The 57,671-nt window shown below is 54.8% G+C and carries 46 protein-coding genes (1 of these 46 running past the window's edge); 17 read left to right on the top strand and 29 right to left on the bottom strand.

The annotated features are described in order from the left end of the window. Both ACSQ8V_RS33820 and ACSQ8V_RS33815 read left to right on the top strand, forming a co-directional pair. Positions 1–647, top strand: partial view of an IlvD/Edd family dehydratase gene (locus ACSQ8V_RS33820; RefSeq protein ID WP_213766004.1) — the final stretch only. It extends 1,171 nt beyond the left edge of the window; only the last 647 of its 1,818 coding nucleotides appear in the window; its start codon lies beyond the left edge, outside the window; the stop codon is at positions 645–647. A gap of 54 nt (positions 648–701) precedes the next feature. Further along, positions 702–1,880: a fumarylacetoacetate hydrolase family protein gene (locus ACSQ8V_RS33815; protein ID WP_436208725.1), complete on the top strand. Its 1,179-nt coding sequence runs from the start codon at positions 702–704 to the stop codon at positions 1,878–1,880. A 105-nt stretch (positions 1,881–1,985) separates the two neighbouring features. On the opposite strand, the gene ACSQ8V_RS33810 is transcribed toward ACSQ8V_RS33815, so the two are convergent. Next, complete coding sequence (locus ACSQ8V_RS33810; protein ID WP_436208724.1) at positions 1,986–2,402, bottom strand: HU family DNA-binding protein; 417 nt, start codon at positions 2,400–2,402, stop codon at positions 1,986–1,988. Between the two features lie 217 nt (positions 2,403–2,619). On the opposite strand from ACSQ8V_RS33810, the gene ACSQ8V_RS33805 reads away from it, so the two are divergent. Together ACSQ8V_RS33805 and ACSQ8V_RS33800 are read left to right on the top strand one after the other, a co-directional pair. After that, positions 2,620–3,999, top strand: a complete 1,380-nt coding sequence (locus tag ACSQ8V_RS33805; RefSeq protein WP_436208723.1) for an LLM class flavin-dependent oxidoreductase — start codon at positions 2,620–2,622, stop codon at positions 3,997–3,999. 302 nt (positions 4,000–4,301) lie between these two features. After that, positions 4,302–5,708, top strand: a complete 1,407-nt coding sequence (locus ACSQ8V_RS33800) for an FAD/NAD(P)-binding protein (RefSeq protein ID WP_436208722.1) — start codon at positions 4,302–4,304, stop codon at positions 5,706–5,708. Between the two features lie 22 nt (positions 5,709–5,730). Here ACSQ8V_RS33800 and ACSQ8V_RS33795 read toward each other — a convergent pair whose 3' ends face one another. From ACSQ8V_RS33795 to ACSQ8V_RS33785, 3 genes are all read right to left on the bottom strand, one after another. Beyond that, positions 5,731–6,576, bottom strand: coding sequence for a protein-L-isoaspartate O-methyltransferase family protein (locus ACSQ8V_RS33795; RefSeq protein WP_436208721.1), 846 nt, complete (start codon positions 6,574–6,576; stop codon positions 5,731–5,733). Positions 6,577–7,014: 438 nt separating this feature from the next. After that, complete coding sequence (locus tag ACSQ8V_RS33790) at positions 7,015–7,323, bottom strand: hypothetical protein (protein WP_436208720.1); 309 nt, start codon at positions 7,321–7,323, stop codon at positions 7,015–7,017. Between the two features lie 179 nt (positions 7,324–7,502). Then, positions 7,503–8,525, bottom strand: a complete 1,023-nt coding sequence (locus ACSQ8V_RS33785) for a hypothetical protein (protein ID WP_436208719.1) — start codon at positions 8,523–8,525, stop codon at positions 7,503–7,505. A gap of 383 nt (positions 8,526–8,908) precedes the next feature. Here ACSQ8V_RS33785 and ACSQ8V_RS33780 point away from each other — a divergent pair, with 383 nt between their 5' ends. Then, complete coding sequence (locus tag ACSQ8V_RS33780; protein WP_436208718.1) at positions 8,909–9,934, top strand: GlxA family transcriptional regulator; 1,026 nt, start codon at positions 8,909–8,911, stop codon at positions 9,932–9,934. 442 nt (positions 9,935–10,376) lie between these two features. Beyond that, a complete protein-coding gene (gene galU / locus ACSQ8V_RS33775; protein ID WP_436209241.1) occupies positions 10,377–11,258 on the top strand; it encodes a UTP--glucose-1-phosphate uridylyltransferase GalU in 882 nt (293 codons plus the stop codon). Between the two features lie 87 nt (positions 11,259–11,345). Here galU and ACSQ8V_RS33770 read toward each other — a convergent pair whose 3' ends face one another. From ACSQ8V_RS33770 to ACSQ8V_RS33730, 9 genes are all read right to left on the bottom strand, one after another. Then, entirely contained in the window at positions 11,346–11,591 is a 246-nt protein-coding gene (locus ACSQ8V_RS33770; RefSeq protein ID WP_213765995.1) for a hypothetical protein, read from the bottom strand. A 320-nt stretch (positions 11,592–11,911) separates the two neighbouring features. Continuing rightward, positions 11,912–12,931 carry a helix-turn-helix domain-containing protein gene (locus tag ACSQ8V_RS33765; RefSeq protein ID WP_436208717.1) on the bottom strand — a complete coding sequence of 340 codons (1,020 nt, stop codon included), beginning with the start codon at positions 12,929–12,931 and terminating at the stop codon, positions 11,912–11,914. Between the two features lie 633 nt (positions 12,932–13,564). Continuing rightward, positions 13,565–13,993: a transposase gene (locus ACSQ8V_RS33760; RefSeq protein WP_436209240.1), complete on the bottom strand. Its 429-nt coding sequence runs from the start codon at positions 13,991–13,993 to the stop codon at positions 13,565–13,567. Next, positions 13,993–14,565, bottom strand: a complete 573-nt coding sequence (locus ACSQ8V_RS33755; RefSeq protein WP_436208716.1) for a helix-turn-helix domain-containing protein — start codon at positions 14,563–14,565, stop codon at positions 13,993–13,995. The genes ACSQ8V_RS33760 and ACSQ8V_RS33755 overlap by 1 nt, the downstream gene beginning before the upstream one ends. A 1,085-nt stretch (positions 14,566–15,650) precedes the next feature. After that, entirely contained in the window at positions 15,651–16,970 is a 1,320-nt protein-coding gene (locus tag ACSQ8V_RS33750) for an IS5 family transposase (RefSeq protein WP_436206402.1), read from the bottom strand. A 122-nt stretch (positions 16,971–17,092) separates the two neighbouring features. Beyond that, the gene (locus ACSQ8V_RS33745; RefSeq protein ID WP_436208715.1) at positions 17,093–18,034 is read right to left on the bottom strand and encodes a beta-1,6-N-acetylglucosaminyltransferase; all 942 of its coding nucleotides are present in this window, start codon (positions 18,032–18,034) and stop codon (positions 17,093–17,095) included. 379 nt (positions 18,035–18,413) lie between these two features. Continuing rightward, positions 18,414–20,654 (bottom strand): polysaccharide biosynthesis tyrosine autokinase, encoded by a 2,241-nt coding sequence (locus ACSQ8V_RS33740; RefSeq protein ID WP_436208714.1) that lies wholly within the window; start codon positions 20,652–20,654, stop codon positions 18,414–18,416. Positions 20,655–20,707: 53 nt separating this feature from the next. Continuing rightward, positions 20,708–21,145, bottom strand: a complete 438-nt coding sequence (locus ACSQ8V_RS33735) for a low molecular weight protein-tyrosine-phosphatase (protein ID WP_436208713.1) — start codon at positions 21,143–21,145, stop codon at positions 20,708–20,710. A 1-nt stretch (position 21,146) separates the two neighbouring features. After that, positions 21,147–22,301 (bottom strand): polysaccharide biosynthesis/export family protein, encoded by a 1,155-nt coding sequence (locus tag ACSQ8V_RS33730; protein WP_436208712.1) that lies wholly within the window; start codon positions 22,299–22,301, stop codon positions 21,147–21,149. Positions 22,302–23,233: 932 nt separating this feature from the next. Here ACSQ8V_RS33730 and ACSQ8V_RS33725 point away from each other — a divergent pair. From ACSQ8V_RS33725 to ACSQ8V_RS33710, 4 genes are read left to right on the top strand one after another with little or no spacing between them, the layout of a single operon-like run. After that, positions 23,234–24,181 carry a glycosyltransferase family 2 protein gene (locus tag ACSQ8V_RS33725; RefSeq protein WP_436208711.1) on the top strand — a complete coding sequence of 316 codons (948 nt, stop codon included), beginning with the start codon at positions 23,234–23,236 and terminating at the stop codon, positions 24,179–24,181. Between the two features lie 7 nt (positions 24,182–24,188). Then, entirely contained in the window at positions 24,189–24,755 is a 567-nt protein-coding gene (locus tag ACSQ8V_RS33720) for a serine acetyltransferase (RefSeq protein WP_436208710.1), read from the top strand. Then, the gene (locus ACSQ8V_RS33715) at positions 24,730–25,986 is read left to right on the top strand and encodes a hypothetical protein (protein ID WP_436208709.1); all 1,257 of its coding nucleotides are present in this window, start codon (positions 24,730–24,732) and stop codon (positions 25,984–25,986) included. The genes ACSQ8V_RS33720 and ACSQ8V_RS33715 overlap by 26 nt, the downstream gene beginning before the upstream one ends. A gap of 3 nt (positions 25,987–25,989) precedes the next feature. Then, complete coding sequence (locus tag ACSQ8V_RS33710) at positions 25,990–27,192, top strand: glycosyltransferase family 4 protein (protein WP_436208708.1); 1,203 nt, start codon at positions 25,990–25,992, stop codon at positions 27,190–27,192. A gap of 4 nt (positions 27,193–27,196) precedes the next feature. Here ACSQ8V_RS33710 and ACSQ8V_RS33705 read toward each other — a convergent pair whose 3' ends face one another. From ACSQ8V_RS33705 to ACSQ8V_RS33660, 10 genes are all read right to left on the bottom strand, one after another. Next, on the bottom strand, positions 27,197–28,000 hold the full coding sequence (locus ACSQ8V_RS33705; protein ID WP_436208707.1) for a hypothetical protein: 804 nt from the start codon (positions 27,998–28,000) through the stop codon (positions 27,197–27,199). Positions 28,001–28,673: 673 nt separating this feature from the next. Continuing rightward, positions 28,674–29,552: a polysaccharide pyruvyl transferase family protein gene (locus ACSQ8V_RS33700; protein WP_436208706.1), complete on the bottom strand. Its 879-nt coding sequence runs from the start codon at positions 29,550–29,552 to the stop codon at positions 28,674–28,676. Between the two features lies 1 nt (position 29,553). Then, the gene (locus ACSQ8V_RS33695) at positions 29,554–30,396 is read right to left on the bottom strand and encodes a glycosyltransferase family 2 protein (protein ID WP_436208705.1); all 843 of its coding nucleotides are present in this window, start codon (positions 30,394–30,396) and stop codon (positions 29,554–29,556) included. A 40-nt stretch (positions 30,397–30,436) separates the two neighbouring features. Then, a complete protein-coding gene (locus tag ACSQ8V_RS33690) occupies positions 30,437–31,996 on the bottom strand; it encodes a lipopolysaccharide biosynthesis protein (RefSeq protein WP_436208704.1) in 1,560 nt (519 codons plus the stop codon). Positions 31,997–32,888: 892 nt separating this feature from the next. After that, positions 32,889–34,058, bottom strand: coding sequence for a DUF1972 domain-containing protein (locus ACSQ8V_RS33685; protein WP_436208703.1), 1,170 nt, complete (start codon positions 34,056–34,058; stop codon positions 32,889–32,891). Between the two features lie 144 nt (positions 34,059–34,202). Continuing rightward, entirely contained in the window at positions 34,203–35,108 is a 906-nt protein-coding gene (rfbD, locus tag ACSQ8V_RS33680; RefSeq protein WP_436186073.1) for a dTDP-4-dehydrorhamnose reductase, read from the bottom strand. Next, entirely contained in the window at positions 35,105–35,656 is a 552-nt protein-coding gene (gene rfbC, locus ACSQ8V_RS33675; RefSeq protein WP_436186072.1) for a dTDP-4-dehydrorhamnose 3,5-epimerase, read from the bottom strand. Before rfbC ends, rfbD begins: the two co-directional genes overlap by 4 nt. Then, positions 35,641–36,534, bottom strand: a complete 894-nt coding sequence (gene rfbA, locus ACSQ8V_RS33670) for a glucose-1-phosphate thymidylyltransferase RfbA (protein ID WP_436186071.1) — start codon at positions 36,532–36,534, stop codon at positions 35,641–35,643. The genes rfbC and rfbA overlap by 16 nt, the downstream gene beginning before the upstream one ends. A 2-nt stretch (positions 36,535–36,536) precedes the next feature. Beyond that, positions 36,537–37,613: a dTDP-glucose 4,6-dehydratase gene (gene rfbB, locus ACSQ8V_RS33665; protein WP_436208702.1), complete on the bottom strand. Its 1,077-nt coding sequence runs from the start codon at positions 37,611–37,613 to the stop codon at positions 36,537–36,539. Between the two features lie 120 nt (positions 37,614–37,733). Further along, the gene (locus ACSQ8V_RS33660) at positions 37,734–39,149 is read right to left on the bottom strand and encodes an undecaprenyl-phosphate glucose phosphotransferase (RefSeq protein WP_436209239.1); all 1,416 of its coding nucleotides are present in this window, start codon (positions 39,147–39,149) and stop codon (positions 37,734–37,736) included. A gap of 441 nt (positions 39,150–39,590) precedes the next feature. Here ACSQ8V_RS33660 and ACSQ8V_RS33655 point away from each other — a divergent pair, with 441 nt between their 5' ends. From ACSQ8V_RS33655 to ACSQ8V_RS33640, 4 genes are all read left to right on the top strand, one after another. Next, entirely contained in the window at positions 39,591–39,977 is a 387-nt protein-coding gene (locus tag ACSQ8V_RS33655; protein WP_436208701.1) for a flagellar transcriptional regulator FlhD, read from the top strand. 7 nt (positions 39,978–39,984) lie between these two features. Beyond that, the gene (locus ACSQ8V_RS33650; RefSeq protein WP_436208700.1) at positions 39,985–40,707 is read left to right on the top strand and encodes a flagellar brake protein; all 723 of its coding nucleotides are present in this window, start codon (positions 39,985–39,987) and stop codon (positions 40,705–40,707) included. Positions 40,708–41,723: 1,016 nt separating this feature from the next. Next, positions 41,724–43,982, top strand: a complete 2,259-nt coding sequence (locus ACSQ8V_RS33645; RefSeq protein ID WP_436208699.1) for a YjbH domain-containing protein — start codon at positions 41,724–41,726, stop codon at positions 43,980–43,982. Positions 43,983–44,088: 106 nt separating this feature from the next. Continuing rightward, a complete protein-coding gene (locus ACSQ8V_RS33640) occupies positions 44,089–44,820 on the top strand; it encodes a carboxypeptidase regulatory-like domain-containing protein (protein WP_213765983.1) in 732 nt (243 codons plus the stop codon). 1,185 nt (positions 44,821–46,005) lie between these two features. On the opposite strand, the gene ACSQ8V_RS33635 is transcribed toward ACSQ8V_RS33640, so the two are convergent. Further along, positions 46,006–46,275, bottom strand: coding sequence for a hypothetical protein (locus tag ACSQ8V_RS33635; RefSeq protein WP_213765982.1), 270 nt, complete (start codon positions 46,273–46,275; stop codon positions 46,006–46,008). A gap of 147 nt (positions 46,276–46,422) precedes the next feature. Between ACSQ8V_RS33635 and ACSQ8V_RS33630 the strand changes: the two genes are divergently transcribed. Then, positions 46,423–46,626: a cold-shock protein gene (locus ACSQ8V_RS33630; RefSeq protein WP_031356584.1), complete on the top strand. Its 204-nt coding sequence runs from the start codon at positions 46,423–46,425 to the stop codon at positions 46,624–46,626. A gap of 165 nt (positions 46,627–46,791) precedes the next feature. Here the strand turns inward: ACSQ8V_RS33630 and ACSQ8V_RS33625 are convergent, their stop codons facing one another. Next, on the bottom strand, positions 46,792–48,090 hold the full coding sequence (locus ACSQ8V_RS33625) for an acyl-CoA dehydrogenase family protein (protein ID WP_436208698.1): 1,299 nt from the start codon (positions 48,088–48,090) through the stop codon (positions 46,792–46,794). A 1,321-nt stretch (positions 48,091–49,411) separates the two neighbouring features. Here ACSQ8V_RS33625 and ACSQ8V_RS33620 point away from each other — a divergent pair. Together ACSQ8V_RS33620 and ACSQ8V_RS33615 are read left to right on the top strand one after the other, a co-directional pair. Further along, the gene (locus ACSQ8V_RS33620) at positions 49,412–50,764 is read left to right on the top strand and encodes an LLM class flavin-dependent oxidoreductase (RefSeq protein ID WP_213765979.1); all 1,353 of its coding nucleotides are present in this window, start codon (positions 49,412–49,414) and stop codon (positions 50,762–50,764) included. 72 nt (positions 50,765–50,836) lie between these two features. Continuing rightward, entirely contained in the window at positions 50,837–52,201 is a 1,365-nt protein-coding gene (locus tag ACSQ8V_RS33615) for an LLM class flavin-dependent oxidoreductase (RefSeq protein WP_436208697.1), read from the top strand. Positions 52,202–52,275: 74 nt separating this feature from the next. On the opposite strand, the gene ACSQ8V_RS33610 is transcribed toward ACSQ8V_RS33615, so the two are convergent. Genes ACSQ8V_RS33610 through ACSQ8V_RS33595 form a run of 4 tightly spaced genes read right to left on the bottom strand, consistent with a single transcriptional unit; the run spans position 52,276 to position 57,519 of the window. Continuing rightward, on the bottom strand, positions 52,276–54,057 hold the full coding sequence (locus ACSQ8V_RS33610; RefSeq protein ID WP_436208696.1) for a dipeptide ABC transporter ATP-binding protein: 1,782 nt from the start codon (positions 54,055–54,057) through the stop codon (positions 52,276–52,278). Then, positions 54,054–54,917, bottom strand: a complete 864-nt coding sequence (locus ACSQ8V_RS33605; protein ID WP_436208695.1) for an ABC transporter permease — start codon at positions 54,915–54,917, stop codon at positions 54,054–54,056. Before ACSQ8V_RS33605 ends, ACSQ8V_RS33610 begins: the two co-directional genes overlap by 4 nt. Continuing rightward, positions 54,914–55,843, bottom strand: a complete 930-nt coding sequence (locus tag ACSQ8V_RS33600) for an ABC transporter permease (protein WP_213765975.1) — start codon at positions 55,841–55,843, stop codon at positions 54,914–54,916. The genes ACSQ8V_RS33605 and ACSQ8V_RS33600 overlap by 4 nt, the downstream gene beginning before the upstream one ends. Positions 55,844–55,845: 2 nt before the next feature. Then, a complete protein-coding gene (locus ACSQ8V_RS33595; protein ID WP_436208694.1) occupies positions 55,846–57,519 on the bottom strand; it encodes an ABC transporter substrate-binding protein in 1,674 nt (557 codons plus the stop codon). Positions 57,520–57,671 lie beyond the last annotated feature (152 nt).

Genomic DNA, 57,671 nt, shown 5'->3' with positions numbered 1-57,671 from the left:
CAGCCGGGTACGTCGTGCTGTCAGGCAACCTCTTCGACAGCGCCGTCATGAAGGTCAGCGTGATCGACGAGGCGTTCCGCAAGCGCTTCCTCGCCGACCCGGATCATCCCGATGTCTTCGAGGGTAAAGTGGTCGTGTTCGAAGGCCCTGAGGATTATCACGCGCGCATTGAAGACCCGGAAACCGGCGTCGATGAACGTTCGATTCTCGTGATCCGTAACTGCGGTCCAGTCGGCTTTCCGGGTGGCGCGGAAGTGGTCAACATGCAGCCGCCGGCAGCTCTGCTCAAGCGCGGTATCGACACACTGCCTACGCTCGGCGACGGCCGTCAGAGCGGTACGTCGGCGAGTCCGTCCATTCTCAATGTTTCGCCGGAAGCGGCCGTTGGCGGCGGCCTTGCGTTGCTGGTTTCGGGCGACAGGATTCGCATCGACCTGAAGACGCGCAAGGTCGACCTGATGATCCCCGAGGCTGAACTTGCCGAACGCCGCGCGGCCTGGAAGCCCCCTGTGCTGAAGAACATGACACCGTGGGAAGAAATCTACCGGAGCATGGTCGGGCAGCAAGGCAGCGGCGCTTGCCTCGAACCGGCGACGCTGTACCTGAACATCGTCGAGACGCGCGGCGAATCGCGCCACAACCACTAAGGCGCACCGACGCCTGGCCATCATCCTTCTGGAAACCTTCTGGAGACAGACAACATGCTTCACGCTTACCTCCCCTCCGACCTTGACGACGCGCTGCTGATCGGCCGCGTCTGGCGGCCCGCGCCCATAGACGGGCCATCGGTGATCGTCGTGCGGCGCGGCGAAGTATTCGATATCACATCAACTGTCGCTACCACCGCCGATCTTTTCGATCGCGACGATGCCGTAGAAATCGCACGCCACGCTTCAGGCGAATCGCTAGGGTCCGTCAACGCGCTGATAAGCGCGTCGCTCGATTCATCCACCCATGCAATGCATTTGCTCGCACCGTGCGACGTGCAAGCGGTCAAGGCGTGCGGCGTGACTTTCGCGGTGAGCCTGCTCGAACGCGTGATCGAAGAACACGCGGGCGGCGATGCCAGCAAGGCGCAGGAAACCCGCTCGATGATCAACGAGTTGATCGGTGCAGATTTATCGAAGATAAAACCCGGCTCTGAAGCAGCGGAAAAACTGAAGGCCGAACTCGAGCGGCGCGGAGCGTGGTCGCAATACATGGAAGTCGGAATTGGTCCGGATGCCGAAGTATTTTCCAAATCGCAACCCATGTCCTCGGTTGGATTCGGTGCGGACGTGGGTTTGTACCCGACTTCAAAGTGGAACAATCCCGAGCCGGAAATCGTGCTGGCCGTGAACAGTGCGGGCACAATCGTGGGTGCGACGCTCGGCAACGACGTGAACCTGCGTGACATTGAAGGCCGCTCCGCTTTGCTGCTCGGCAAGGCTAAGGACAACAACGGTTCATGTTCGATCGGTCCGTTCGTGCGTCTGTTTGACGGCACGTTTACGCTCGACACCGTGCGCGAGGCGAGCGTGTCGCTGCGCATTGAAGGCGCCGACGATGGTTTTGTGCTGGACGGCGTCAGCCACATGCGCGAGATCAGCCGCGATCCGGCCGACCTGGTTGCGCAGACGCATGGCGCGCATCACCAGTATCCGGACGGCTTCATGTTGTTTCTCGGCACGATGTTCTCGCCGATCAAAGACCGCGACACGCCCGGTGGCGGCTTCACGCATCATCTGGGCGACGTGGTGACCATCTCTACGCCATCGCTGGGCGCGATCGTAAACACCGTGCGTTTATCGACGGAAATTACGCCCTGGACGTTCGGGGTACGTGCGCTTTATAGCAACCTGGCGGCGCGCGGTGTGCTTGGAAACACGCGCACTTCCTGACGCTGAATCAACGATTGGATCGATACGGCGCATTCGTCCGGCGGGGCCGGGCGCCGCTCGACCGCGTCCTTGCCCGGAAACGCTGCAAGGACGCATCCGTCATTCTTACTGATTGACGAGATCTTTGAACGCTTTACCGGCCGTGAACTTGACCGTCTTTGCAGCAGCGATCTGGATGGTGTCGCCCGTCTTCGGATTGCGGCCCGTGCGCGCGGCGCGTGCGCCGGTGCTGAAGGTGCCGAAACCGACGAACTGAACGCTGTCGCCGCTGACAACGGCTTGCGTGACAGTAGAGATAAATGCATCGATAGCTTCCGCGGCTGCGGCTTTGCTCGTGCCGGTGGCGGACGCCACGGCGTCAACGAGTTCTTGCTTGTTCATTTCTGTTTTCTCAAAGATGGGTACAACGCACTGCCCATGCGAGTTGCATGGCGGAAGCGTCACCTTACCGGACGCGCACGCTAGAGGCAAATCCGTTTTCTTGCGAATTTGTTGCAGGTTTGGTTCTGGTCCGGTCCTCATGGCCTCTGCGATTTGGCTCGACGGGCCGCACTATAGCGCGATAAATCGCAGCATCATGGAATGCAAATTCGAATTCAATAGTTTGCAACGCACTGAAGCTGTGTAAGCATTCTTGTTGCCTTTAGCGTTGAAACGCGGCTAAAACCGCTTTATGTAGGCGGTTTTTGTGGCCTTCGTTCGCTCCCCTTCCTCCGCCAGTCCTTCGCGCACCACTCCCATGAGCAAGAAAAAGATCCTCCTGAACGCGTTCAACATGAACTGTGTCGGCCATATCAATCATGGCTTGTGGACGCATCCGCGTGACCAATCACAAGATTACCGAAAGCTTTCATACTGGACAAATCTTGCAAAGTTGCTTGAACGCGGGTTGTTCGACGGACTTTTTATTGCGGATATTGTGGGGACGTATGACGTTTATCAGGCGTCGGTTGACCTGACGCTGAAGGAATCCATACAGTTACCCGTCAACGATCCCCTGATGCTGGTTTCCGCCATGGCGGCCGTCACGCAACATCTTGGTTTCGGCGTCACGGTGAACCTGACTTACGAAGCACCTTATCTTCTGGCACGACGTTTCTCCACGCTCGATCATCTTACCGAGGGGCGGATCGGCTGGAACATCGTGACCGGTTATCTCGACAGCGCCGCGCGCGCGATGGGCCTCACCGAGCAGATTGCCCACGACGAACGCTACGACCGCGCCGACGAATACCTCGACGTCACGTACAAGCTCTGGGAAGGCAGTTGGGAAGACGATGCCGTCGTGCGTGACCGCAGCGCACGCGTGTTCGCCGATCCGCAGAAGATACACAAGGTCAACCATCATGGCCGCTACTACGACGTCGAGGGTTATCACTTGTCCGAGCCCTCGCCGCAGCGCACGCCTGTGTTGTTCCAGGCGGGTTCGTCGGGACGGGGGCAGGCATTTGCGATCCGTCATGCCGAGTGCGTATTCGTATCGAGCCAGAGCAAGGAAGGCACGCGCAAACTCGTCGATGCACTACGCAAGCAAGCGGCCGAGGCAGGCCGGGACCCTGCTGGTCTCAAGGTGTTCATGGGTATCACCGTCGTGGTGGGACGCACGACGGCCGAAGCCGAGGAGAAGTTCGCCGAGTACGCGAGCCATGCGAGCGCCGAAGCGGGACTGGCGCACTTTGCGGCGGGCAGTGGTATTGATTATTCGAAGATCGGTCTCGACGACGAACTCGAACCACCGGGCGGTCACAAAAGCCGCGGCATAGAGTCGTCGGTGCAGCGCGTGACGGACGGACAATCCGGCTGGACCGTACGGCGCCTGCTCGATCAGCTGAAACTCGGCGGGCGGTATACGACTATCGTCGGCGACCCGGTGCAAGTGGCTGACGCGCTGGAATCGTGGATGAATGAAGCTGGCGTCGACGGTTTTAATCTGACGCGTACGGTAACGCCCGAAAGTTACGAGGATTTTATCGACCTCGTGATTCCCGAGTTGCAGGCGCGCGGTGTTTACAAGACCGCTTACGCCGACGGAACCCTGCGCGAGAAGTTGTTCAACCGCGGCGCGAAGTTGCCGGCCGAGCATACGGGTGCGTCGTTTCGCCGGGACCACGCGAAGTGAGGGCGGCGGCGTTGCCACGCCAGCACCGGCCCTGTAGCAAACTCGGCAAGATAACCGTCGGGCCGGCTATAGGTGGTGTCCAAGCTTCGAGCCAATCCTTAGGTATCCAATACAAACTACCGGGCTTCGCTCAGCCCGACTTCTACTGAGAAGACAGTGCCGCCAGGCTCGCAACCGATCAAGTTCCGCCTCGGTTTCATCACACTAATCCTCAGAAGCTTAGCGAATTTCGTGCTTTACACAGCGTTCACCCGGAGTATTGACTGAGGTATCCTCGACGCTCCAGCATCATGAGCACTCTCTTGAACACTCCCGGACATATCCCGTTGAATATCGTCGTGATCGGTGGCGGCTTCACCGGCGTCGCCTTCGTCATTCATGCCATTCGTGCCTGCCCGGTTGACGTCGACCTCGACTTCACCATTGTGGAACCGTCGACGGAACTCGGCCGGGGTATCGCCTATGGAACGTCGGACCCGCTGCATCGGATCAATGTACCGAGCGACCGGATGAGCCTGTTCGCCGGCGACTCCACGCACGCCACGCGCTGGCTCAAGGCACACGACCTGATCGATGCCGGCAGCAGCGACGGCCAGGGCAGCTACTACGTATCGCGTGCTCGATACGGAGAATACGTCGCCGCGACCTTGAACGACGTCGTGGCCGAGGCCGCCTCGCGTGTGCGCGTGAAGCATCGGCGAGCGACCGCGACTGGGGTGCGCAAAATCGATTCAGGTTATACCGTCACGCTCGACGACGGTTCGCATCTGGATGCACATCGCGTTGCGCTGTGTTTTGGCCATACGCCTTCGAAACCACCGGGCGTCATCGACGAACAAGCGCTTCACGATCCCCGGCTGATCACGCAGCCGTGGGCAACGGACGCGTTGCGCGCGATCCCGCGGGGCGCGTCCGTGCTGCTGGTGGGCACCGGCCTGACGATGGCGGACGTGGCCGTCACGTTGATCGAGCGCAAGCACACCGGACGCATCACGGCAATTTCGCGACGTGGTTTGCGCGCCCAGCCGCACGGACTTTTCTCCGATGCAGCCGATTTCCTCGGCAATGCAGCCCCACCCACCAGCGCCCGTGAACTCGTGCGCAAGCTCAGACAAAGGATCGCGCGCGACGGGGCCCGCATCGGCTGGCAACCCGCCGCCGACGCCCTGCGTTTCGATCTTCCCCGGATCTGGAACGCGTTGCCTTCACGCGAACAAGCTCGAGTGGTGAAAAGGCTGTTGGCGTTCTGGGATGTGCATCGCTTTCGCATCGCGCCGCAAATTCATGCTGCTATAGAGCGGGCCATCGAGAGCGGTCAGATGAGCGTGACCACGGCGGGTATCGTGGGGATCAGACGCGTGGCGGAGCACTTGCGCGCCAGCCTGCGACTTCCGGGCGGCACGCATGAAGAGCATGATTTCGATGCGGTGGTTTTCTGCACGGGACCGGCACGCGATATCGACCGGAATCCGCTTGTGAAATCGCTGTTGGAGGGTGGGCTCGCGCGGCTGGATGCGGTGCGGATCGGACTCGATACCGATCTTCGGAGTCAACTCCGGAATGTGGACGGCGAGGTGTCGCCCGGCCTGCTGGCCTTTGGCCCGATGACGCGTGGAAGCTTCGGTGAAATGACCGGCGCACCCGACATCGCACGGCATCTTGAACGGGTGCTCAAGGATGGCAGCCTGCTCGCGTATACATCGCGTTGAGGCGTGCGCGTAGCTTCATACGTCAACCCAAGGCCGATGAAGAGAACCAGACGTGCTGGTAAGCAGCAACCGCGGTCTTGTCCGGTACACGCTCTGACGTAAGCCATGCCGACCTGACGGACCGTGCCGCGTGGGCGTCTGGCGGCTTCACGAACAAATCCGCAGTCGATGCCCCGCCGACGCAGGCAATGAACCACGCGTTCATCAGCGGTTCCACGTCAAAACCCGCGTCCGTTCGTGTGATCAGCAGGGTTAGTCCGACTTCATCGGACGGGCGCCAGGGGAAGATCAAGCGGCCTTTCGGACGCAGCGCCTGAAGCCACGAACGCGGCGGCGCCAGGACGCCTGCGTTCACATAAATCAGATCGGACGCCGGCAAAGGCAGCTTGGTCGCGTCGCCTTGCGTCACCGTTACGCCCTCGAACGCCCGCAAGTTCTTGCGCGCGGCCTCAGCCAGGCCCGGTTCGATTTCGAACGCCTCTACGCGGCCGCCGGGCAGCGCGAGCACGGAAAGAATGGCAGTGTAATAACCGGAACCAGCGCCAATATGGCACACCACGTCGCCCCGTTGCGGCGCGACCGAACCGAGCCAGGCGGCGTGAAGGAACGGCTCGCCGTTGTTGATTCCCTTGGCTGCATCGAGCGCAACCAGGGCGTTCTGGTACAGATAAACAGGGTCCGCGCTGGGGGTGTCGAAGTACTCGTTGTCCACCATGATCTTCCACGGGCCGGGTGGCAGGAATGCCTCACGGGGCACGAGTTCGAAAACGCGCTCAAGCCTCGGATCGCTGGTCTTGCTCGCGGCCGCCATGAGCCTGGCGTAGGACCTCCTGGCTTCCGCGATATTCCCCTTTTGCTTACGAATCACAACAACCCCTTACCCTCGGATGATTGGGAAGCAGGTTTCGCGGCCCTTCGGCGTTGCCGGCTTCACTGACACCACCTATCGTGGCAATGCCTTCGGCTGGCGTCAAGATGCTTGATGACGCGGTGCATGGATCCGCTACCCTGCGGTTAAGGCCGAGCTTCCGAAACTAGCCAGGATCAGGCGCGTTTTCGTCAAAGTCAGTGCTCAATTGAACATCCGTGCAAAAAACGGTCATCATCCAGCGACTGAACTCGAGCGCCGCATCCCTCGAATGGACTTTCTATAGTACGTATAGTTATTTTGATATCCTAAATGTCTGCTGGATTTTCCGTCGAACACCGGGCCGATCCGGCAACACATCGTTTCCAAACCGTGTTCTGACTTCGCGATCCGCTCTCCCCACCCCTACGCCCATTTCAAGCCCTCGGACCTATGCACCTAGTCGAAACAACGGCCTTGTTCCATCATGACGCGCCACGCCAGACTCGCGGCAAATATGTCACGCCCCTGTGCGTCTGGCCGACAGCCGTTGGAGATGCACCAATCGGGGAAAACATCCGGGTCGATATACGCCTGAACCACGAGGATACCCTGGCTAACCAAGCGTTCGCGCAAACGTTCAACCTGCTCCTTCCACTCCTGGTATGAACGCGGCAACGTATCGCCGTCGATCAGCATAGCGCGGCTCCTGTCGTAGTCTTCCCGCATATACCACGCAACGCCGAACACGCCGACCTGCGAATCCATGGTTTCCTTTTTAGAGAACTAGCGGGTGTGCAAGACCTTAGCTGCGGCCGCTATTGGACTATGTACAGACATCCGCAGGCAACGCCGCAAAACCCCGGCAGCGAGTAACCCGTCGCGAACCACCAGCCCGAAACGTGGAACGCGCCAGCCATGTCGATATCGGTATCGATATCGCACGTTTATCGAACCAGGGTTATCGCGTAGTACAGACTTCGACCGAACCTCATGTGCATCCTTGTCCGCAAGCTCTGGACGAACGAATCTCGAAGCAATTCAACGCCGCGGCCTGCTCGCGCAGGCAGAAGACCCACCGCCTGAACGAAGTCGTCCACGGCGTCCGTATTCGCGTCCGTATTCGCGTCCTCTTCGAGCACGACGATTCGATGTTCACGCGCCATCTCGACTGCCTCCGGTCCCCCAGCGTTCTCGCCGAAGCACAGCGAGTTCGAAATGCCTCGCTCGCCTCCTGGAACGAGCAACAGGTCGGCTGCGTAGATACCACCCCTCTCATCAGGACACGTCCCGGCAAACCGGGTCCGACCGGGAAACATCGACGACAAATCTGCGAGCCATGGCGCTACCGCCTTGTCTCGCCTGCCGGCGATCAACAAGCGCGAGTTTGGGGTTTGCATCAGGGCAAGAATGAGCGCGGTTTGCCGGGCAACCCGAGCGGTGTCGGTCATCGAAGTTTCGTCGCTGACGACAGCCAGCGCGAAGTCGCCCTCCGACACGTTCATTGCCCGCCGGGCACGCTGCCTTGCCGCCATCGAGACGTTACCGAGTCGTGGATCGGCTAAGACTTTCATCGGCGTCTGACCGGCGGTCCTGACTTCGCCGCGCGCATCGAAGGTAAGCAATGTCGCACGGGAAGCCAGCGAACGCCGGTCGCTCCATTCACTATCGACCGGACACCCAGCCGGGTTTTCACCGCGTGTGTCCAACGCAAAGACAGATCCAGCGCCGAATCTACGTCTAAGCGTGAATGCACATTCGGTGAATGCATCCGCATAGGTCTCGACGCCGACGAACACATAAAAATTTCCTGGAGCGGCCGCGGAGATGTCCGTTCCGACGCGCTGCATCATTGAGAGGAGATGAGACGACGTAACAGCAACGGCAGTCGGCGTCCCGCCACTCGGTTCCGCTTCAATAAAGTCGACGCCCACGAAGATCTCAGCCCCCAAGCGGCGCCATAGCGGCATGGAACTATTCAGCGGCGCAACTATCTTGATGGGAATGTTCGAAATGGAACGAATGCCATTGATCGAGTCGAAGATAATATTTACCGACGCGAAATGGGTTCCTGGTATTAGAAAGACAATTGAGGAATGCAATTCCAACCATCTAAGTAGGAAGACGTGTTTAGTCCGCTGAACGCCTCTTCAAGCCTTTGTAGACCGCGCTCCACGGCACTTTTTTATGGCAAATTCATAGCATATTTAGTACCAATTTTATATAAATTTTTCTCAATTATAGATAGGTCTTCTTAACCATTTCGGACAATACGTATCCCTTTTGAGACAGCTGATAAAGCAACATTTCATTGTTGGCTAGAATGATTTTAGGACACACAAACGAGAAAAAGATGAACTTAGAGGGCGCAAGATCCTGGTCGAACGCGAGACAGGTAGTCTCGATCGAGCAAGGAACCCGACGGCATGGACACGCGACCAAAAAGCGGATCGCGATCCTGGTCTACGAGAACTGCTCTTTCGTCGAGATCGGTTTGATTGTCGAGTCCTTTGACCTAGCGAACTCGGTCGCGTTAACGCCGTCGGGTCAGATGCCTCATTATTCGGTATCCTTATTGTCAAGCAAGGGCGGCCGGATTCAATGTTCAAACTCCATCAGCATGGAGACCAGTCCGGTGGAGGGCGCCTCGTCGTCCGGATACGACGCACTGTTCATTGCGGGGGGAGAAGGCGCGTCGATTGCTGCTGGCGATATCCGGACAAGAGAATGGCTCAGGCGCGTGTTCCAGACGGTCCGCGTCGTGCAGGCGGCGGGGAACGGTACGCTCCTGCTCAAAGGTGCGAACCTGCCCAATGCTCGCGGCATGATCATTCCTATACGGCCGGCAGGCCAGCTGCCCAGTCCAGCGCTGGGCAACGACCTGGTGATCGACGTCAATGCAGGTTCACCGGTTATCACTGCTCTGTCGCTCATTAAATCTGATTTCGACTATGAAACAGCCGAAGGCATCGCAGAGCGCCTGATGCCCTTTTCCGGCCGCTGGCTCGAGCCGCTCCTCGGGGACCTGCCCAACGCCAACGTCGCGTCGACCATTAAGGAGGCGACGCGCTGGATAGAAGAGCATTGCGCCCGACCCATCACGGTAGACGACATTGCCCAAAGCGTGTCGATGGGCGAACGTACATTTCTTCGGCATTTCAAGGCCGAAACTGGCATGCCGCCGTCCGAGTATTTGTTGCGCACCCGCCTCGACATTGCTTGCAGGTTGTTGATAACAACAACCTTGCCTATCGACAAAGTCGCGCGCCGCTGTGGAATGCGCAGCGGCACTCGGCTTGCGAAGATATTCAAGCGCCGCCTGGGAATTTCCGCGAGCGACTACCGCAATTGCGCACGCAAGGATTTCGGTAGTGGCTGAGCTCGCATGGAAAGGCCACGCGCTCACTCTCTGAGCACAGGGACAATGCCAGCGTGATTGACCACGCACGACGACGTCCTCTTATACCGCTCCGGAAGTGTGAACGAGAGTTCCGTTCCTTCCAATGAAAATTGAATACGCAACATGAACCGGCTTGCCGAGCTGCCAAAGGCATCCCGTTCATGACCAGCACCACCTTCGTCATTTGCCATACCTCCAACAGCCGGCAGTGCCCGATGACCATTTCGTCCTACACCTTTGGCACAAGAAGATGCCTTCCGGGTGCCAATGACAGCACAGGCCGCTGAAAAATCCAATGTCCGATTGCCGCAGCATTTAGGCAATATGACGATGGCACGGGAGGTTAAGGTATATGTCGAAGCCCAATTCGACCACGCACCCTCGACACCCTGCAGACGAGGGGCAAAACTCATTCAAGGCAATGCTAAAAGTTACGAAAGCGGTTTTTCCCGTTGCGGGTCTCGGTACCCGATTCCTCCCCGCAACCAAGGCCAGCCCGAAGGAAATGCTGCCGGTTGTCGACAAACCGCTGATCCAGTACGCGGTCGAAGAGGCCATGGCGGCCGGCATCACGGAAATGATCTTCGTGACGGGCCGCAGCAAGCGCGCGATCGAGGATCACTTCGACAAGTCGTATGAGATCGAAGCCGAACTGGAAGCGCGCGGCAAGCAAAAGCTGCTCGATCTCGTGCGCAGCATCAAACCAAGCCACGTGGATTGTTTCTACGTGCGTCAGGCCGAAGCGCTTGGTCTGGGCCACGCCGTGCTGTGCGCGGAAAAGCTGGTGGGCGACAACCCGTTTGCCGTGATTCTCGCGGACGACTTGTTGTACGGCACGCCACCGGTGATGACGCAGATGATCGAAGTGTTCGATCACTATCACAGCTCCGTGATCGGCGTGGAGGAGATCCCCGCTCAGGATTCCAAGTCGTATGGTGTGATCGACGGGAAGGAATGGGAAGACAATATCTTCAAGCTGTCGGGCATTGTGGAAAAGCCGGAACCTGAAGTTGCGCCTTCGAATCTGGGCGTGGTCGGGCGATATGTGCTGAAACCGCGCATCTTCGATCACATCCGTGCATTGAAGCCGGGCGCCGGCGGCGAGCTGCAACTGACGGACGCAATCCAGTCATTGCTCGCTGACGAACAAGTGCTCGCGTACAAGTATCACGGCACCCGTTTCGATTGTGGCAGCAAGCTGGGTTACCTAAAGGCGACGGTGGAATTCGCGCTGCGCCATCCGGAAGTGGCTAAGGATTTCAACGCCTATTTATCGGCGTTCATGTCGGCTTTGCATGTTTGATTAGTTGGCGGCTTCCACGCAGAAAATGCCGTGTCAGGCGGGTCAACAAATATGAATATGCTGCTGCCACGCCGCGACCCAACAGCCTCAATGCCCGCGTCTCATCGTTCTCATCAGTTCGGCGAGGAACGTGGACGCTTCGATTTCCTCTTTCTGCGCCCGCCACAGTAGCGCGCCCGCAGATGCAATGGCTTCCCAGTCGCTATCGCCGACAATACCGTGCGTGCGAGCAAGAACGCTCGCCAATGAAACAACCGTTTCCGACGGACGTTGGCCGTAGGCCGGGTTTTCGGCCATCTTCTTGAACAGCGTCAATATCAGCAAACTATCCATCTCGTTGCTCCAGGTCAGTTGCAGATTGGACACCGGATACTTGCGACCACGACGCAGCTCAGATCGGTTCGCTTCCGGGGCTACTTATCTTCGGTGTACTTCGCTTTTTCTCAGAATGCGTGCGCAAGGAAGCGTTCGGGGCAAGGATTTTCGTGCCTTCTCGGACCAGCGCCTCACCAAGCACCAGGCGTGGATTTACAAGCAGTGCACCAGGAGAATGCGTTTGGCGAGGGGTAGCATTTGGAGGTCGACAATGCTCCGCATCATCGCGCCCATCTACGTTCCGATGACCGCCGCCTGGCGCGAAGACTTTTAGATTTCTATTCCGACTCGAGCTGTCCGCGATGAGCTGCGCGGTACTCACTCGGCGTGAGCGACATGCGACGCCGGAAGATACGCGAAAGCCGTTCTCCACTCCCCAAGCCGCAGCGACGCGCGATTTTATCGACCGGTAGCGTCGTCTTTTTGAGGAGGTGACAAGTGATCTCGAAGCGCGCATTCAACAAATACTCTGATGGCGTCACCCCTGTTTCGACCTTGAAACGGCGGAGAAAATTGCGCTCGCTCATCCCCGCGACCTCCGCGGCCTGCGCAATCGAAATAGAACGCTTGCAGTTCTCGCGAAGCCATTGCCCGGCTTTCTGCACTCGGTGCGTCGCATCGATCTCGTCAGATGCGTCCGTTTCCAAGTGGGGGAAATCCAGGTTCGATGACGTCACGTGGCGGGTAATCCGTCGCGCAATTTCAATGCTCAGATTTTCCGGAATCAGCGACAGCGCTGCAGCGAGCGGACTGCTTACGTCGCGACGCGCAAACCGGTTACCCTCTTGCGCCTCGATGGAGTGGCGTTGATATTGGGTGCCGGAACTGCTTACGCCAAACGAAGAGTGACGGCGGTATCCGGTGGCCTCGACCAATCTGGATGCGTGATGGTTCCATTCCACGATGCTTGCATTCGACAGCAACTTGCGAAGCGGTCCCATCATTGAAGAATCGGTTAGTGCAATGTCGCGCTCGGTTCCCAGCATGATGAAGACACCATCGAAGCGGAGACCTAAATGCTCATCGATGGCATCGGTGCGTATGCCTACCGATGAAGAATCCTTTACATAACCGCCTCGGGCGGAAAGCAAAACAACTGACGACCCGATCCCTACCGGACGCTCGGCTTGCTTCGCCAGGTTGGCTTGCTGACATACCTCGGCTACGAGACCGACGTCTAGAAGAGAGAAACCGTCGGACAAGACAATGGCTATCTGGCCGTTCCGGCCGGGTGAGTCGTTCAGTCTGATTTGAGCCACCGTACCCCGGAAAAGGGATGGCTCCGTTTGAGTGTGCATGACTGCTCTCAATGGCGGTTGATAGGTTTTCTTATTTGTTGCAGCGCATGATACATTTCTGAAAAAGCAATAATTACGCGTGGCGCAAATGGGCAATGTTTTGTCGGAGTCAGTTTTGCTTATAGTTAAGTGAATTTCATATGAAATATCATATATTTTCTTTTATTTTCAATGTGTTATGACACTTTTTTATGTCATCTCAATTAATTTATCATATGAATATTAGGCATCATTATTACAATAATTACATTCATAGATGACTCTTAGGCGCATATGCTTGGCGGAATTAACCGGTAGATTCGCCGCGTGTTCACGCCATATGGCTTGCGCTTAGTCGACATGGTTCGAGGCGGGGTGGGAATATGTTGGATATGAGGTTGAGGGTGTGATCAATGCGTTGGCCTACGCATGATGGCTTCGCGGGAAAGGAATTTAAGTCAGGTTGTTGGGTCGGCCAGAGCAGCGTAAGCCACAATGAGCTTTGATATGGACACCTTGCCATTTACACATCCTTGATGCGCAATTGCCATTCGATCTTCCGGATACATTTGGTCAAGTATTTACAGCGTCACTGGGACTGGAACGGACTCTTGCCAGGAGAGCTAGTGTGGCCAACGTGCGGTCGTCGGTGTATTAGACATGCAGCCGTATGATGTGACGAATGCGCACAGACCGCAGCAAAAATTCCTTTCTTGCTATTGACAAAGCCCTGCGCAAATCCGTATGCGACAACAACATGCGCGTAGGACATGTTTCGTCCAGCCTAAAATGTGGGATGTTAGAACGAATGGATTTGTGGTTGCCCCCTAGTAAAAAAAGTAGATCGTGACCGCATCTGTTACCGAAAAAGCGAACAACGAGATAACGACGAATCGCGCCCTCCAACTGGCGTGTTGAACGATGAGTCCCGCACCGGATTTGTTTTACGGTCAGCGTGGCAAACCAAGGCTCTACCTGATTAAGCCAAGAAGCGGATGTTGGAGTGAAATGGATATGAAAACGCGGATGATGGGCGAACCAGGCACGCGCGGTCGGCGTCTTGTGAGTCCCGTAGTTGTCCATCACCAGATGCACGTCCTACGGCGCTCAGCTATGCCGGCTGCCAATATCCGGTCCGGTGCTTGAATCTGGCTCCGCTCGTCCACAGACCACATCATGGCCTTGGTCGGCGGATCGAGATACAAACCGACGATGTCACGCGTCTTGGCAACGAACTGCGTATCGGTCGACAGCTTGAAGGTTTCCTGACGATGCGGCTGCAGGTCAAACGCTCGCCAGATGCGACTCACCGCCGTCTGCGACAAGCCGCTTTCACGCGCCACGATGCGCGTGCTCCAATGCTTCTCTTTGGTCGGCCGCTCTTCCAGAGTTTTGGCATTAAGTGCATAGACCTGAGCATCATCAATGATGCGTGGCGCGCCTGGCCGGGGCGCGTCGAGCAATCCATCAAGTCGCTGCTTGAGAAAACGCGGCCGCCATTTCGTTATAGTCTGTGGCATGACGCCAAGCGTGTCGGTACGACATTGTTGTGATGCTGCTGGCGCATCCCAGAACGTTGCGCGAACGCAGGGCGAGCGCCTGAGCTGTCTTGCGCCGACGCGGTTAAGCCTACAACTGCTCGCGTTCGGCTTCACTTAGCACCAACTCCGCGTTCGGCCAAGCTCTCATCGCGCCTCCGTCGTATCACACCAACTACATGACGAGCACAACGCAGCGGACAAATACATTCCGCGAACTTCTAACTTAGGACGCCAGCGCTTAACAGAACGGGACACTTCAGCGTGTCATCGACCTGGAACATGGCAACTCGCTCAGTAACGGCACGATCGACGACAATCCGTCCAGCCGTGCTTCGCTCGCGCCGAACCCAACACCGTTGGGCAGACCCCGGAGATGTCCGTTCGATTTTGTGGATACGATCCCACGTACTAGCACTTTGATTGCCAGACACTGATCACGGACAACTTACCAGGCGTTAGCCAGCGGGGGCGATCCGGTTCCAACGTTTCCTGCCGCACAGACCGCTTGCACCGCTCCCCTTCAGACTTGTCTCAACTAGTCGGAGGCAATTATGCAATGGCGACATGCAGTTTTTTCAGTCATTTGGGTTCCCGTTTCTGTTTTGGCATTTATTGTTTCGGTATCCATCATAGAGGTTTCGCTTGCTAGGCAGCGAAAACGTTTTTAAATATTATTCTCTCACGAAGCCATACCGATATATTGAGCGGACCACTATCAGTGGCAACGCCTAGCGAAAAAAATCTCAGTTCGTCACACATGGTTTCGGACCATCCCGACTGGATCAGAAGTTGCATATTTCAAGCATTGATATACCTCTATCTTCCAATTCCAGCAATGCCGATTTAGCCTTTAAACAACCATCGGCAAAGGCTTTGGGTATTGTTCCAGGGTCGACCCAATACCGGCAACGGCTTGAGTGCCTAGCCGCGTACGATCGAATGACCGTGCAAATCCCAGGCCCAGCTTCCTTCATCAAAGTAACGCTGACTTAGCAGATAGATGCACAACAACGTATGCAAACAAGGGTTACGTGAGCCCACCCCACCTAGATTTAGCCTCCATTAAATCAATTACATCATTTGTCTCATTGCATGCGGCTTACGCCGTCTTCTTTCGACAAAACTAAGGATCGACTACCATTGTCGAGCAGATTAATTAGTCGGCCCTGAACAATTGATTTTGCTCGCTGCGAGTTGAGTCACGATAGGGACTTGCAAGCGAGTGTGTTCAACAACAAGGCCAGCATAAGGGCGTAAAAAAACCGCAGCTTCCTGAGGATCATGCGCAGGTTGTGGCCGGCACCGCACAGTACCGCGTGCATCGCATCGCCCAACGCGCCTTTGAGCCAATTACGATCGAGTTTGCCATCCGCTTTCATGTGACCGATGGCCGGCTCGATCGCGCTACGCCGCCGGATCATCGCCCGTAGCCCACGCGTGATGCCACGCCTCAAACCAGGGTGGTAAATCTTTACGCCGTCGAGCGCGACGCCCTTGTAACCCCGATCCACAATCGCCACTTCCGGACTGACATCGCTAAGGATTGCCGCCTGCTCCAAAGCCTCAGCCAGCGTGTGCCCATCGTACGGATTGCCGGGCATTGAGCGCGCGCCGACTACCAGCCCTTCCTTGTGAGTCGTTGTGATCGATACCTTCACGCCAAATTCATATGGTATGCGAACCTTTCCTTTGGCCAGGCACTCGACTTCCGGTGCGTGCAGCGCGTACAGCTTGTTCTTGTCCTTGGGCTTCTGCGACAGAATCCGCTTCGTACGGGCAATCAGTTCCAGCAGCGCAGTGCGAACCGAGTCCGACGCTCGGTCGACTTGCCGTTCGACATCGCGCATCACCCGGCCCACACGCGAGCGCAGCGTACGCAACGTCTTTCTCATGCGCTTGTACTGCTTGGCGTGCGCGTAGCAGCCAATTTGCAGTGCCAGGCGTGGCGCCTCGCGGTTGTAGTTCTGTCTGAGCTTGAGTCCGTGGCGCGCGGCGGCTTTGACCAGATGTTCACGGCACCGCTCGAGCAAGCGTGAATCGGTTGGATGGGCAATTGCCTTGGGCATCACCGTCGTGTCGACGATCACGCGCTTCACGCTCGACGCTTTGATCACGCCTGCACGTTTGGCCGCTTCGATCGTCGCCGCCAACAGTTCTTCAACACCTGCTTCACCAAGGCGCTTGCGCCAGCGTGTCAGGCTCGAAGGATCGATCGGCGGCTCGGTTTGCAGGAACGTCTCGCCAGTGAAGACTTGCCAATAGGGGTTCTCGACCCATTGCCACACGACGTCCTCATCAGACAGGTCAAATGCATGTTGCAGATAGAGCAGGCCCGCGATCAAGCGCGGTGATGTCGCGGGTCGTCCGGCACTGGACACGAAGCTCTCACTCATCGCTGTGCCTAGTCGCTCCCAATCGATCAAGCCGGCCAAGCGCACCAAGGGATGCTTCAAATTGATCTGCTCAAGCAGCGGTTGGCGGAAGAAATCTCGCTCTGTCACACGTGCTTTCGGACCCATTCGGACCTCGCCAGAATTTGCAGGGTTTCGTGCATTAATATGCCCGTCTCCTGCAATTCCAGCAATCCGGTTTCGCCCTTAAACGCCCGTCAGTAAAGGCTTTGGCGATTGTTCAAGGCCGACTAATTACGATTTAAATTTATTGGAAATAATAATAGCTCCCTTTCAAATATAATTTCATCCAATACATTCATGATCTCATCTTTGGAACTCGAGAATTTACGGGCAAAAAGCACCTCTTTCTTTCCGTTCGGACAGTTATTTTGCCGAGAGTCATAAATCACTGACTGACGAAAATCGGGTAAATAACTGGCATCAATATTTTCGGGACTCCGCCTGCCTGGCAGCCAATGCGTAAACGTTAAACTATGGCTAACCTTCTCCCTAAATGACGAATTCCATAATATGGTTTGAAATAAAAATTCATCCGGACAGTCAACATTTTTACAAAATTTATAAAAATTAACGTTTTTATCCAAAAAATCTATTATGTAAACAACGGCATGTCGACTTAGTCCCCACCATTGTGACCCGACCATTGGCTCCGCGTCGCCTAATGAAATTTTGTAATCTCTAGAAACCGACAACCTGTTTATCAAATTCTGAATCCCCCACTTTATGGATATAAGTGGTTTATCCTTTTTTATCCAATATCTAGTCAATCGTTCAACTGATTTTCCGTACTCTACGTTAGGAAACTTAAAAATCTCGATGAACTCGCTTCCCCGCCGATCGCTAAAAAATTTCTCAATATACCTGACCGATTGCAACGGATAGCAAGCGCCGCTCAGCAATACAAAATAATCATGTTGCACCCCATCTGCGATCGCCATTTTTATCAAATCTAATGTGGCATCTACCAGGGAAATGTGCCCCCATACACAATCTCGCCGGTCCCGGCAGAACTTCAATCGCGAATGGTTAAGGATGCTAGTGAACAAATTCGAATTCGCTTTCTTATCTATATGTACATAAAAATGTGCGTTTTCGGACGATAAACTTCGAATTAGCCGTCGCAACTGCACTGGATCACTATGTGCCAATATTAGATATGCGATTCGCAAAATGGAACCCCTCTGATCAGGCTAACGAAATCATCTTCAATGATCAACAGCTATGTTCGGACAGCTGCTACGGCGCCGCGGCTGATGCTAAAAAGCCGCGGCAACGAGTACTTAAGTCGAAACCAAATTAATCGCCCCGTTCGATAAACGCAGTTTTAAATCCATCTAAAGTGCCCCGGTATTAAAAAATTATGACCATTAAAAATATTTAAATACGAAACCTGTGCAGCTCCACCACATCCTGTGCCAGATACAATCCGAATTTGATGTGCCGTTACTATCAAGTACTTACCGTGGCAAGTTTGTGGTTTCGTAGCAACTCATATAAAGAATAAGAACTTATCTACACGCGTCATAGATACATACTTAGTTTAATAATTCAAGAGGGCTTTCCCGCCGAATAATTATAATCAACGTACCGATATGAGCCGTATTTCGAGCCATACTTGTATCGATCAGCTGTTATGCTCATTCCGTTAAAAACTACACCGCTAATTTCGGCACCGACATGTTGCAAACGCTTAATGGATTCAGTAATTTCACCCACCTTTGTAACTCCCGAGTAAGTAACCAAGAATATCGTTCCGGCGAAAGGGGCAACTATTCCTGTATCGGAGACCGCCAACACAGGGGCAGTATCGATTAGGACAATATCGTACTGGTCTGAGAATTTTCTAATCAGACTTTCTAAACTAGGTCCAATCAGCAGTTCAGCTGGATTAGGCGGAAGGTATCCAGTCGAAATAAAATCAAGATTTTCCATAACGCCGCTGTGCAGTACATCATTCACGTTCATCGTTTGCGCAATTAGGTCGGAAATTCCTCCCAAACGCTCGATCGAGAAATATCGATGCAGGGTGCCTTTTCTTAAATCTAAATCTATCAACAAGACCCGTTTTCCTGATTTTGCTAGAATTGCAGCAAAATTAGCCGACACGAAAGATTTACCCACTTTGGGTGCGGTCCCTGTTATAAGGACAACATTATTCTTAGTATTCAACATCGCGAACTGGAGCGTCGTCCGCAAACTACGCAAACTTTCAATCGCTGGCTCATTTGAAGCAACCAGCGCCAGCAGAGCGGTTCCATTGCCGTTGTTTTGTACACCTTTATTGATATCATGTTGTACTTGACTGAAAGGGACAGTCGCATAGACGCTCAACTCTGCGCGCCGCTCTATCTCATTGGGGTCGGTCACCCCACGAAAAAGGATATTTCTCAGAAGCGCAATGGCTATCCCAATCGCTAGTCCAACGCCTAACCCTGCCACCAAGATAAGGAGCCGTTTCGGCTTTATTGGTCTATCGGGCACGGATGCGATGTCGACCAAACGAACACTTCCCACTTTGCCGGCCTTGACAAGCTCTAGTTGATAATAATTACCGAGCAATGAAGTATATAGATCGGTGTTAACTTGCACGTCAAGCAAAAGGCGCACGGTGTCTTGCTGAGAGTTAGGTAGCCGCTTGATCTTACTTTCTATCGTGCCATGATACTCATCCAAAGTGGCGATTTGTTCACTTAGTGAGCGTATTGCAGGATGCGATGGTCCAAACCGAAGACGCAATTCCTCCCGTTTTTGTTTGAGCTCCAATAGGCGCGTTTGGGCATCGACCGCTTGACTTAGATCGAGTTTGGCCTCTTCCGTCAAATCAATCACACCCTGCGCATTCCGCATGCTTGTATATCGGCTTTGCGCCGCTTCGACCTTTGATTTTATTTGTGGAAGCTGCTCGCTGAGAAAAACTAAAGATTGAGCTGCTTCGGCCGATTTTCTTTCGATGTTCTGATGTATATATTGACGCCCAATTTCGTTGAGTTGTTGACTAACATCGTCCGGCGTGCTCGCCTGGAGCACGGCAATGAGCACTCCAGATTCCTTGATTTTTTCTTGGATGTCCAGAGAATGCTGGATTTTCGTTACCGTTTCGTCACGGGAGCGTCGCGTCACCTCAAATACCGCGCCAACACCTCCTACTATGCTCCGAATTTTTAGCTTTATATTTCCGAAAGCCGTTGCAATCGACTGTTCGTTGTCAACAGTCACCTTTAACGGGTGATCGAGGGCTTTTCCTGAGAGTTCGTATTGACCGGCGCCGAGGACGGTTAACTGGAACCGCTTACCCTCAAGCTGTGGGGGGACGTCGAAGATAGAAACATCAATTGATTCATTGCCCCAACCGAAGCCGCCAAAACCCAACAAACCCGGGGAGAATGTTGCCCAATCATGCCTAGCGATCCACCCCCCCACAATTGGAAAGCGCCTCGGCGTTGCCTCTATAAATAAATGAAGCTGATCGACCGTGCGTCCAACGACCAATCGAGATCCCAAAATTTGACTCTCCGCCGAAGCTGTCGATTTAACATCGAACAAAGAAGAAATGTCGCCAATTAGGCTTTTTGCCGCAGACGAATCGGGTGTTTCCTCCACCTGGACCATGATATCCGACTCGTAAACGGGTGTAGCGAGAAGTGCGTACATAGCAGCACCGACGAAAAATATCGCCGTTATCACTAAAATCAAACCCCTATTTTCGATGAAAATATCTAAAATAGCAAAAAAATCAAGATCTTCTTCCTGCTCAAGATTGGCAATTGCCATCGAATTATTTTTACTCATTGAATAGAACCAAGGAAACGTTCAACTAGATTTAACGGGCATCTATTCCAAAATCAACTTATCTTATCTATTTTTTGGATCCAATTTCCGACGCCCCGCTCGATGAGAGTCAAGCTATATTCAAAATCCTCGATATTTCTTTTGTATGGATCGGGGACATCGAATTCACCGAATTCTCCGAGCCGAAACACTCTGCCCCGAGTAAACGGATAGCGTGCTTCAATCATATATTTTTGCTTTACATCCATCGCTAATATGATTTCCGCCATTTGGCAGTGCAACCCGTTTAGCCGGGTTGCACGATGATCACCAATACTTAATCCTTTGGCAGACAAAAGGTTCTGGGCATGCTCGGCAGCTGGAAGGCCGATAAGCGCCTCCAGTCCAGCTGAAAAAACGTGGCAGTCGCTGACCCGCGTCCGAAACAACGCTACCGCCATCGGACTACGACAGATATTTCCGATACATACGATTAGAATCGATCGAATCATTTTAATTATTCTGCTCTGTGCGCTGCAGATAATATGCCGTCGTAGAGGTTCCTAAGAGTTGCGAAATCACGCGATTCCATCGAACTACGCCGGGAGCATCGACATAGACAAGATCGTTCGCTCTAAGCTCGAAATTACTTGCTAGGCCGATCGCACCTGCCGAGTTGCTCGCGAGATGAAACACCTCTGGCATATCGCCTGGCTTGGATGGACGGATCACATAAATTCGATCCGGGTCACCGGTTGTTTGACTAACACCGCCGGCATCGGCCAAAGCGTCCGATAGACTCAGGCGACCATTGCTACGGAATGACACCGCAGTTTGCTTACCTACTTCCCCCATTACAAAAGCCCGATGTTCTGCAAGCAGGGGAACCCGCACCATATCGTTATCGTCAATTGGTATTGACGTCGGGCTGCCACCGCGCTCCAGCAGATCCGGTAGATTGATTAAGTAATTGTGATTCTTCCGCGTTAGCTGGATACGGCTTGCGTCACCGGTCGATGGAATACCGTTCGCCTCGCTCAAGAGTTCGGCTAGAGTCGGAGGAACATCGGTAATTTGCTTAACACCAGGCGATCGAACCTCGCCGTCGATATATGCTTTTTTACTCCGGTATCCAATTACTCGAACCGTAACCTGAGGATCGCTGATAAACGGCTTTAGTTTTGCAGTGATCAGCTGCTGTGCTTGATTTTCCGTAAGCCCTGCAACTTTCACGAGCCTAATGTATGGAAATTGTACGTATCCATCTTGAGTAACCACATACCCAGATAACGCCTGTGATGCCATCCCGACTGACGGAGCATTGACAGTCGAACCTACATTATATGTAAGGTTTGGCAGCACCAATTCGGGATGGTCCCAGACAATTATCGATAGAACGTCGGCCGGACCAACCTTATATTCGCGGGGCACTCCGGTCAATTGGTTCGCATCAAGTGCATTGATCCGTGACGCATCTAGATCAGCTGCCTGTTTTTTGACAAGTTCCATGGTAATTGGGATAACGCTTGGGATGGACGTACGGTCGCTAGGATCGATAGCGGAGCGACCGTTGAAGTACATCCCGGGAATGATCGTACAAGCACTCAGAGAAACACCGAACGTCAATAGAACGATTATTGTGTTAACACGGATGCTATTGAATAACATGGGAAAGTTCGATGCCTCGATTAAGGAAAAAACACTCTTCCAGTGGAATGGCGCGCTTGCGTATCCTGGACTCCATATTTATCTGATCAGCGTTACGCGGCGATTCGCGCGTATATCGTACATCTGTCTGACTTTGTTACTTCGGATCCGCTCACATCATGTCGCTACCGTAATTCCGGCATAAGGTGAGATCGCTGTCCGTTGCATAGTATGACCAAACAATACGCCCACAACCCAAAGGAGTTTTAATGCTGCAAAATCACCCAAATTCATTTGTTACGCCGGCTGGCGCCAAGACCATAGGAAAAGCGGTACGACATTATCATATAAAAATTCCAGGGAGCTCAGTTTCATAACCTAGCGATATTGCGTGTGTGTTCAAAAATCTTCTTGGTAATCTTTCCAGAATATCTTAGGCCAGCGTCGACCGCTTCGGAACTCATTGGCGCCCAGCGACAAGGCTTTGACCGATAATGTCCTACCTCTACGGTGATCATTGCGGACAATGGTGTTCGGACTACGGAACTGAAATATTGTGAGGAATTGAAACGAGAATTTCCGAGATAGGGCTACGCATGAACGAGGTAGGCCCTAACTCGTTCATGCGGACGCAATCATGGGTCGAGGATGCGCCAGTCGGACGGGCGAACTTCGCACGGCTCGCCTTGAAGCGCGAACTGCGTCAGATCGTCCGACTGCACCGGTGGCATCCGTCAGAGCAGCTTGTGTTGCGTGGCGGTCTGAAATGGAGCCCCGAACAAGATGGATTTGTCCGATATTGGAAAAGTACGTGGCATTGCCGGCAACCGTTCTTTAGATACTGGACCATCCAATACTCTCTAAATATCGAGCTACACGAAAATGCTCGTTTTCAACGGTTATCGTCTCGATCGTAAGACGATGTAAAGCGATGACGATCACCGAAGGCGTCAGTGCCAACCAACTATTTTCAACTCAGAGGTGACGTCGTGCCTAAAGTTACGGTGTTAATGCCGGTTTATAACGGCGAAAAATATATTGCAGATGCGATTGACTCGATTCTTGCTCAAACCTTTACCGACTTCGAATTCCTGATCGTCGACGATGGTTCGACCGACAGAACATCAGACATCGTAGCCACATACGCGCAGGTCGATTTACGTATTAAAATTTTCCACAAAACAAACTCCGGCGTCGTAGATGCACTGAATATCGGCTTGACTATGTCCTCAGGAAAATATATCGCCCGAATGGACGCCGATGACGTCGCTTTGAACAACAGACTGCAGCGGCAGGTACGACTTTTGGACGACAATGCATCCGTAGTCGCGTGCGGGTCCTCATTTTCCAAGTTTGGCGCGAAAGCCGGCCTAGTGAAAATGCCTGAAACCGACGCGCAATGTAGGTTATTTCAGTTGATAGGTTCATGCTTCGCTCACCCGTCCGTAATGCTGCGAGCAGAGACGTTAAAAAATAATAAGTTATATTATTTGAATGAATATTTATATGCGGAAGATTATAAATTATGGGCCGATATGTCCCAATATGGATCACTTATTAATATTCAGGAGCCCTTGCTTTTCTATCGAATCCATAACGAACAGACAGGAATAAATAAAATTGACAGACAAAGAGCAGCACATTTGAAAATCGCCTTGGAAAATTTCTCGTACGCACAAATTCCAGTACAAACGGACAAGCTGAAATCATTCCTGTGGCCACAAATCCGCGGCACGTATGATGTCGCGTTCTATATTATGCAGTCTTTCGCACTAATCTTTGGTCTACTTAAGCACAGTCGGTTGCGTCGCCTTTTTTTTTGCAAAGTTATGTTCAACATTCTTGCGACAAACAGCGCACGCCTTTTACGCTCCGCGTGTACGCGGTGGCAGCATTACTAGAGCATGGATGACTATGACAATAGCTTGGCTTTCGAATTTGAGGACGGAACTCGGATCAAATTCGATCCCGAAATCCAAAATGGTTATTCTGATCTTTCGCTTAAGCACACTCCGTCATCATCGAGGGCTCCCGGCGATATTGCGCGGTATCATGGTCATTTTTGTCGGTATAAATTACCTTTTTCTCGACCTACTTCTGAATATTGAATTAAGACCCACGACGAAAATTGGATGGGGACTCGTCATTTATCACGCATCACATATGGTAATCCATCCGAACACAGTGATCGGCGATAATTGCATTATGCGACATGGTCTAACGATAGGTAATAAGTTCAAACGAAAGACATCAATGCAAAGTGATTGCCCGGTAATCGGAGACAACGTAGAGTTTGGAGCTTACGCCCTAGTGATCGGTCCGATAATTATTGGATCAGGCAGCACTATCGGAGCGATGACACTCGTAGATTTCGACGTCGCAGAAAATCAGATAGTTGTCGGAAATCGAAGTCACATATTGGTTAATATACAAACAGATTCTGAAAAATATGTACAAAGAAAAAAAGCCAGCTAAATATAGCTACCGTAGCTTTTTCATGCTCGAGTTTGGGTATGTATTCTTGCTACTGGTTTTTTATGCCACTCAATTTAGCGATATGAGTAAGGATTTGGCAAATGTCTACGCCGTAGTTATTCTTGCCTGGATGATTCTTTGCCTTACGTCGGGTATCCACCGTCTCCCTGGACGGGATATCTACATTCTATTCGGGATTTTAGTACTGCTCGCAATTAACATCTCCGTAAACATAAATTCAACCAACCTTCTCGATGCTGTGAAAATAGGTGCTATATTTTTATTTTACTTTGCAGGAAAATCAACAAGATCAGATCACTTCGACAAATTGCCTGGAAAACTGTTGGTACGTGTATTCGTTCTTCTTCCTGTTTTTATCTCCATATTCGATTTGTACTTCAGAGGCCAAGCCACCGGCGATGCTATTGGTGATACAACTGTCGCATTTTTTTCGAACAGAAATAATGCGGTTCTTTACTCCGTAGTCTCGTGTTGGATACTCGCTCTGGCAAATGTTAATCGCTGGATGATTTTAGCGTATATGGTGGGTTGTGCGTTGGTTTTCAAGACACTTGGAGCGCTGGTAGCGGTCGGAGTCGCGATATATCTGGTTTATTTCGGACTCAATTTTCTTAAACTCATGGCGATCGCGGTGATTTTCTTAGCGCTTTATTTTGCCATCGGACCTGAACTATCCGAATTATCGGTTTTTGGACGCATGCAGGATGCAATGTCTGGGGTAACGGGGGCTTTATCGGCATCGGGAGGGCTTCTGGGACTCGATCGCATGAACTACGGCGAGCTTGCACACGCAGCAGGAACTACGGATATTTCATTTATTTTTCGCCTAAAACACTGGATAAATATTATCAACATCTACGACACCGGAAGTATTTGGCACCAGTTATTCGGTTTTGGAGTTGATTCCAGTCTTGATCTGACAGACTTGAATCTACTTCCTCACAATGATTACCTTCGATTCTTTTTCGAACTTGGTCCAGGTCTGTTTTCGGCATTTTTGGGCTTAAATGCTCTGATCGTGTGGCGAATCGGTCGAACACTTCTGATGATTCCCGCAATTTTTATATTTGTTTACTGTTTCTCAGAAAATATTGTCAATAATTTTTTAGTAATGACTCTATTTTATTACATGGCGGGAGCCCTAACCGCCCAACGCCCACGACTCAACCCCTATTTAGCTCCGTCGGCCGCGTTCGCAAACGCCCCATAAATTATGAAAAATATCCTGAATATTTCACAGAATTTTTTTGTTCGTGGCGGTTCGGACAGCTATTTCTTCGCACTGACTGATCTGCTCGAGGAACACGGACATGCGGTGATACCGTTTGCCGCGAAACACGAGATGAACAAACCTACTCCATGGGATCGCTATTTCCCTTCTGCCGCGAATTTTGAGAATCCGAACACGAGCGACGCGCTACGGTACATGTATTCCTTAGACGCGAAGCGCGCGATGCGAAGGCTACTTGCTGAAAATCCCATAGATGTGGCGCATCTTCACATCTATTATGGAAAACTCACATCCTCAATATTATCGGAACTCCGGTCAAAGGGAATACCGATTGTACAAACGCTGCATGAATATAAGTTGATCTGTCCGGTATATACGTGCCTTAGAGACGGCAAACCGTGCGAAGCGTGCGGCGGACGGCAGTTTTGGAAAGCGTCTTGGCATAATTGTAATCGAGGGTCCGTCACACGAAGTATCGTTTCCACGGTGGAATCTTACGTTTCCAAGTTGATAGGAAATATTGAAAGCATCGATCAATTTGTTGCGGTCAGCCAGTTCATCAAAGACCGGATGATTCAGAATGGTGTTGGACCTAATAAAATTACTGTCGTGCGAAATTTCGTTGACTGTAATCGCTTCAGCCCCTCTAGCAGCGAAGGAAAGTATTTTCTCTATTTCGGTCGAGTCGAAAAGATTAAAGGAATTGAAACGATGTTGCGAGCCTTCGCAAAAAATCCGGATATTCCGTTGATCGTCGCTGGCGATGGCTCATTTATGGACTCTGCGAGACAAATCGCTGCCGAGCATTCGAAAATTAATGTTCATTTTGTAGGCTTCAAATCCGGGTTGGAATTGCATCGATTGATTCAAGATTCAATAGCCACCATACTTCCGGCGGAATGGTATGAGAATTGCCCTATGGCGATTCTCGAGTCGTTTGCATTGGGCCGGGCGGTCATCGGTGCGGATATCGGAGGAATTCCGGAATTAATATCTAATGGTGTGGATGGGTTCGTATTTCCCGCAAAATCGACTGAAATACTTTCTGAACATGTTCGATATCTATGGCAACACAAAGCGGAAGCATTTCAGATGGGCGGACGGGGTCGCGCGAAGGTGATGAGGGACTTTAATGCTGACGTGCATTATCAACAGTTACGATCTATGTATGAGCGATTAATCTAGTACATCAACAGGCGAATGCGGTATGAGCGAGTTGAGGGGGGGCCTTGGTCATAGTGGTCATTGTGTAACAATGCCAGTCCTGCGTTAGCAACTTGAATCTCCCCGTTGCGATGCCCTTACTGCTGTGATACTCGTCCCACGCAGAAGTAGTAGTTTTCCAATAGTCAGCCCCTACACTTAATATAAAGACGGGTGCCGAAGGGACATTTTTAAATTTTTCGATAGGTAACAAGCGAGCCTCTACCGTCACTATTATTCCGATGATCGGATTATCATTCGGGAAGTTGACTCTTCCAGCCTTCGGCCAAAACTGAAAAGGATGTTCACCGACAAGTTGGGCTAACGTACTACCAGCAGGCGTCGCGATTATCGACGCGAATGTACTCTCGTTGTTTATATAGCTCGGCTCATATATCCCGCCAGTGACGCTATCGGTTGACTGAATCTTCTGAACGTTGAAATTATTATCGATAATATAGGTTTGAAAATTTCTTATCTCGATTTTTTGTTGCACATCCTTACCAGGGTTATTTTGATAAACCTGCCCCCATCCAGTGATAGCCTTAAAGCCGTCAGGCGGAGTTCGTTGTTGAATAATGGGATGACGAAACCAATCATAGCTGTCGGGTACTCCATTTGGAAGTCGCTGATGCGGATTCTGCATATCAGTGACCATGTTCTCCAGGGTCATGGTCAGCGCAGTTGATGGCGCGGGGAATAAAGCCAGATATCCAAAAAATAAAGAAAAGACTAACCGCCTTTTAAGTTTGATACTTGCTTTCCGATGTTTATTTAATTTTTTATTCATTTTATTCCTCGCGACGATTTAATTAACGTAAACGAAATATATTCGACCGTGGGTCTAGAGCGATACAGTTACTTTGCCCCTCTTTCATTCCATAATCGTTGAACTTAATACCTTTTTATCCGAATAATAACGAGTCTTCACGTCGCAACGCATAAGGGATGGTTTTATGCAACAAGGACCGCCGAGTCGAAAACGATTGTTATGTATCTCAATACTTATATTGTCAGATTGCGTAACTAGTCGATGACGGTAACGTTGATTTCGCGACCACATTTCCTCAATTAGAGACGTGAGCTTGATGGCACCCAGAAGGATCCACGGTGCTAATAGCGGTGAGCTACATCATTGGGCCCGCGTCACGTGAGGATTCTGCTCCGCTAGGCGTCGAGACATTCGGCTTACGGATGTGTTTATGGGCGTTTCATCTCAGCCTTCATAGCTCCGAGCGCGGCTACATTGACCCTCTTTATTGATGGCCAGCCACCTCGCCCTTGATCCGGAGGCACTCCTCGTTGCCAGCTCTTCCCTACAAATCACCTGCGGCCACAAGACGATTTCTTCATGCCAGGAGCGGCTTGATCACGCCGCGGTGCCTGATCGATAATCAAGCAGATCCACGCTCAGTTCAATGCGAGAACAATCCCTGGCACCTTGGAATGACATGACCGGAGAGTTAGGCGAAATCACTCTGAATCCGACCGGCCTCCTCTTCGAGGCGGTTTAAAACTCGCCGCATCGATGTGTCGGTGCTGAGCAATGGTTCCCGTTTTGCTAAGCGCCGAAGGGCGAACGCGGCGATCGCGATAAATCCTTCGTCAATACCATTCAGACCGAATTTGAATATTCCCCTGGCGTTTCGCAGTTTTGTTGAATCTCGCCCCGTGCATGCTTGCCACGCTTCATTCAGAGAGGACGGAGGGATTGAATGATGGGTCAGACTGACATCGAGAGCTTCAGCCCAGTCAAACCATTTCATAACGTGTGCTTTATCGAAAGGCAATACGGGTATCCAAGGAACTCTTAAAGCATCAGCGACAATCGCTCCGTGCATTGCCTCGGAGATCACAAGCTGGCTGGCTTGAATGTCTTCTAGAACTGCGTCGACTGGTTTTCGAGGGTCAATATAATGTATTCCTGCGCGACGACACGCCACTTGCCAATGCCCCCTAAATGCACTTTGAAAATGTGGCATGAATGATACTGCAATCGACGGGCCAATTGGTTCGGGTCGATAGTGGTTAATGAGAATTGCAGCATCCCCCGCTACATATTTCCGATCGAGTCCACACGCGTCCGCGGTACGTGGACCGCGGACACAGTAGATCATCCATTTATCATCGATAGTAGGAGGAGATGTGTATCCTCCAAAGCCGGAACCAAATACAAGCTTCCGTTTATTCCGAGGATGGTGATCAAATAAAATCGAACCAATCCCGAGGAATAGAGTTTCATCGTTTTGATCGAAAAAATTCTTAAATATTTTTGGAAGAAGCCACTCATTTAGCTCGTCACCAAAATTGGGAGCCTCGCCCCTGTAAAAGTACATTTTCATTTTATTCCTTTGGCATCCGCGTATAAAAATAAGCGAAAAAACCCATCAAAAGCGCGATCAGCGCGCGCGGGTGGCGCCTGTGGCCGATCAGTTCCCGGATAAAACGATTGATTATCAACGTACCGCGCGAGCCAAAAGCATGTTTTGCATATACGGCGCCGCCGCCGTAGCTGTAGTACAAATTTCGCTGGCGCGACTCTTTTTCCTGTCGCCGATGATCGTGCCATACCGTGGGGCCCGGGAAGTACCCGCCTTGCCAGCCCATTAAACCAGCTCTAAGTGCGACATCCCATTCTTCACCTGCAAAGGGAGTACCGGCGCCGAATCTCGAATCGAATAGACCCGTGGCATTAAGGCAACGTTGGCTGAATGCCATATTTGATCCCTGGATGAGTCCCCGAGGAACGTAACCTGAGGAATCTAAGAGAATCTCGTAATCTCGATCGTTGCAACCGAGCTGCGATTGATTTTCGGTGTATCGAACAACCCTACCCGATCCGAATCCAAATTTACGCCCCTCAAAAACCTTTAACCATTCTCGCACGAATTTTCGATCTACATAGCAGTCGTCATCGATGAAGATAAGTAGTTCACCTTTTGCTTGGAAGATAGCGACGTTCCTACCCGCCGCATTTCCGGGGACGAAGGTCTGCAATACATAGCAACTACAGCGGCAATCCAATGCGAAGCTCTGCATCAAACCATGAGAGATCCCGTCGGTCGAGCCATTGTCAACCAACAGCACCTCCATATCGGCAGGAGCGTCGAGGGCAGCAATGTATTCCAAGCACGTCTGGAGACGGGCGCCCCCGTTTTTACTGCACAGGATCAAACTGACTTTCATCCTAAGATCTTCCCTCAAACGATTACGCTAATCGCGAAAATTAAGTATTCAGCGCGCGCTTTCGACGCAATAGATGAAGAATGCGTTTCCCTTGATTGATCAAGCGACTTTCCGCACCTTGTGGCAATCCCGTTACTCTCCAAAGTAGTAGATGAACGGCTACATAAAGACTTGCGCCGACACATATTTTTATCGCCAAAAGCCCAATTTGTTGAAAAGTGCTTAAATTCTGGAGCTCATGATTTGGGGTTTTCATAACCTCGATTGCAAGCCACATGATGGCAACTGAGACCATGCTCCGCCAACTGGCAATCAATGGGTCAAACATCCGACCGTTAACTAAGTTCGCACCTAACCACAAGCCATAAAGCAAGAAAAATCCCCCGGAAATCATGCGTGCATAAATTATGCCGAGAAATCCACCCATATAAAATCCCACGAACATCAAAGAAACGCGTACGAAGAAAAATATCAACGTGCGAACGAACAACAGTCGTCCCTGATTCAGAGAAAGCGCGAGCGATTCTATACTGCCAAGTAATGATTGCAAGGCCACAAGTGGTGCAAGAAAGGTAATTACCGGAATCGCAAGATCCCATTGTGTGCCGACCAGCGCATAGATGAAGTCTGATGCTAGTGCGGAAACGCCGAAGCCAATTGGCAGCGCCACGGCGAGCGTAACCGACTGTATGTCCCGATATCCCGCTCTCAGCCGCTCCGCACTCGTCGACATTATGGAGAAAGCTGGTAGCAATGCGCTACTTAGAGGTCCGACCACATCGCCGGTGGCCATCGTTGTGACTTGCTGCCCGACGTGGTACGCGCCTAGTGTCTTACTGCCAGCATCCCGGCCGATTAGGAAATAATCGACCTTGCTATTCATATAATCTAACGTTCCGATCAAAATCATCCAACTTCCATAAGATACTAAGTCGCGGTAGTGAGTTAAGCAGAACCGTATCCGTACTTTGATTTTCCAATATGAAAATATCATCGTTAGAAGATTCGTGGCAATCGAACCAATCACGAGAGCCCAATAACTTCGCACTAATAGTGCGGCTGCTATTCCAATAACGCTGCCACAAATAGTCGCGAAAGCTCTTCGCTTTGCGTCTCGGGTAAAATCAAGATTACGGGCGAAAAGCAGAAAATATGGATTGTGGACGGATCCAATTACAGATGACACCGCGAGAGCATATAAGACAGCCTCAAGTCTTGCATCATGCATCAAACTGGCAAGCATTCGGGCAGATGCGATGAGGATGACTCCGACTATTACACCTCGAATGACATTAAGAGTAAAAGCCGTATCGAGATGATCTCTCGATATGTTTTCGGAACGAATAAGTGCTCCGCCCACCTGGAGATTTGAAATGATGTCGATAAAGCCGACAATGGTTGTCGCTAACGCTACAACGCCGTAATCTGCTGGTGTCAAAAGACGGGCGAGGATTGCCGTACTCACAAGCTGGAATAGCCGCAAGAGCAAATTGACACTCCACAGAACGGCCACGCCGCTCACGACGCGGTCACCAATCTTGTCGTGGTCGCGTTTAGCAAGCTCATGGTCAGGGAGAAGCACGTTGGTTTTATCCGTCACACTATCTCCGACTACCGTACAATGCGCGGCTCTTCATACGACAGGTGGTCTCCGAATAAAAGATGTGAAATTTGTTGGAAATTAGATAACAGCGCGATCTGCTTTTCACCCATCGGCCGCCGCGCAGTTTGTGAAATACGATGCGGGCATAGGCCAGGTCACTAACACGAATGGGGCATTGCTAGGAATGGTCCGTCCCCATCATTGATTTCGGCCTTCGCTAAAATAGCCGTGTTTTTGACCGCAGCGCGTGATCACGCCGCCCTTGCCTGACGCGTCAACCGTAAGTCCATGGTTTTGATTCTTGCCTTGCAATGTGCATTTTGCTTAGATCTGCTGAGAAATCGTCTAGAGTGCCGGTTGACTTCTGCCGGTCGGTGTTAGCTTTCTGTCTAGTTTTCGCTGACAGGAAGTGATATCTAAAGAAATCATCGACGAAGATCTCCGGTCGCTCATTGAACCCCTTCTGCCTGTCCGTGCGCAGTCTAACCGTCGAATGCAGTCCCAAACCTATATCGGATCGAGCAGCCCCACCGGCGTCGTGTTCGTGTTGCGCTCAGCCGTTGCGTAAAATCTGTTACTGCAGAAAATGGGTTACGCCTCAGGCACTGCCTGCTGGCGGCAGATCCACGACACGCTGCTGGCCGAAATGTGCCGACGCGGCCAAGTCCATCTAGCGCGCGATTGACGACGGTTCATCTAGAAATTTCCCCAAGACATCATTACGCAATGCGCTCTACATTGCGTGCAGGCTCAAACAACCCCTTACGCCGGACGTCTCCGATCACGTCAGACACTTCCGTTAGGGGCGCAAGACACTGTAGTTTTTATGTTTTAACGGAACTACCACAATTTACGATCGGCTTTGGGCCACCTATCTGTCTCACATCCATCACAAGCGCCCATCAACTGATTCCGACCGCGCCGGTGCCATGCCCCCCAGCCGCACACCCAATCCCATCTGCCTGTGAAACAACGCCTCATACGCGCCTAACACGCGCTCCCACTGAAAACCCGATTCGAACTGCGCAATCGTCGCCGCGCGCATCACACTGACCTCTTCGTCATTACCGAACAACGCCGACATGTGTTCCTCACACTTGCTCACCGAGTCAAAAAAACGAGCATGCGCACCTGCAACCCATCGGTTAAACACATTGTCGTGCGCGATGACGGCGTTGCCCGCACCCAGCGCTTCCACTAGCGACGGATTCGTCCCACCCACCCGATGCCCGTGCAAATAAAATCTCGCGTGCTGCCGCAAAGCATTCAAGGTCGAACGTTCATAGATCGGACCGACGAACAAGACTTCTTCGCTTGCCGCACTAATCACCTCGTGGTGGTAAGCATTTCGATCTGAATCGAAGGTCCCGAGCACAACAAGCTTCGCGTCCCGACGTTGTTTCGAAAATGCCTGGACGATCTCGAGTATCGAGTTTTCGGGCTCGGGGCGCGCAATCACAATCCCATAGTTATCCGACCGAATCCCATACCGCTCCAAAGTGACCTCATCACTACAATCGACGCGATCTCCGCCATAAGGGATCATCGTGATCTTTGCGCGTGTGACTCTGGTCGCCAAATGGTCGGCAATCGCCGGATGGTCCGCGATCAGGTGGTTTCCGACCCAACAGCCAATCCGTTCGTTAGCCCAAAGCCACGCTCGCTCGTGAAAACGCCATTTCTGCCGATGCCACTCAAGACCGTCCATGTTGATCAGATTGGTGACCCCCATCAACCGCAGCCAGAGACAGAACACCGCCGTGTTGTAACCCAGGGTGAGTGTGAGATCAGGCTTGCGTCTTGCCGCATCGCGTACACACTGCCAGTCGAATTCCATCGTTCCCAATGCACCCTGCCGGCGCGCGGGTATGACAATCCGGTGCACACCCTTCCACACGTCCTCGTAACGGATTTCGTCGCCTTCCAGACCCTGACAATAGACCGTGACGCGCCATCCCCGCTCGACTAGATAAAGAGCCAGTCGCTCCGCAAACGTCTCGAATCCGCCGTGGCTCGCGGGAATTCCGCGAGTGCCTAAAATCGCTATTGTTTTATCCATGGTCACAGATTTATTGCCGTCGGGTTACGCTGCAGTGCCCTGAAGCGGGTGTCGCATCGGTTGCTATCTGCTAAAAATTTCAGGAGTGCTATATGAAGCAAGTCGAAGCGGCCAGTATTAAAAGCCGCTCCGACGCCCCAACGCTCAATTCCCCGTCATGCACAACCCCAATGCCTCACGCCAGTCAGGCGCATACACTCTGAAGCTCGCTGCGGTTTTATCATTCGACAGCCGTGAGTTGCCGGGTCGAGCCGCCGAGGTCGGATACGACACAGCCGGGATCGCTTTCACACGCGGCTTCTTTTCCAGACCAGACAGTTCGAAGATAGCTTCGGTAAAGCCGTGCCACGACGTCTCGCCGGATGCCGTCAGGTGATAAATCCCCGAATGCTGCGACCACCAGTCGCTACGACCGCTCCCAATCGCTTGCGCCAAGATATTCGCGCTCAACGAGGCAATCGTGTTCGACCATGTCGGCGCACCGAACTGATCCGCCACCACGTTCAATTCCTCCCGCGCCGCGCCAAGCCGCAACATCGTCAGGAAGAAGTTCTTCCCCCGCGATCCGTACACCCAACTCGTGCGGAATATCAGGTGATGACAGCCGGCAGCAGCGATTGCCTGCTCGCCCGCGAGCTTGCTCCTGCCATACACGTTCTGTGGATTGACAACGTCGTCTTCCACATAGGCCCCATTCTTGGCGCCATCGAACACATAGTCCGTCGAATAGTGAACGAGCGCCGCATTCAGCCGCCTCGCCTCAACCGCTAACAGAGCCGGCACCTCGGCGTTCAGGCGCATTGCCGCATCCACGTCGCTTTCGGCTTTATCGACGGCGGTATAAGCAGCGGCATTTACGATCATCGCCGGCCTGATCTCACGGACAACGCGACGGACTTCATTTAGATCGGCAAGGTCCAGCTTATTACGATCAAGCGCTACGACATGACCTAGTCCCTGCAAACTGCGCACGAGTTCAAACCCGACCTGGCCCTGTGCGCCGGTTAGTAGAATGGTTTTTGGCAGGCACAACGTCGAGGATGTGCTCACAAATAGCACTCCGCGTTGGACAGGCGTTTCCCTGCAGCATCCTTTTCAGCCAGCAGCAGTTCAAAGTCGCCCGGCCACTCGATGCCGATCTCCGGGTCGTTCCAGACGATGCAACGCTCGTGTTCCTGGTACCAATAGTCAGTGGTCTTATAGAGAAACTGTGCGGCCTCGGAGAGCACCACGAACCCATGCGCAAATCCTGCCGGAACCCACAATTGACGATGATTTTCTTCCGACAGATGTACCCCGACCCACTTGCCAAAATTCACCGAGCTCCTGCGGATATCGACGGCGACATCAAACACCTCGCCTTGCACTACCCGCACGAGTTTCCCCTGCGCGTGCTCGATCTGATAATGCAGTCCCCGCAATACGCCACGTGTGGATCGAGAATGGTTGTCCTGCACAAAATTCACCCCCGACTCAACCTGCTCGGAGAATTCGAACGCATTGAAGCTTTCATAGAAGAAGCCCCGATCGTCGCCAAAGATCCTTGGCTCAATGAGCTTGACTTCGGGAAGCGCGGTAGCGGTTACTTTGATGGCCATGCGACCTGGTCCGTAGGAAGATTTAGCAGGTATTGGCCATATGCATTCTTCGCGAGCGGCGTAGCAAGCCTCAGCAACTGTTCGTCGTCGATCCAGTGACGGCGGTAGGCGATCTCCTCGGGGCAAGCGACCACCAGTCCCTGGCGCTTTTGCAAGGTCGCGATAAACGTCGCGGCATCGATCAGCGAGTCGTGGGTCCCCGTATCAAGCCACGCGTAGCCGCGACCCATGATCTCGACGTTCAACTTCTGGTCTTCCAGATAACGCGCATTGATGTCCGTAATCTCAAGCTCGCCGCGGGCGGACGGTGTAATGTCGGCCGCGATATGGCAGACGTTTTTGTCATAGAAATACAGCCCGGTCACCGCATAGTTCGAACGCGGTCTGACGGGCTTTTCTTCGATCGACACTGCACGGAAATCCCGATCGAATTCGACCACGCCATAGCGTTCCGGATCCTGCACGTGGTACGCAAATACGGTCGCCCCATCGGCGCGGGCATCCGCGTTCGCCAGTTGCCTGGCAAGGTCGTGCCCGTAGAACAGGTTGTCGCCGAGAATCAAGGTCGACGGATCGTCACCAATAAAACTGCGCCCGATGACAAACGCCTGCGCCAGCCCATCTGGCGACGGCTGCACCGCGTAGCTGATATTCATGCCCCATTGGCTGCCATCACCAAGCATGGCCTCAAACCTGGGCGTGTCCTGCGGCGTCGAGATGATCAACACGTCGCGAATACCGGCCACCATCAAGGTTGATAGCGGGTAGTAGATCATCGGCTTGTCGTACACAGGCAGCAACTGCTTCGACACCACATGCGTGATTGGATAAAGCCGTGTGCCCGAGCCGCCTGCGAGAATAATTCCTTTGCGCGCCATGATTAGTCCGTGCTCGTAAGTTCGCGCTGCGCGTAGTTGGTTTCAACCCACCGTCTATACTCGCCAGAAGCTACATCGTCGGACCACACCTGGTTATTCAGATACCACCGCACAGTCTTTTTCATTCCAGTCTCAAACGTGTCTGTGGGCCTCCAGCCGAATAGTTGCTCGAGCTTGCGTGCATCGATTGCGTAGCGGCGGTCGTGTCCCGGGCGGTCCTTCACGTACGTGATTTGCTCTCGGTACGAACCGCTCGTGCGGGGCTTGAGGTGATCCAGGAGGTCACACAGCGTGTGTACCACTTCGAGGTTGGTCTTTTCATTCCAACCACCGACGTTGTACGTTTCGCCCGGCTTTCCATGCAGCAGCACTTCGCGAATCGCGTTGCAGTGATCGCCCACGTACAGCCAGTCGCGTACATTCCCACCGTCTCCATAGACCGGTAACGCCTTGCCGGCGATGGCGTTGTTGATCATCAGCGGAACCAGCTTTTCGGGGAATTGATAGGGCCCGTAATTGTTGGAACAGTTCGTCGTCAGAACCGGCAGGCCATAGGTGTGGTGATATGCACGCACCAGATGGTCCGAACCAGCCTTCGTTGCCGAGTAAGGACTATTCGGTGCGTAAGCCGTGGTCTCCGAAAACTGTGGATCGGTCGATGAGAGTGAGCCATAGACCTCATCGGTAGAGACATGCAGGAAGCGAAACGCGTTCTTCAGTTGATCGGGCAACGCACTCCAATAGCCACGGGTTGCTTCGAGCAGCGTGAACGTACCTATGACGTTCGTCTGCACGAAATCCGCCGGGCCATGAATCGAGCGATCCACATGGCTTTCCGCGGCAAAGTGCAGAACCGCGCGGGGCTTGTGCTCTGCCAGCAGCGCATCGATCGCAGCGCGATCACAGATATCCGCACGCACGAAAATATGGCTCGAGTTGCCTCGCAGCGAATCAAGCGTCGAAAGGTTGCCTGCGTAAGTCAGTTTGTCGACATTCACCACGGTTTCGTCGGAACTCTGCAGCCAGTCGAGTATGAAGTTTCCGCCGATAAACCCGGCGCCTCCAGTCACAAGAATCATAGATAACCCTTAGCAATCCTGTTTATACATGGTTCGAATGTCTGACCAATTCTTTGTCGTCACCGCATAGCCATCAGCCGCTCGCCCGCAGGCAATCTGACACACGGTTCCGTAGGCGCATCAATAAGCCGTACTGTGAGTAAACCCCTTCAACACCGTTGCGGCCACAATTCGCATATCTAACGCGAACGACCAGTGTTGGAGGTAGTAAAGATCGTGCTCGACGCGAGCCACCATCTTCTCGATCTTGTCGGTCTCCCCTCTGAAACCATTGACCTGCGCCCAGCCGGTTATACCCGGCTTCGCACGATATCGATCGAGGTATCCCTCAATCAACGGTCTATATAACTCGTCGTGCTCAAGAGCGTGCGGCCGCGGCCCCACCACCGACATCTCACCTCGCAGAACATTGAAAAACTGCGGTAGTTCGTCAAGACTCGTGCGGCGCAGAAAACGCCCGACCGCAGTGATGCGCGGGTCATTGCGCGTTGCTTGCTGTACTACGCCATGCGCCTGACCGTGAGGGCGCATCGTACGAAACTTGTAGATAGTGAACACTCGCCCATCAAGTCCCTTTCGCTTCTGCCTGAATAGCACGGGGCCTCGCGAAGAGAGCTTGATGGCAATCGCGATAGCAACCAGAACGGGCGATATGACAAGCAGGACAACCGCAGCGAAGAGCCGATCGAATGTCTCTTTCTCTGTCATTGCATCTCGACTCATGGACTGCGCAGACAGGCTGATCGCCGGTGCGCCGAACAGGTTCAAGACTCCACCGCGATTGACCGAAAGACCCTGAATGTCAGGGAGGAAACGAATGTTCACGAGCGTATCGCGGAACAGCTCGATGCATCGAAGCACCAGCCGTTCTTCTGACAAAGGGAAAGCGAGCCACAACTCCCCTATAGCGGTCTCACGCACGTGTGCCGCCAGCGCATCCAGCTGGTGGAATACCGGCGTGACGGATCGTGACGGCTCACTAGTCTCACCTGCTTTCCAGTCTAATCTCGCCGCGATTCGGAACCCGGAGGTCGCATTCTCTTCAATGTCACTCACTATCCGGTGATAGTGAGCCCCACAACCCACAACAGCGACGGGCCGAACGTCCAGTCCCGCGTGCCTGAAGCAACCCAGCGTGGCGTAAATCGACATCCGCACCGCGACAAAAGCAGCCCCCGTCAGACCTGTCCAGTACAACAGCCATGTCATCGGCACGGTTTCCAACCTGTCCAAACCCAGAATCACCAAAGTTCCCGCAGCCTGCACGACTCCCCATGCGAGCAACAAGCGCATTGCCAACTGGGGCATCGAGCGTGCTCTCCATGATCGATAAATTCCGAATACGGGAAGCACGTTAGCCGCCAGAGCAAGCGCAATGGCGACGAATACAACGTGTGAAAGCCGATGTGGCATGACGGTCCCGAAGGTCAACCGATCAGCTGCAGCAGCTCCCGCCATGATCAACACGACATCGCATAGACGCGCTAGAAATCCCTTCACCCCGTTTCTCCCCTCGAATCGTGCTCGCGTGTCTATGCTCGCTAAGCCGATAGCTGCCAACCAGTGTCAGAGAATCAAACTTCTGATTACGTGCTTTCTGAGCGCGACCAGATCGCTGACTCCCGCTCACCCGTGCCTGGTCCTAATCGATGCCTTGATCTACGCCCGACTTTCAACGACGGGAAACGCTGCCCGCAACAGTGCGGATACCTAAGCGTGGGACGATGTGTATTCTTGGGATCCTGATGCTTGTAGTGCGTCTTCGGTATAGTCTTGCGCCCGCGCCACCGCCGGCGGCATGCGATCTGACAGAGCTTCCGTAAGGACCCGAATCGCCTATCGCCAAACCCAAGGACCTCAAGTACCGATTGATCACTGTTGGCATGCATCATCGCCGCGCACGTGTGACAAGGTCAGTCAAAAACTTGTCGCTGAACGCCATCTCGATGATTTCGGGCGTTCAGTTGAGCCACTCGTTTGTGGACGAGCGGCGCACAGGACGACTTTACCGGCACACCTGCGTCTGGCAAAAAAGACCATGCTTATGTCGGACCAAAGCCCCAACCCTCGATTACCCTTTGGCATCGAAAATTGGCTAAAAATCATCTGGAGCGAGCGGTGCTTAAAGAGAATAGCGGCATGCTGCAGGCAATATCAGAATTCAACCGGTCCTATCTGCTGCTTGCGCAACGCGCGTTAAGACAGGGTGATATCAAGGGCGGCCAGTTGCTCGGCGTGTCTGACGAAACCGCCGTTCTGATCAGCCAGTTGACAGAAGCCCAAATCGAAAACCTGTCTAATCGTAGTGATCTCCTTTGCGAGATTCGTCTCTCGGATCCAGCACGCCTAATGGCACGGATCTAGCGGAGAAATGATTCCCGAAAGCGACAGTTGGAACGACGGTTCTATAAGCAACCCGCTTGAAATTGGCGGATTGCTGCGTAGCCTTGCCCATCGGCTCGACAACCTGACTGCCGACTATGGAGAACAGCACACCATCACGCGCATCCTCGATGTGGACATCGCCGCGCGGACATTTATATTTGATTCGAATGCTGATCAAATAAAGTTCGAAGTGACACTCAGTGGAGTCCGTTGGATTTTCCACGCGGCACCGCGCGGCATCCGGATGGAATTTTCGGTCGACGGCGTGCAACCTGTCGCCTTCGAAGGGAAGACGGCCTTCAAGGGAAGGTTTCCATCGGTCCTTCTTTGCAGGCAGAGACGTGAGTATTTCCGGGTCCGGACACCCGTACTGGATCCCTACCTCTGCAGCGGTTTGCTAGCAAACGGCGAGCGCTTCCATGCGGAGATTGTCGACCTGTCGCTTAGTGGCGTTGCCCTACGCATGATAGATGACCATCTGGGCAACCTTGAGACGGGCAGTATCGTGCGCGGCGCCGAGCTTCATTTCAGCGGCCAAAGTCCTATCTCGCTCGACCTCCAGTTTGTGTCCTATCGCGACCTCGATGGTATTGCCAGAAGCTCACGCTTCATTCTTGGTTTCAAGTTTTTGTCGCTGCCAGGACACACCGAAAATGTGCTGCAACGTCTGATCGCCCGACTGGAGTTGGAGCGCCGATTGATGCCGTGACGTGGAGGTATACCCTGCCGTACGTGTCTCGGCGACAATTGCCATGAAAATGGCCGAAGCGTAGTCAAGCGCCGCTCTAAGAGAGCATTCTCTGAAGTTTCGGCGATTCCCCGGACAACCGAAACGTTTAAGCTGACACATGCTGTCGGCTTTTTTCCTGCTTGCACGAAAAACACGTCGCGTGGTGAAGTCAACTCACTGCTAAAACAAATCGACTGCGGCGCGCTCCGATTAAATAATAATTTGCAAACCTAATTTTTAGATCCTCTGCGGATGATGGTTTAGCAAAACTCGTTATTTGCGCACGTGCCAGTCTTCCACGCAATAAAACGTTTCTTGCCGAAAAATCATCGACCCGTCCCACACGAACGATTGGATGCCACCGGCAGTGCACCTTCCCAAGGATATGCTCAAAAGCGTCAAAATCTTGCCTTCTTATGTAAGGACCTTTCGCCGCATTCATTGATCGCTTAAAGTTCCCTTGCTCGCCTCTCAGTCGAGCGATATAACCTCGGTTTCCTACTCGCCTGCTACCGGGCGAGTAGGTTTTTTTGGGGACCTTCTTCGCATCCACCTCGCTGCGCTTTTAGGACCGCCCCCATTGGCGAAAGACGTCAAGGTTATGTCGGATCGAATCAATTACCTTCTCTTACAGTTCTACATCAAAGGTCGGCCATAGGCGGCGCGAAAACAAGCAGCGAAAATGCAAACTACTGCAAACGCTGTGCGCAGTCTCGTAAGCCATGCGATCTTATCTAATCGTTACTTTCCGCGCGAGAGGTGCCTCCCTCCTGGCACATCTGATGACGCGCCTTTGGCCGATGACGACTTCTGGAGGATGGTGAGCCAAACTGCCTTGCGACACCAACCAATTGAACGATGGCTGTTTTTACCGTCGGTGAAAGCAGTGCATCGCTCGCTGCAATCGCGTGAACCAATCCGCTCACTTCCTCCCATAATTGCTCAATATAACTAAATAATGATCAAATCGATGCACGGCTTCGATGTTGGATTACATGCATAAAAAAAAGCGATGCGATCATCATAGCCTCGTTCGGGAGGCACATCTCCTTGGAGTCGTACTTGCATTTTCCACGTCGGCGTACGCGGCTGATCCGACGCTCTCGTCGCTGGGCCAGTCAGGTGGGTTGACGATCCCGTCGGCTTTCGTTCTGCCGCAAGGCACTTTCGAAGCGCAGGGCAATGACTATATTGATCCGCGATACGGAAGGGCCGCGACCGGCTCGCAGGTTTACTGGGCTGGCATCGGGCTTTTTCCGTATGTGGAAGTATCCGGCGGGCTGGCGAACTATCCAGCGGACACCCACGTTCAATTACCCGGCGTAGAGCATTTTGTCTTTCGCCACTTGATGGCGAACGCGAAAGTCCAGATACCGATTTTTTTCAAGTATCAACCAAGCATTGCATTTGGCATCACCGACATCGGGGGCCAAACCCATTACTTTCGTTCAAAGTATGGCGTGGTATCACAGACTTTCGGTCCGCTCGCACTGACTGCCGGCTACGGCCAGGGTGATCGGCTAAGCGGCGCCTTCGGGGGAGCAGAGGTATCGCTTTGGAACACCGGCTTGTCGGTACTAGCGGAAGACGACTCGAAAACGCCTTACGCCGGCCTGCGCTATCGCTCGCCCTCAATCCCCTGGCTGGCAAATGCAAGCGTGATCGGGACGCTGGTTCGTTCGTTGAAGGCCACGGACGGCGTTGCGCCAAGAACCTCCTTTGCAGTTGCGGTGCAAATCCCATTCGGTCAGCGATTCACGGCTACAAATTGTACCGGTGACCTATGCGAGAACGCGCCGCCTCCGATAGCTGAAGTGCCCACGCCCAGCGACACTGCGCCGTCGGCGTTCAACGGTGTGTCGCTGTCGAATGCATGGGTAGACCACCCGCCTGATTTCAAGGGCGCATCGGTTGCATACGCGTCCACAACGCGCTCATCGATGGCGAGCCTTGACGACAACACCACGCCCAACGCCTCCTTCGCGCACACACTTTCCGTTGCGCCTGACCCCGCGGTGCTGGACGAAATTGTCCAGCGTCTTACATCGGCTGGACTCGAACGGGTGCGCGCCGGCGTGGTGGGCGACGACCTGATCGTTGAATACGAAAATCATCGATATAACCAGAACGAAGCGGATGCGCTGGGCGTTGTATTCGGCGTGGCAACGGCCGAGGCTCCTGCGAGCGTTGGATATCTGCGCGTGGTGATCAAGAAAGCGAATCAACCGGTCGGCGAAGTTAGCGTCTCACGGGCCGCTTACGCAGAATTTTTAAAGAACGGCGCGCAAGCGGCGGTCAACACCTCCCTGACGATGCGCACGCGTCCGACCTATGATTCAGACCAGGTGGCCTGGCATGGCGACGAGCACAAGCATGGGCTCGTCCGCGTTCGTGTTCAGCCAATTACGAACTATCTGTTTGGTACGGAATACGGCAATTTCGATTATTCGGTGGGTGCGAGTTTTGAGACCTTCGTTCCGCTCTGGCGCGGGGCTGAGTTTTATACAAACACAATTGCGCCGCTATTCAACAGCCAAAACCTCAACAACGGCCGCGTCTTTAGTCAATACCGATTGCGCGGTGGCCTGACCACGGCAGCGCTTGCTCAAAGCTTCTGGATCGCGCCGCAGATATTCAACGTCACGGCAATAGGCAAGTTCGAACACGACTATCTCGGCGTCGAGAACGAGACGACAGCATTCGTGCCGGGCAGACCGGACCTGATCCGGTTACAGCTCGCTTACCTGCATGGCGAACCTGCGCACGATACGTTGTCGGATGTGAAGAACGCCGTGCTGACTTATCGATGGGTTCAACCATCGTGGAACCTGTGGATCGAAGCAGGCGCCGCGCGATATGTCGGCGGCGACAAGGGACCGTTGCTCACCGTGACCCGCTGGTTCGACGATGTGTCGGTAAGCATCCACGGCGAGCATAGCGGCCACGGCAGCTTTGTCGGTGCAGGAATCAGCTTCCCACTTACGCCACGTGAGGGCATGAAGCCGGGCCTCGTGCAGCTCTCCGGCGCGACGCAGTTCGCGCAAGATTTCCGCACACGGGTCGGTTCAACCAACTACATAGCGGGCAACGCGGATCAAACCCTCGCATTCGACTACAGCACGCAGCTGGATCTGCTGAACAGCGGGAGATTCAGCGCCGGATATTTCGCGACACAGCTATATCGGATGCGCGACGCGTACTTCCGATATGTGGTCCCGGGCTCCACTCCCCCATCGGCACAGACAAGCCCATGAAAATCGCGTATCGACCGTCCCTGCGCGGCGGGCAATTGCCGGGTAAGTGCAAGTACAGGACAGGCCGTGAAGCCTGGTGATTGAGACTAATTTTTTGGGGAAAACCATGAATCGCTTTAACACGCCGGTATTGCGTTGCTTGCAGTTTGGATCGATCGCTCTCGCCACCAGTACGCTATTTGCTTGCGGTGGCGGCGGCAGCGGCAGCTCCCCCAACGGCACAATCAACGGCACCGTTGCTATTGGCGCGCCCATGCAAAACGGCGCAATAACATTCGTTTGCAAGAATGGTTCGGCCAATACCACCACTGATGCAAACGGCGCATTTTCTGTGACGTTCAAATTCGATGGTCCTTGCACGATCACCGCGAGCGGCGGTGCGACGACGCTGCACTCCTTCGCCCCGGGCGCCGGGACGGTAAATATCACGTCGCTGACCGAGTTGCTGTTGAGTTATCTGGCCGGCCAGCTGGGCACGACTGTTGATAACTTGCTTGCCGTTCTTCCGACTAATTCGACCTATCAAAGCGCTCTCTCAAATAGTTCGACGATCGCCAACGCGGAAACGGCAGTTGCGAAGATTGTTAAGGATACCTATGGCATCACGTTGTCGTCGTCGGCATTTCTGACAACGGCATTCACGGTCGGCCAAGGCCAGGATAAGGATCTTGATCAGTTGACGGCGGCTGGTGCGATCAACGTCACTGGCGAGCCAGTAGCAACATTGACTGCGGCGGTGACGGCAGCAGGTACCGCTGCGGGTGGCGGGTCTTCAGGTGGCACACCGGGCGGAGGTGCCACGGGTGGTACCGGCGGCACGGGTACCACCACGCAGTAAGGTCGGAATGCGGAACGTCCGGGTCTGCGCCGTATTGTGGCTGGGTACCAAACCGGTACTATGGCGCTGACCCGATCTGCCAGGATGTGCGTCGCGCCGAAACTACACATCTACGATATCGATCCTGGATACGTCGTTACATCATTGTGCGGAAGGAACCGGCTTGCGGATTTTCTTGCGAATGTCGTTGCTGCGTGATGAGTCGCCCCCGAACTCCCACGGCGGTTCGAGCACGTAACGAACCCCGGAACGAAACGCTTGACCGGGCATACCATCGCCGCATGTCAGCTCAGTCCACGCGTGGGCATGATCTTGACCAGGCGCGCAAGCCTCGCTTGCGGCATAAATACCAACCTATGCATAGGCGACCATGCCCCGGTCGAAGTGTTTCCATTGACTCATCGCGGGCTCGCTTTCGTCGAAACCAAAGCGGAATCGCGTCAACTAACTTGCTAACTGCTAGTGCACACGAGATAACACATCGGGCATCTAAGAGAGAAGCCGCGCGCCAACCCCTTCCCGATACCCGCCATTAGAACCGTGTCGCAGCCTGGACAAACAGGGACACCGACATTGCTGGCGGCACTCCGACTGACCGGCGCGACATCTGCTGGTTCGGTCATTGTTTTTTGTCGATTGGCGGTCCAGGCGATCTTGGATTTGATTCGGTTCATCGGAACTCAGTCACATGAAAAGAGGAAGTCGAAAGCCCGGCAGCAGTTGCTAATCCTGACAGATACGGGATGTCCTCAAAAAACGAAACCTTGCCGAAATCCGACCTTTTCATGCTCATAGGGCGCGCCGGCGAAACCGAACACGCGTTGCCAGCCGAGCTGACAGAGAGAATCGAAACGTTGATTGCGGCCCGCACCCCGCAAACACGCGCATGCGGGGTGATCACCGCTTGGGGGATCGCTTGTCATTGAGCGGTGCCGAGCGCTGCTTTGGAATTTTGTGCACGTCGAGACCAGCGTTATTCATTACCGTGCAGTCACGAACAGCCGTGGCACGACGCCGCGCGTATTGGACTGTCCGAAGGCGAATAACGCACCAAGGTTCGGTACTGGGGGACGGGAAATTACCGTCGACTCGAAATACTTGAGCTAGCCGCCCGGGGTTTGTAAAAATTGCATGGACGATTCCGACAAACGGCAAAAAAGTTGTTATGCACACATCCGTGTCGAATTAGCGGATTACGAGAGATGAGGAAAAATTGGGAAACTCCGGAATATTGGCGGCAGAAAATTCCGTGTTTTGGGCATTGGCGCCATCAATCTGGATAATCCCTTTGTCCAGACGAACTACTGAAGAACGACTGAAGTCTGTGAAAGGCCCATTATTTGGGCTCGGCGCCGGCTCTCTGGCCGACTGAATTTCGCATTCCGCAGCCATTTCGGCTTTTCCGGTTTGGAAAGCTTCAATAATTATTGGCGCGGCGTACAATTGATTCGCCATAATTCCAAAAGCGCATAGCGCCGCAGCGACTGTTTGTTACGGACGCGCTCATGGACTTAGAGAAGTCTTGTCACAACAATGCAATGCGACGCGGCTCGGCGCTCTGGTTTTATTCTCACTCGTTAGCTCTAAATTTTGGATACGCTCATGGCAACCGGTACGGTCAAATGGTTCAACGATGCAAAAGGCTTCGGCTTCATCACACCCGATGACGGCGGCGAAGATCTGTTCGCACACTTTTCGGAAATCAAGGCAGAAGGCTTCAAAAGCCTTCAAGAAAACCAGAAGGTAACGTTTGAAGTAAAGCAGGGCCCCAAGGGCAAGCAGGCATCGAACATCGTGCCAGCCTGAGCTTGATCCGGCCGTCACGACGGCTGGTTTTCAACCGTTACGCGGATGAAAACGGGGTGCGGCCATCTTTGGCCGCACCCCGTAGTAACTTTGTTGCGCGCCAGCACGCGGTAGCGTGTCAGCCGCGATCGAGGTCCGAAGACCCCGGTCTCGCTTCTGTTCGTTCTATCTGCCGGTCCTGGCAAATGCATCGTCCCGCACCACCGGTTTCTCTCCATGCACCGCGCCTTGTTTGAAGGCGGGCACGGCTGCATCCGCGGTGGAATGCGACAGACTGAATCGCTCCTCGGGCGCGGTCCCGTTCAAATGGTAATTACCAACCGCAGCCTCACGCTGGATCGCCGGATTGTGCGAAGCAATCACGCGCGCATTGCGCCAGTGGCGATCGAGCCGGCGTGCCTCGCTCGTCGCTGACGCCCCGCCCACTTCGAACAACAGCGTGGCTGCCTCGAGCACTTGCTCGAGCACGATCTGCTGGGCCTGGTAAGCCTGGATATCGACGGCAATGTAGTCCGCTGTCGTTGCCACCCCCGCGTTGCGCGCCCGATGCACCCGGTCGAGCGCCGCCGCTACCGACTCAACCAGCGCTTCAGCCGAATACGCGAGACTCGCGAGGCGCCCCACTACGCGATGCACCAGCGGATTGTCGCGCGGGCTCGACTGCCCCGCTACACCAAACGTGCGGGTACGGCCCTGAACGAAGGCGACGCCATCGCGCAATACCGCGCGTGCAATACCCGCGAGCGTCGCCAGGTGCACGGTCTGGTAGAAAGCGGTCAGCAAGGAATTACGGCGGGGCTCTGACGCCTTGTAGCGCGACAGGATCTGATCGACCGGAACGCGTACGTTATCGAAACGTGTTGTACCGCTGGCGGTCAGACGCTGGCCGAAACCGTCCCAGTCATCGGTGCGCGCCACACCTGGTGCATCGCTTCGAACCAGCACGTGAAGATCGGTCTGCGCATCGTGCGCGGCTACGTTGATCCATTCCGAATAGAGCGTACCCGTGCTGTAGTACTTCTCGCCGTTTAGCAGAACAAAGCCCGCATCCGCGTCGGGTGTGACAGTCACGCTGTTGTGCGTGGAGCCGGTGCGCTCCGACGTAGCCGCCCCGATAGTCTCGCCTTTCGCGATACGACCTAGCCAGCGCTCACGTGTTGCGTCATCGCCGGTTTCCAGTTGCTGCTCGATGAAACCCGAGTGCGCGCGAATGATCTGCGGCAGGTTCGAATCGGCTTCGCCCAAACGCGTCAGGAGACGGAAATACTGCGGCAATGAAACACCACTGCCGCCATATTCGCGTGGTACCCGCAAGGCGGTAAAGCCGCTGTCTTTCAAACTTTGGACGGCATCGCGAGCGAGTTCACGGCCTTGCTCGCGTTCTATGGTGCCTTTACCGATCTGCTCGAATATCTCCGCGAAACGCGCGTAAAGCGCAGCGTCCGCCGGTGCTGACGTCGTCATTCACTTCTCCACAATTTGAACAGGTGCGAACTGATGAGGATAAGTGTCACGCCAAGCTGCCGGCAACGAACGATAGGTGCTAACCATATGTAGATGTCGGGTTTTGTGGGCGTCGCCCGGGGGGGGTTAGGGTTTGTGGGTGGGTCGATGTCGGGGTGTTGGGTTCTGGGGTTAGCGGTCGGGGTTAGCGGTCGGGGTTAGCGGTCGGGGTTAGCGGTCGGGGTTAGTGCCGGGGTTAGTGCCGGGTTGGTCGGTTCCGGGGTTAGCGGTCGATGTCAATGCCGGGTTGCTGCTTTCGGCCTTAGTGGTCTGCGAGAGTCGGATATTCTCTTTATCACTATTAGCCACTGTGCGTGGCGGCACGTCATTTCTTTGTCCAAAGCGACAAAGAAACGAAGCAAAGAAAACGCTTTCAACCACGCTACCCTAAGTGTCCACAGCGTGCAGTTTTCATTCATGGGTGCCCCAAAAGCACGGTGCTCGCCAGAGCCACCGATGTGTGAACCCCTCCTTCTCCGAACACCGATACCCACACGCTTCGCCACCAGTGACTGAATCTGCCCAAGGGGCACCCCGCGCTATCCGCGGACGACCAACCACCAAATGTGTACGCGCCTCGAACCACGTCGCCAACCCTGCTGAAAACGAGGTCGCGAAAATAAGCGCGTGGTCCACGCAGTTAACCCGCCAAGAAATGAAGTACCAATACGCGAGATGCCATTGCGGGCGGAAACAACTGTTCAGACCACGTAGCCAACGCACCAAAAAACGAAACCGAAAAGACGCGTGAGGCCGTGCTGGTTCCCGGGCAATTCGTGCTTGCCCGAGAGCGTACGGGGCGAAGCGTGTTCGTGTCAGGATTCGCGAGAAGGAGGGGTTCAAACATCCGGCGCTCTGGCGAGCACCGTGCTTTTGGGGCACCTATGAATAGAAACTGCACGCTGTGGACACTTAGGGTAGCGTGGTTTAAAAGCGCTTTCTTTGCTTCGTTTCTTTGTCGCTTTGGACAAAGAAATGACGTGCCGCCACGCACAGTGGCTAATAGTGATAAAGAGAATATCCGACTCTCGCAGACCGCTAACGCCGAAAGCACCAACCCGGCATAGACCCCGACCACTAACCCCGAAACCACCACCCCAACCACCAACCCCAGAACCGACCACCCCCGGCATAACCCCCGACCACCAACCCCAAAACCCACCCCCCCGTCCACCGGCGCGAGCGAAATCTCCTTATCGTATATCGATCGGCGGATTTATTCGTCGCTTTGCGCGGCTGTCCGATCAAGAATCCAAAGTCAGCTAATAAGCGCTAGAGCAAGATGACCCAACTTCCCAATACTCCCCCCCGACAACTTCACCTCAACGTCAATATCCTGCATTCGGGTTTCGTTCCGTCCGCTTGGCGCCTGGCCGACGCCGATCCCCAAGCGTTCATCGACGTCCGTCACTACGTGCGGGTCGCGCAAATCGCAGAAGCAGCCGGCTTCGATGCCGTGTTTCTCGCCGACAACGCCTCCATCGCCGACCAGATCGACTTTCGCCCGATCACCGCGCTCGAGCCGACCATCCTGCTCGCCAGCATCGCGGCAGCAACCTCGCATATCGGCGTGATCGGCACCGCGTCCACCAGTTACAACGAACCGTACAACATCGCGCGCCGCTTCGCCACGCTCGACCATGTCAGCGGCGGTCGCGCCGGCTGGAACGTCGTGACGACCGCGGACCTGGGCTCGGCACGCAATTTCGGCCGCGACGCAGTGCCCGATCACGCCGAGCGCTACGCACGCGCCGCGGAATTCACCAGCGTCGTCAAGGCGCTCTGGGACAGTTGGGAAGACGGCGCGATCATCGGCGATAAAACGAGCGGACTATTCGTCGATACCGCCAAGGTTCATCCCGTCTCGCATCGAGGCACGCATTTCTCGGTGCAAGGTCCGTTGAATGTGCCGCGTTCGCCGCAAGGACATCCGGTGCTGGTGCAAGCCGGCGCTTCCGGCGATGGCCGCGAGCTTGCGGCGCGGCATGCGGAGGCGGTGTTCTCGGCCTCGCAATCGTTCGACGAATCATTAGCCTACGGACGCGATCTGAAGGCGCGCGCAGCAGCCTTTGGACGGGGTCCCGACGCCGTGAAGGTACTGGCGGGACTGACCACGATCATCGGCGCAACGGAGGCCGAAGCGTTGCGTCGCCGCGATGAACTGGTGGACCTGATTCCATGGAGTTATAGCCTCACCCGGCTGGCCGGTGTCCTGGGCGTAACGCCAGACCGTCTCAAGCTGGATGAACAACTACCGGACAACCTGTCCTTGCCCGGCCAGGGCAACGGCAACCACACGTTCTTTCACGCCACGCTGGCGCAAGCCCGGCAGCACGGCTACACCGTGCGCCAACTCATTCGGGCGCTTGCCGGAGGCGGGGGTCATCGTGTCATCGTGGGCACGCCCGAGCAAATCGCCGATGACATCGAACGCTGGTTCAGAGCCGGGGCTGCCGACGGCTTCAACCTCATGCCCGATACATTGCCGGGTGGATTGCAGGACTTCGTCGATGGCGTCGTTCCAATCCTTCGCCAGCGCGGCATCTTTCGCACCGCCTACGAAGGCACGACGCTGCGCGAGCATCTCGGTCTGGCGCGTCCGGAGAACCAGCACTTATGGCGCAAAAGCGCCTGAGCATGCAGCCGCACCAAGCGAATTCACGCACGACGGCGTCCCCTTTCACGAAGCATCCCGATCCCACACTCCATGGCCAAGCGAACCGGACAACTGCGCCTAGGCGCTTTTCTTTATCCCGCAGGACATCACATTGCCGCGTGGCGGCACCCGGATGCCCAGGCGGACGCCGGCGTTAATTTCCGGCACTACGTGCAGCTTGCCCAAGCGGCGCAAGCAGCGAAATTCGATCTTCTGTTTCTCGCCGATGGCGTCGGCACCCGAGGCGATAACCTGGACTTCCTGAGCCGCACCGCTCACAGCTACATCGCGCAGTTCGAGCCCATCACGTTGCTGTCGGCACTGGCTGCCGTGACAGAGAACATCGGTCTGGTCGGCACGGCGTCGACCAGCTTCAACGAGCCGTATCACATCGCCCGCAAATTTGCATCGCTCGACCATATCAGCGGCGGCCGCGCGGGATGGAACCTCGTTACTTCGTCGAATGAGCATGAAGCGAAGAACTTCAATCGCGACAAGCATTTCGATCATGGCGAGCGCTATGATCGGGCGACCGAGTTTGCAGAAGTCGTCGACCGGCTTTGGGATAGTTGGGAGGACGATGCATTCTTGCGCGACAAGGAGCAAGGCCGTTTCTTTAATCCCGCCAAGCGTCACGTCCTCGATCACAAGGGACGATTTTTCCAGGTCAAGGGGCCGTTGAACGTTGCTCGCTCGCCGCAAGGTCAGCCGGTGGTCGTGCAGGCAGGATCATCGGAAGCTGGCCGGGCGCTGGCCGCCCGTACGGCCGAGGTTATCTTCACGGCGCAGCAAACCCTTCAGGACGCGATCGATTTTTATGCCGATGTCAAAGGCCGCCTCGAACAACATGGGCGTCATCCGGATGAGCTGAAGATCATGCCGGGAGTGATGCCCATTGTCGGGCGCACCGAAAGCGAGGCGCGCGAGAAGTTCGAGCATCTGCAATCGCTGATCGACCCCGCAGTGGGCCTTGCGCTGGTCTCGGGCCTTACCGGTGGTTTCGACTTGTCGGCTTACCCGCTCGATGGCCCGATTCCCGAGCTGCCGGAAACGAACGCGAGCAAGAGCCGTCAACTGCTCACGCTTGAATTGGCACGGCGCGAAAACCTGACAATTCGCCAGCTTTATCTGCGCGTGGCGGGCGCACGCGGACATTGGCAAGTGGTCGGAACGCCTGAGCAGATCGCTGATCAACTGGAAGAACGCTTCGTCCAATATGGGGCCGACGGCTACAACGTCATGCCCGCGGTTCTGCCGGGCAGCCTGACTGATTTCATCGAACTGGTGCTGCCGGAGTTGCGCCGCCGTGGGCTGTTTCGGACGGAGTATGAAGGCCGGACGCTGCGAGCTAATCTTGGCCTTGCGCGGCCTGCCAACCAGTACTCCGCCGAAAAGGCAGGCGCGGTGGCGGCCTGAGAGGACAGGGTCGGGCGGAGTTCAACATGAACACTGGCCGGCCGCAGCCACCAGCTCTTTAAAGCGCGGAGCCGTCAGTACATCTCGTGCTCCGGCAACTGGCCTTCGGTCCTGATCTTGTCATCAAGGTATGAACGCCGAAACGCCGGCGTCGATGACATCAAAAGCTTCGTGTACGCATGCTCAGGTGCCGCGAACACGCGTTCGGCCTCGCCTTCTTCGACAATGCGGCCATCCTTGAAGACCAGCACCCGATCACTGATATGACGCACGACGTCGAGATCGTGCGAGATGAACAGCAACGACGTATGCAGCCGTCCCTGCAACTCCGCCAACAAGTCGAGCACCTGTGCCTGGACGTAAACATCGAGGGCGGACACGGGCTCGTCGCAGACAATCAGTGCGGGCTCCGGAGCAAGCGCACGCGCGATTGCCACGCGCTGCCTCTGGCCACCTGAGAGCGACGTTGGACGACGGTCGAGAAACTCTGCACCGAGTCCGACCTGTTCAAGCAGCTCGACGCTTTTCGCAAGCAACGCCGGCTTCAACAAGCGCTTCGACCACAACGCTTCTTCAAGCAACTGGCCCACTGTATGACGCGGGTCGAACGAACTGAGCGGATCTTGCGGAATGTACTGAAGGCGTGGCCGCAAGTCACGGCGCGAGCGCTCGGAGACTCCGTTGCCGTTCCAGCGCGTATCGAGAAATTCGACGTTACCGGCATCCGGCTCGACCAGTCCCAGAACAATGTTCGCACAGGTGCTTTTTCCGGAACCGGACTCGCCGACAATACCTAGCACCTCCCCTTCATGCACGGCGAACGAGATGTCCTGCAGCGCAGTAAAAGTCTCGCCGCGATGTGTGCCACGCCGCGAATAATGCTTGCCGATACCTTCAGCGCGCAGCACGACCTTTTGCGAGCGAGCACGTCGCGGCGGCAAGGGCTCGCGCACGACCAGCGGCGCGTTGGCGGCGGTGTCCCCTTTGGCTTCGCCGTGAGCCGTCACTGTCGTCACGAACCGCGCGGAACTTAGCCGATACCCTCGCGACTGCGCCGACGGTTGTGCGGCCAGCAACTGCCGCGTATATGGATGCGAAGGATTGTTCAGCACGCTCTCGGTAGTTCCGCTGTCGACCACTTCACCGTTGTGCATCACGAGGACACGATCAGCCACACCGGCGACCACCGCCAGATCGTGGCTGATCAGCAGCACACCCACGCCCTGTTCGAGACGCGCCGCAAGAACCGCGAGGACCTGCGCCTGAACGGTCACATCCAGCGCCGTAGTCGGTTCGTCGGCGATCACGAGCGCGGGTCCTGCTGCTATGGCCGAGGCAATCAGCGCACGCTGCCGCAAACCGCCGGACAACTCGTGCGCATACTGATTCGCGCGATGTTCCGGTTCGGCAATACCAACGTCCTGCATCACCGCGTGAACCCGCTCCCGGCGTTCGCGGCGCGACCGTGCGAGCCGATGATGCACCAGCACCTCGCCTATCTCCGCACCCACCGTGCGCAGCGGATCAAGCGAAACGAGCGCGTCCTGCATCACCAGTCCCGCGAAGGTGCCACGCAGCGAGCGCCAATCGTGCTCGCTGAAGCGCAGCGCCTGGCGTCCATCGATGTCGAACTGGCTGGCATCGATCAATGCATGCGGTCCCGCCAGACCAAGCAGCGAACGCGCCGTCAGACTCTTGCCCGAACCCGACTCGCCCACCAGCGCCACACACTCGCCGGCATGGATGGAGAGATCGACGCCACGCACAAGCGGTTCGCCCCCGTTCGCGCCGGGAAAACGGATGGTCAGGCCGCGGATATCGACTAGTTTTTTCAGCTGATGCACGGTGGCTGTCATCGCGTTCGTCCCTCGACCTTGCGTTGCAAAAACTTGCCGATCACAGAAAACGCTATAACAGTCAGCGTAATCGCGAGCCCGGGGAATACGCTCGGCCACCACGCGACCCGCAACACGTCGCGGCCCTCGGCGAGCATGACGCCCCATTCGGGTGTCGGCGGCTGCGGCCCAAGCCCCAGGAAACTCAAACCGGATACCGCGATGATCGCGCTGCCAATGTCGATGGTCGCGATCACCGGCACGACAACCAGCACGTTGGGCAGCACGTGACGCAAGAACACGCGGCTACGCGAGAGCCCATAGCTCACAGCGTGCGTGACATAGTCGGCACGCCGTACCACGAGTGTCTGGCTGCGCAGCACCCGCCCGAATTTCGGAATGCCCGCGATGCCTACCGCAATCGCGATATTGACAATGCCCTGTCCGAGGAACGTGACGACGAACAGCGACAACAGGATGGGCGGAAAGGCCGAAAGCACGTCGAACACGCGCGAAGCGGATTCATCGGTGAGACGTTTTCCGAGGCCAGCCGTCATGCCGATTACGAGTCCGATTGCCAGGCTCACGAGCATGCTTGCAAGTCCGATCAGCAGCGAATAACGCGCCCCGTAGATCACCCGCGAGAAAACATCGCGGCCAATGCGGTCGGTGCCGAACCAGTGCTGCACGCCGGGCGGCTGCAGTGTCTGCGCGATGTCGCTTGTGAGCGGATCGAAGTGCGTGACGAGCGGTGGATAAGCAATGGCAACGGCTAGCGCCAGCAAGAAGATGCCAGCAAGCAATACGCTTGGGGGAATGGCCTGTATCGACCACTCCGAAGGCCGCTTGGCGGGCGGGGCCGGATAAATGATCTCGCTCATTGGCTGCGCAACCTTGGGTCGATGAACAGATAGGCGACATCGAGCAGCGTCGAGATCACCACGTGGACGAAGGCCGCGAGCAGCACCACGGCGAGTACGACCGGCACGTCCTGCGCGGTGACCGCATTGAGCGTCACGCTGCCAATGCCGGGCCGCCCGAACATTTTTTCGGTGATCACCGCGCCGCCGAGCAGGCTGCCAATGAGCCAGCCGCCCAGCGTCACGACCGGCAGTAACGCATGCCGGAGAACGTGCCGAAAGCGCAGTGCAAGCTCGCCCACGCCCCGCGCACGGATCGTGGTGACGAAGGGTTTTTCCAGCGCCGCCTCAAGCGCCTCGCGCATCACTTGCGACAGGATCCCCGCCGTCGGCAACGCCAGCGTAACCGCAGGCAGCACGAGCGAACGCCAGCCGCTTGCACCCGACACGGGGAAGAGGCGCAACTGGAATGAGAAGACGATCAGCAACAACATGCCGAGCCAGAATACCGGCGTGGACGTGAACGTAAGCTCGAGCACCGACGCGATACGAGTACCCCATGCACCCTGTCTCGATGCCGACCCGGCGGTCAGCGTGGCAATCAGGATCGCCAGCACGATGGCCAGCAGCCCGGCCGATCCCGCCAGCTCCGCTGTCGGCAAAAGCTGGCTACGCAGCACGGCAGAAACAGGCTGTTGCATCACGAACGACGTGCCCAGATCCGCATGACCCAGCCGCAACAGGAATTGCCCGTACTGCCAGGGAAGACTGCGATCGAGTCCCCATTGCGCCGCGATCGCTTCGCGCAAGCCGGGATACGCCAGATCCCCGGCAAGCACATCTTCGATACGTCCGGGCAACGCGTGAATAGCCACGAACGCGGCCGTGGCCGCAAGCCACAGCACGAGCACGCCGGTCAGCAAGCGCGTAACGATCTTTTGAAGCATCTTCAGCCTCCCTGCTTGGCCTGCCCGGTCTGCGTCTCGACCCACAGATCGTAAGAACTCGCCGGGCCGTCCAGTTCCGGTTCAAAGCCGATACCATGTACGTTCGACTTCGCGGCCAGGTGATAAGCCGGCGCGAAAAGCGGCACAATGAACGCCTGATCCACCGCACGCGTCTGGATCTTGGCGAGCAGCTTGCGGCGCTCCTCGCCCACGGGCAGGAGACGGGCACGGTTGATATCGTCGACCAGGGTTGTGTCGGGATTCTTGATGGCGTTGTAGAGGAAACCCTGGTCACCCAGCATGTCCCATAGCTCCATGGCGACATCCGACGGGTTGTCGGTGTTCGGATAGATGGTCCAGTTGCCGGTCGCCTTCTGGTTGGCAAAGTCACCTGCCGTGGTGATGCGCAAGCCGAGATCAAGCCCAATGTTCTGACGCAACTCGGACTGCACCGCGCGAATCAACACGTCGCGGCTGTCGCGTACGTAGGGCTGCGGATAGCCGACCTCAATGGAGAGCCGCTTACCCTCGCGCGTACGAAAACCGTCGCTGTCGCGCTGCGTCCAGCCGGCATCGTCGAGCAGCTTGTTAGCCTCGGCGACCTTGTTGCCCCACGATCCTTTGAGACTCGCGTCATAGTCCGCGTTGTCCGGTCCGATGTTCGAATAAGCGCGCCGCACGGTACCCAGATACACGCTCTTGACGATCCCGTCGAGATCGAAACCGTCGCGCAACGCACGGCGCACGCGTACATCGTTCGCTGGCGCAACGGTGTAATTGATGTTGAGCGTGAACGAGGTCGTCGCCGACGGGCCGGTCAGGTACTGGAATCCATCGACCTTGTCGAATACGGCGATATCGGTGGGCTGCACGCCTTCGATCAGATCGACTTGCCCCGAACTGAGCGCGCCGGTGCGTACGGCGGCTTCCGGCAGGAAGCGGTACGTGACGCGATCAAGATAGGCCGGGCCTTGATGCTGCGCGTTCCCGGGTCCCCACTGATAGTCCGGATTGCGTTCGAAAATCGCTGACTGGCCGCGCTGATATGACTTGAATACGAACGGTCCCGTCCCGACGATGCCGGGTCCGCCCCCGCACAGGTCCTTGTTCTCGGCGAGCGCCTTCGGCGAGATAAAACCGAGCTTCACGCTCGACAGCGATTCGAGTGTCGTCGAATCGGCCTGCTTCATGACGAGCTTGATCACCGTCGGCGACACCACCTCCGCATGGTCGAAATGCACCAGTAGCGAAGCCGATGCCGAGGTCGTGCTGACATTGTTCAGGATGTAGTCGAAGTTGGCCTTGACCGCTGCCGCGTTGAACGGAGTGCCATCGGTGAACTTGACGTCGTCGCGCAGAGTGAATGTGTAGCTTTTGCCGTCGTCCGCGACCGTCCATGACTTGGCCAGCCACGGCGCGTAGGTGCCGTCGGTTTTCTTGCTGATCAATGAATCGATGAAATTGCGGATCACCCAGAACGCGTTTTGTTGCGATGAACGATGGGGATCGAAGCACGCGGGTTCCGTCGTGACACCCCACGTGAGCGCGCCGCCCGAAACCGGTTTTGCTGACGTTTGTTGCTGAGGCAAAGCGGATTGGGATTTGCTGCAGCCACTCAGTACTAAACCGGCACTAAGGGTCGTCACGCCCACGAGCGCGAGAAGTCTTGCGTTCATCTAACCGGATTCCTGTCGAAGGTCGAGCGGCCCGTGGAAGGGTCCGCTGCGGTCATGCGGTCGCTTGAGGCGACTACGCGAAAATTGACCTTGCATCGTAGGCGGCGAGACAGGCGTGGCAAACGTAGCAATTATTCTATGTATAGAGGATG

The sequence above is a fragment of the Caballeronia sp. LjRoot31 genome (assembly GCF_964253885.1).
In the GTDB taxonomy this organism is placed as follows: Bacteria; Pseudomonadota; Gammaproteobacteria; order Burkholderiales; family Burkholderiaceae; genus Caballeronia.
The sequence above is the reverse complement of the archived record's forward strand: the minus strand, read 5'-3'. Positions and strand labels throughout refer to the sequence as shown.

What these genes read in the sequence shown, in the direction of transcription:
- ACSQ8V_RS33705 (WP_436208707.1), bottom strand. Translation starts at nt 28,000, where the DNA reads ATGAATAAAAAATTAAATAAACATCGGAAAGCAAGTATCAAACTTAAA.
- ACSQ8V_RS33715 (WP_436208709.1), top strand. Translation starts at nt 24,730, where the DNA reads ATGTACAAAGAAAAAAAGCCAGCTAAATATAGCTACCGTAGCTTTTTC.
- ACSQ8V_RS33815 (WP_436208725.1), top strand. Translation starts at nt 702, where the DNA reads ATGCTTCACGCTTACCTCCCCTCCGACCTTGACGACGCGCTGCTGATC.
- ACSQ8V_RS33600 (WP_213765975.1), bottom strand. Translation starts at nt 55,843, where the DNA reads ATGCTTCAAAAGATCGTTACGCGCTTGCTGACCGGCGTGCTCGTGCTG.
- ACSQ8V_RS33710 (WP_436208708.1), top strand. Translation starts at nt 25,990, where the DNA reads ATGAAAAATATCCTGAATATTTCACAGAATTTTTTTGTTCGTGGCGGT.
- ACSQ8V_RS33645 (WP_436208699.1), top strand. Translation starts at nt 41,724, where the DNA reads ATGCATAAAAAAAAGCGATGCGATCATCATAGCCTCGTTCGGGAGGCA.
- ACSQ8V_RS33640 (WP_213765983.1), top strand. Translation starts at nt 44,089, where the DNA reads ATGAATCGCTTTAACACGCCGGTATTGCGTTGCTTGCAGTTTGGATCG.
- ACSQ8V_RS33780 (WP_436208718.1), top strand. Translation starts at nt 8,909, where the DNA reads ATGAACTTAGAGGGCGCAAGATCCTGGTCGAACGCGAGACAGGTAGTC.
- galU (WP_436209241.1), top strand. Translation starts at nt 10,377, where the DNA reads ATGCTAAAAGTTACGAAAGCGGTTTTTCCCGTTGCGGGTCTCGGTACC.
- ACSQ8V_RS33790 (WP_436208720.1), bottom strand. Translation starts at nt 7,323, where the DNA reads ATGGATTCGCAGGTCGGCGTGTTCGGCGTTGCGTGGTATATGCGGGAA.
- ACSQ8V_RS33740 (WP_436208714.1), bottom strand. Translation starts at nt 20,654, where the DNA reads ATGAGTAAAAATAATTCGATGGCAATTGCCAATCTTGAGCAGGAAGAA.
- ACSQ8V_RS33685 (WP_436208703.1), bottom strand. Translation starts at nt 34,058, where the DNA reads ATGGATAAAACAATAGCGATTTTAGGCACTCGCGGAATTCCCGCGAGC.
- ACSQ8V_RS33610 (WP_436208696.1), bottom strand. Translation starts at nt 54,057, where the DNA reads ATGACAGCCACCGTGCATCAGCTGAAAAAACTAGTCGATATCCGCGGC.
- rfbB (WP_436208702.1), bottom strand. Translation starts at nt 37,613, where the DNA reads ATGATTCTTGTGACTGGAGGCGCCGGGTTTATCGGCGGAAACTTCATA.
- rfbA (WP_436186071.1), bottom strand. Translation starts at nt 36,534, where the DNA reads ATGGCGCGCAAAGGAATTATTCTCGCAGGCGGCTCGGGCACACGGCTT.
- rfbC (WP_436186072.1), bottom strand. Translation starts at nt 35,656, where the DNA reads ATGGCCATCAAAGTAACCGCTACCGCGCTTCCCGAAGTCAAGCTCATT.
- ACSQ8V_RS33595 (WP_436208694.1), bottom strand. Translation starts at nt 57,519, where the DNA reads ATGAACGCAAGACTTCTCGCGCTCGTGGGCGTGACGACCCTTAGTGCC.
- ACSQ8V_RS33785 (WP_436208719.1), bottom strand. Translation starts at nt 8,525, where the DNA reads ATGCCGCTATGGCGCCGCTTGGGGGCTGAGATCTTCGTGGGCGTCGAC.
- ACSQ8V_RS33805 (WP_436208723.1), top strand. Translation starts at nt 2,620, where the DNA reads ATGAGCAAGAAAAAGATCCTCCTGAACGCGTTCAACATGAACTGTGTC.
- ACSQ8V_RS33765 (WP_436208717.1), bottom strand. Translation starts at nt 12,931, where the DNA reads ATGCACACTCAAACGGAGCCATCCCTTTTCCGGGGTACGGTGGCTCAA.
- ACSQ8V_RS33635 (WP_213765982.1), bottom strand. Translation starts at nt 46,275, where the DNA reads ATGGCGAATCAATTGTACGCCGCGCCAATAATTATTGAAGCTTTCCAA.
- ACSQ8V_RS33630 (WP_031356584.1), top strand. Translation starts at nt 46,423, where the DNA reads ATGGCAACCGGTACGGTCAAATGGTTCAACGATGCAAAAGGCTTCGGC.
- ACSQ8V_RS33605 (WP_436208695.1), bottom strand. Translation starts at nt 54,917, where the DNA reads ATGAGCGAGATCATTTATCCGGCCCCGCCCGCCAAGCGGCCTTCGGAG.
- ACSQ8V_RS33750 (WP_436206402.1), bottom strand. Translation starts at nt 16,970, where the DNA reads ATGGGTCCGAAAGCACGTGTGACAGAGCGAGATTTCTTCCGCCAACCG.
- ACSQ8V_RS33730 (WP_436208712.1), bottom strand. Translation starts at nt 22,301, where the DNA reads ATGTTATTCAATAGCATCCGTGTTAACACAATAATCGTTCTATTGACG.
- ACSQ8V_RS33760 (WP_436209240.1), bottom strand. Translation starts at nt 13,993, where the DNA reads ATGGACAACTACGGGACTCACAAGACGCCGACCGCGCGTGCCTGGTTC.
- ACSQ8V_RS33735 (WP_436208713.1), bottom strand. Translation starts at nt 21,145, where the DNA reads ATGATTCGATCGATTCTAATCGTATGTATCGGAAATATCTGTCGTAGT.
- ACSQ8V_RS33650 (WP_436208700.1), top strand. Translation starts at nt 39,985, where the DNA reads ATGATTCCCGAAAGCGACAGTTGGAACGACGGTTCTATAAGCAACCCG.
- ACSQ8V_RS33720 (WP_436208710.1), top strand. Translation starts at nt 24,189, where the DNA reads ATGACTATGACAATAGCTTGGCTTTCGAATTTGAGGACGGAACTCGGA.
- ACSQ8V_RS33625 (WP_436208698.1), bottom strand. Translation starts at nt 48,090, where the DNA reads ATGACGACGTCAGCACCGGCGGACGCTGCGCTTTACGCGCGTTTCGCG.
- ACSQ8V_RS33700 (WP_436208706.1), bottom strand. Translation starts at nt 29,552, where the DNA reads ATGAAAATGTACTTTTACAGGGGCGAGGCTCCCAATTTTGGTGACGAG.
- ACSQ8V_RS33620 (WP_213765979.1), top strand. Translation starts at nt 49,412, where the DNA reads ATGACCCAACTTCCCAATACTCCCCCCCGACAACTTCACCTCAACGTC.
- ACSQ8V_RS33810 (WP_436208724.1), bottom strand. Translation starts at nt 2,402, where the DNA reads ATGAGGACCGGACCAGAACCAAACCTGCAACAAATTCGCAAGAAAACG.
- ACSQ8V_RS33695 (WP_436208705.1), bottom strand. Translation starts at nt 30,396, where the DNA reads ATGAAAGTCAGTTTGATCCTGTGCAGTAAAAACGGGGGCGCCCGTCTC.
- ACSQ8V_RS33770 (WP_213765995.1), bottom strand. Translation starts at nt 11,591, where the DNA reads ATGGATAGTTTGCTGATATTGACGCTGTTCAAGAAGATGGCCGAAAAC.
- ACSQ8V_RS33615 (WP_436208697.1), top strand. Translation starts at nt 50,837, where the DNA reads ATGGCCAAGCGAACCGGACAACTGCGCCTAGGCGCTTTTCTTTATCCC.